Source organism: Nocardioides taihuensis, assembly GCF_042657275.1.
Classification (GTDB): domain Bacteria; phylum Actinomycetota; class Actinomycetes; order Propionibacteriales; family Nocardioidaceae; genus Nocardioides; species Nocardioides taihuensis.
Window position 1 is genome coordinate 280,068 of sequence record NZ_JBHSKD010000007.1, and the last position, 56,686, is coordinate 336,753.

At 73.4% G+C, this 56,686-nt stretch carries 53 protein-coding genes (3 of these 53 cut by a window edge); 26 read left to right on the top strand and 27 right to left on the bottom strand.

Translation table 11 applies throughout. From position 1 onward, the window contains the following. Positions 1–30 carry the 3' portion of a DUF72 domain-containing protein gene (locus ACFPGP_RS07335; RefSeq protein ID WP_378588835.1) on the top strand. Its footprint begins 789 nt before the window's first position, so the window shows 30 of its 819 coding nt (coding positions 790–819); its start codon lies beyond the left edge, outside the window; it ends in the stop codon at positions 28–30. On the opposite strand, the gene ACFPGP_RS07340 is transcribed toward ACFPGP_RS07335, so the two are convergent. Next, on the bottom strand, positions 1–1,217 hold the 5' portion of the coding sequence (locus ACFPGP_RS07340; RefSeq protein WP_378588837.1) for a PucR family transcriptional regulator. It extends 10 nt beyond the left edge of the window; only the first 1,217 of its 1,227 coding nucleotides appear in the window; it begins with the start codon at positions 1,215–1,217; the stop codon falls past the left edge of the window. The two genes, ACFPGP_RS07335 and ACFPGP_RS07340, sit on opposite strands and share 40 nt — an antisense overlap. Before the next feature lie 114 nt (positions 1,218–1,331). Between ACFPGP_RS07340 and ACFPGP_RS07345 the strand changes: the two genes are divergently transcribed. Next, positions 1,332–2,420 carry a ferredoxin reductase gene (locus ACFPGP_RS07345; protein ID WP_378588839.1) on the top strand — a complete coding sequence of 363 codons (1,089 nt, stop codon included), beginning with the start codon at positions 1,332–1,334 and terminating at the stop codon, positions 2,418–2,420. Positions 2,421–2,485: 65 nt separating this feature from the next. Beyond that, positions 2,486–3,715 (top strand): fatty acid desaturase family protein, encoded by a 1,230-nt coding sequence (locus ACFPGP_RS07350; RefSeq protein WP_378588840.1) that lies wholly within the window; start codon positions 2,486–2,488, stop codon positions 3,713–3,715. A 1-nt stretch (position 3,716) separates the two neighbouring features. On the opposite strand, the gene ACFPGP_RS07355 is transcribed toward ACFPGP_RS07350, so the two are convergent. Further along, entirely contained in the window at positions 3,717–4,124 is a 408-nt protein-coding gene (locus ACFPGP_RS07355) for a response regulator (RefSeq protein ID WP_378588842.1), read from the bottom strand. Positions 4,125–4,331: 207 nt separating this feature from the next. On the opposite strand from ACFPGP_RS07355, the gene ACFPGP_RS07360 reads away from it, so the two are divergent. Beyond that, entirely contained in the window at positions 4,332–6,083 is a 1,752-nt protein-coding gene (locus tag ACFPGP_RS07360; RefSeq protein WP_378588844.1) for an Ig-like domain-containing protein, read from the top strand. 45 nt (positions 6,084–6,128) lie between these two features. Here the strand turns inward: ACFPGP_RS07360 and ACFPGP_RS07365 are convergent, their stop codons facing one another. From ACFPGP_RS07365 to ACFPGP_RS07405, 9 genes are all read right to left on the bottom strand, one after another. Next, positions 6,129–6,845 (bottom strand): ABC transporter permease subunit, encoded by a 717-nt coding sequence (locus ACFPGP_RS07365; protein WP_378588846.1) that lies wholly within the window; start codon positions 6,843–6,845, stop codon positions 6,129–6,131. Then, on the bottom strand, positions 6,842–7,756 hold the full coding sequence (locus tag ACFPGP_RS07370; RefSeq protein WP_378588848.1) for an ABC transporter ATP-binding protein: 915 nt from the start codon (positions 7,754–7,756) through the stop codon (positions 6,842–6,844). Before ACFPGP_RS07370 ends, ACFPGP_RS07365 begins: the two co-directional genes overlap by 4 nt. Beyond that, positions 7,753–8,673: an ABC transporter permease gene (locus ACFPGP_RS07375; RefSeq protein ID WP_378588850.1), complete on the bottom strand. Its 921-nt coding sequence runs from the start codon at positions 8,671–8,673 to the stop codon at positions 7,753–7,755. Before ACFPGP_RS07375 ends, ACFPGP_RS07370 begins: the two co-directional genes overlap by 4 nt. After that, positions 8,657–9,619, bottom strand: a complete 963-nt coding sequence (locus tag ACFPGP_RS07380; RefSeq protein WP_378588851.1) for an ABC transporter ATP-binding protein — start codon at positions 9,617–9,619, stop codon at positions 8,657–8,659. The genes ACFPGP_RS07375 and ACFPGP_RS07380 overlap by 17 nt, the downstream gene beginning before the upstream one ends. Before the next feature lie 56 nt (positions 9,620–9,675). Continuing rightward, positions 9,676–11,313 (bottom strand): phosphoglucomutase (alpha-D-glucose-1,6-bisphosphate-dependent), encoded by a 1,638-nt coding sequence (gene pgm, locus ACFPGP_RS07385; RefSeq protein ID WP_378588852.1) that lies wholly within the window; start codon positions 11,311–11,313, stop codon positions 9,676–9,678. 102 nt (positions 11,314–11,415) lie between these two features. Then, the gene (locus ACFPGP_RS07390; RefSeq protein ID WP_378588853.1) at positions 11,416–11,562 is read right to left on the bottom strand and encodes a hypothetical protein; all 147 of its coding nucleotides are present in this window, start codon (positions 11,560–11,562) and stop codon (positions 11,416–11,418) included. 110 nt (positions 11,563–11,672) lie between these two features. After that, entirely contained in the window at positions 11,673–12,983 is a 1,311-nt protein-coding gene (locus ACFPGP_RS07395; RefSeq protein ID WP_378588855.1) for a TolB family protein, read from the bottom strand. A gap of 65 nt (positions 12,984–13,048) precedes the next feature. Then, on the bottom strand, positions 13,049–14,350 hold the full coding sequence (locus ACFPGP_RS07400) for a TolB family protein (protein ID WP_378588856.1): 1,302 nt from the start codon (positions 14,348–14,350) through the stop codon (positions 13,049–13,051). Between the two features lie 82 nt (positions 14,351–14,432). After that, a complete protein-coding gene (locus ACFPGP_RS07405) occupies positions 14,433–15,140 on the bottom strand; it encodes a hemerythrin domain-containing protein (RefSeq protein ID WP_378588858.1) in 708 nt (235 codons plus the stop codon). Between the two features lie 114 nt (positions 15,141–15,254). Between ACFPGP_RS07405 and ACFPGP_RS07410 the strand changes: the two genes are divergently transcribed. Both ACFPGP_RS07410 and ACFPGP_RS07415 read left to right on the top strand, forming a co-directional pair. Next, positions 15,255–18,659, top strand: a complete 3,405-nt coding sequence (locus ACFPGP_RS07410; protein ID WP_378588860.1) for a BTAD domain-containing putative transcriptional regulator — start codon at positions 15,255–15,257, stop codon at positions 18,657–18,659. Between the two features lie 89 nt (positions 18,660–18,748). Next, entirely contained in the window at positions 18,749–19,336 is a 588-nt protein-coding gene (locus ACFPGP_RS07415; protein WP_378588862.1) for a calcium-binding protein, read from the top strand. A gap of 96 nt (positions 19,337–19,432) precedes the next feature. Here the strand turns inward: ACFPGP_RS07415 and ACFPGP_RS07420 are convergent, their stop codons facing one another. Then, a complete protein-coding gene (locus tag ACFPGP_RS07420; protein ID WP_378588864.1) occupies positions 19,433–20,185 on the bottom strand; it encodes a hemerythrin domain-containing protein in 753 nt (250 codons plus the stop codon). A gap of 184 nt (positions 20,186–20,369) precedes the next feature. Here ACFPGP_RS07420 and ACFPGP_RS07425 point away from each other — a divergent pair, with 184 nt between their 5' ends. From ACFPGP_RS07425 to ACFPGP_RS07450, 6 genes are all read left to right on the top strand, one after another. After that, on the top strand, positions 20,370–22,514 hold the full coding sequence (locus ACFPGP_RS07425) for an MMPL family transporter (RefSeq protein WP_378588866.1): 2,145 nt from the start codon (positions 20,370–20,372) through the stop codon (positions 22,512–22,514). Between the two features lie 77 nt (positions 22,515–22,591). Continuing rightward, complete coding sequence (locus tag ACFPGP_RS07430; protein WP_378588868.1) at positions 22,592–25,960, top strand: BTAD domain-containing putative transcriptional regulator; 3,369 nt, start codon at positions 22,592–22,594, stop codon at positions 25,958–25,960. A gap of 72 nt (positions 25,961–26,032) precedes the next feature. After that, positions 26,033–26,392 (top strand): hypothetical protein, encoded by a 360-nt coding sequence (locus ACFPGP_RS07435; RefSeq protein WP_378588870.1) that lies wholly within the window; start codon positions 26,033–26,035, stop codon positions 26,390–26,392. 83 nt (positions 26,393–26,475) lie between these two features. Beyond that, the gene (locus ACFPGP_RS07440) at positions 26,476–27,516 is read left to right on the top strand and encodes an alpha/beta hydrolase (protein WP_378588871.1); all 1,041 of its coding nucleotides are present in this window, start codon (positions 26,476–26,478) and stop codon (positions 27,514–27,516) included. Between the two features lie 57 nt (positions 27,517–27,573). Beyond that, positions 27,574–29,175, top strand: coding sequence for a DHA2 family efflux MFS transporter permease subunit (locus ACFPGP_RS07445; RefSeq protein WP_378588873.1), 1,602 nt, complete (start codon positions 27,574–27,576; stop codon positions 29,173–29,175). A 115-nt stretch (positions 29,176–29,290) separates the two neighbouring features. Next, on the top strand, positions 29,291–30,397 hold the full coding sequence (locus ACFPGP_RS07450; protein WP_378588875.1) for a DNA glycosylase AlkZ-like family protein: 1,107 nt from the start codon (positions 29,291–29,293) through the stop codon (positions 30,395–30,397). Here the strand turns inward: ACFPGP_RS07450 and ACFPGP_RS07455 are convergent. Next, the gene (locus ACFPGP_RS07455; protein ID WP_378588877.1) at positions 30,381–30,599 is read right to left on the bottom strand and encodes a hypothetical protein; all 219 of its coding nucleotides are present in this window, start codon (positions 30,597–30,599) and stop codon (positions 30,381–30,383) included. The two genes, ACFPGP_RS07450 and ACFPGP_RS07455, sit on opposite strands and share 17 nt — an antisense overlap. A gap of 114 nt (positions 30,600–30,713) precedes the next feature. On the opposite strand from ACFPGP_RS07455, the gene ACFPGP_RS07460 reads away from it, so the two are divergent. Beyond that, positions 30,714–31,460: an esterase family protein gene (locus tag ACFPGP_RS07460; RefSeq protein WP_378588879.1), complete on the top strand. Its 747-nt coding sequence runs from the start codon at positions 30,714–30,716 to the stop codon at positions 31,458–31,460. Between the two features lie 3 nt (positions 31,461–31,463). Here the strand turns inward: ACFPGP_RS07460 and ACFPGP_RS07465 are convergent, their stop codons facing one another. From ACFPGP_RS07465 to ACFPGP_RS07480, 4 genes are all read right to left on the bottom strand, one after another. Continuing rightward, positions 31,464–32,492 carry a hypothetical protein gene (locus ACFPGP_RS07465; RefSeq protein ID WP_378588880.1) on the bottom strand — a complete coding sequence of 343 codons (1,029 nt, stop codon included), beginning with the start codon at positions 32,490–32,492 and terminating at the stop codon, positions 31,464–31,466. Next, a complete protein-coding gene (locus tag ACFPGP_RS07470) occupies positions 32,485–32,979 on the bottom strand; it encodes an RNA polymerase sigma factor (protein WP_378588882.1) in 495 nt (164 codons plus the stop codon). Before ACFPGP_RS07470 ends, ACFPGP_RS07465 begins: the two co-directional genes overlap by 8 nt. 75 nt (positions 32,980–33,054) lie before the next feature. Beyond that, positions 33,055–33,711, bottom strand: coding sequence for an alpha/beta fold hydrolase (locus ACFPGP_RS07475; protein WP_378588884.1), 657 nt, complete (start codon positions 33,709–33,711; stop codon positions 33,055–33,057). 70 nt (positions 33,712–33,781) lie between these two features. After that, the gene (locus ACFPGP_RS07480; protein ID WP_378588886.1) at positions 33,782–36,004 is read right to left on the bottom strand and encodes an ATP-binding protein; all 2,223 of its coding nucleotides are present in this window, start codon (positions 36,002–36,004) and stop codon (positions 33,782–33,784) included. Between the two features lie 119 nt (positions 36,005–36,123). Here ACFPGP_RS07480 and ACFPGP_RS07485 point away from each other — a divergent pair, with 119 nt between their 5' ends. The 5 genes from ACFPGP_RS07485 (at position 36,124) to ACFPGP_RS07505 (ending at position 39,641) form a co-directional block, all read left to right on the top strand. Next, positions 36,124–37,026: a sulfotransferase domain-containing protein gene (locus ACFPGP_RS07485; RefSeq protein WP_378588888.1), complete on the top strand. Its 903-nt coding sequence runs from the start codon at positions 36,124–36,126 to the stop codon at positions 37,024–37,026. Between the two features lie 62 nt (positions 37,027–37,088). Next, on the top strand, positions 37,089–37,532 hold the full coding sequence (locus ACFPGP_RS07490; RefSeq protein ID WP_378588889.1) for a hypothetical protein: 444 nt from the start codon (positions 37,089–37,091) through the stop codon (positions 37,530–37,532). A gap of 12 nt (positions 37,533–37,544) precedes the next feature. Then, complete coding sequence (locus ACFPGP_RS07495; RefSeq protein WP_378588890.1) at positions 37,545–37,742, top strand: hypothetical protein; 198 nt, start codon at positions 37,545–37,547, stop codon at positions 37,740–37,742. 201 nt (positions 37,743–37,943) lie between these two features. After that, positions 37,944–39,332 carry an FG-GAP repeat domain-containing protein gene (locus ACFPGP_RS07500; protein ID WP_378588892.1) on the top strand — a complete coding sequence of 463 codons (1,389 nt, stop codon included), beginning with the start codon at positions 37,944–37,946 and terminating at the stop codon, positions 39,330–39,332. 51 nt (positions 39,333–39,383) lie between these two features. After that, positions 39,384–39,641 (top strand): hypothetical protein, encoded by a 258-nt coding sequence (locus ACFPGP_RS07505; protein WP_378588893.1) that lies wholly within the window; start codon positions 39,384–39,386, stop codon positions 39,639–39,641. Here ACFPGP_RS07505 and ACFPGP_RS07510 read toward each other — a convergent pair. Next, on the bottom strand, positions 39,634–40,182 hold the full coding sequence (locus tag ACFPGP_RS07510) for a hypothetical protein (RefSeq protein WP_378588895.1): 549 nt from the start codon (positions 40,180–40,182) through the stop codon (positions 39,634–39,636). The genes ACFPGP_RS07505 and ACFPGP_RS07510 overlap by 8 nt on opposite strands. Positions 40,183–40,287: 105 nt before the next feature. Here ACFPGP_RS07510 and ACFPGP_RS07515 point away from each other — a divergent pair, with 105 nt between their 5' ends. Next, complete coding sequence (locus tag ACFPGP_RS07515) at positions 40,288–40,980, top strand: DUF1684 domain-containing protein (RefSeq protein ID WP_378588897.1); 693 nt, start codon at positions 40,288–40,290, stop codon at positions 40,978–40,980. A gap of 131 nt (positions 40,981–41,111) precedes the next feature. On the opposite strand, the gene ACFPGP_RS07520 is transcribed toward ACFPGP_RS07515, so the two are convergent. Next, entirely contained in the window at positions 41,112–42,485 is a 1,374-nt protein-coding gene (locus ACFPGP_RS07520) for an FAD-binding oxidoreductase (RefSeq protein ID WP_378588898.1), read from the bottom strand. A gap of 182 nt (positions 42,486–42,667) precedes the next feature. Beyond that, positions 42,668–44,212 carry a serine hydrolase gene (locus ACFPGP_RS07525; RefSeq protein ID WP_378588900.1) on the bottom strand — a complete coding sequence of 515 codons (1,545 nt, stop codon included), beginning with the start codon at positions 44,210–44,212 and terminating at the stop codon, positions 42,668–42,670. Between the two features lie 169 nt (positions 44,213–44,381). Between ACFPGP_RS07525 and ACFPGP_RS07530 the strand changes: the two genes are divergently transcribed. Beyond that, entirely contained in the window at positions 44,382–44,588 is a 207-nt protein-coding gene (locus tag ACFPGP_RS07530; RefSeq protein ID WP_378588902.1) for a cold-shock protein, read from the top strand. Between the two features lie 60 nt (positions 44,589–44,648). Here the strand turns inward: ACFPGP_RS07530 and ACFPGP_RS07535 are convergent, their stop codons facing one another. Together ACFPGP_RS07535 and ACFPGP_RS07540 are read right to left on the bottom strand one after the other, a co-directional pair. After that, positions 44,649–45,113: a pyridoxamine 5'-phosphate oxidase family protein gene (locus tag ACFPGP_RS07535; RefSeq protein WP_378588903.1), complete on the bottom strand. Its 465-nt coding sequence runs from the start codon at positions 45,111–45,113 to the stop codon at positions 44,649–44,651. A gap of 166 nt (positions 45,114–45,279) precedes the next feature. Next, entirely contained in the window at positions 45,280–45,447 is a 168-nt protein-coding gene (locus tag ACFPGP_RS07540) for a hypothetical protein (RefSeq protein WP_378588905.1), read from the bottom strand. 242 nt (positions 45,448–45,689) lie between these two features. On the opposite strand from ACFPGP_RS07540, the gene ACFPGP_RS07545 reads away from it, so the two are divergent. Then, entirely contained in the window at positions 45,690–46,100 is a 411-nt protein-coding gene (locus ACFPGP_RS07545) for a nuclear transport factor 2 family protein (RefSeq protein WP_378588906.1), read from the top strand. Between the two features lie 20 nt (positions 46,101–46,120). On the opposite strand, the gene ACFPGP_RS07550 is transcribed toward ACFPGP_RS07545, so the two are convergent. The 3 genes from ACFPGP_RS07550 to ACFPGP_RS07560 form a co-directional block, all read right to left on the bottom strand. Beyond that, positions 46,121–46,423 (bottom strand): hypothetical protein, encoded by a 303-nt coding sequence (locus tag ACFPGP_RS07550; RefSeq protein WP_378588907.1) that lies wholly within the window; start codon positions 46,421–46,423, stop codon positions 46,121–46,123. A gap of 58 nt (positions 46,424–46,481) precedes the next feature. Next, positions 46,482–47,888 (bottom strand): hypothetical protein, encoded by a 1,407-nt coding sequence (locus tag ACFPGP_RS07555; protein ID WP_378588909.1) that lies wholly within the window; start codon positions 47,886–47,888, stop codon positions 46,482–46,484. Positions 47,889–48,041: 153 nt separating this feature from the next. Next, the gene (locus ACFPGP_RS07560) at positions 48,042–49,043 is read right to left on the bottom strand and encodes a VOC family protein (RefSeq protein WP_378588911.1); all 1,002 of its coding nucleotides are present in this window, start codon (positions 49,041–49,043) and stop codon (positions 48,042–48,044) included. Between the two features lie 48 nt (positions 49,044–49,091). Here ACFPGP_RS07560 and ACFPGP_RS07565 point away from each other — a divergent pair, with 48 nt between their 5' ends. The 4 genes from ACFPGP_RS07565 to ACFPGP_RS07580 all read left to right on the top strand — a co-directional run bounded on the left by ACFPGP_RS07565 (position 49,092) and on the right by ACFPGP_RS07580 (position 55,336). Further along, the gene (locus ACFPGP_RS07565; protein ID WP_378588913.1) at positions 49,092–49,814 is read left to right on the top strand and encodes a PadR family transcriptional regulator; all 723 of its coding nucleotides are present in this window, start codon (positions 49,092–49,094) and stop codon (positions 49,812–49,814) included. Positions 49,815–49,904: 90 nt separating this feature from the next. Then, entirely contained in the window at positions 49,905–51,116 is a 1,212-nt protein-coding gene (locus ACFPGP_RS07570; RefSeq protein WP_378588983.1) for a DUF480 domain-containing protein, read from the top strand. A gap of 200 nt (positions 51,117–51,316) precedes the next feature. Next, positions 51,317–52,681 carry a sensor histidine kinase gene (locus ACFPGP_RS07575; protein WP_378588914.1) on the top strand — a complete coding sequence of 455 codons (1,365 nt, stop codon included), beginning with the start codon at positions 51,317–51,319 and terminating at the stop codon, positions 52,679–52,681. 48 nt (positions 52,682–52,729) lie between these two features. Further along, entirely contained in the window at positions 52,730–55,336 is a 2,607-nt protein-coding gene (locus tag ACFPGP_RS07580) for an ATP-binding protein (RefSeq protein ID WP_378588916.1), read from the top strand. Positions 55,337–55,402: 66 nt separating this feature from the next. On the opposite strand, the gene ACFPGP_RS07585 is transcribed toward ACFPGP_RS07580, so the two are convergent. Both ACFPGP_RS07585 and ACFPGP_RS07590 read right to left on the bottom strand, forming a co-directional pair. Then, the gene (locus ACFPGP_RS07585; RefSeq protein WP_378588918.1) at positions 55,403–56,005 is read right to left on the bottom strand and encodes a hypothetical protein; all 603 of its coding nucleotides are present in this window, start codon (positions 56,003–56,005) and stop codon (positions 55,403–55,405) included. A gap of 27 nt (positions 56,006–56,032) precedes the next feature. Then, the gene (locus tag ACFPGP_RS07590) at positions 56,033–56,434 is read right to left on the bottom strand and encodes a VOC family protein (protein ID WP_378588920.1); all 402 of its coding nucleotides are present in this window, start codon (positions 56,432–56,434) and stop codon (positions 56,033–56,035) included. 124 nt (positions 56,435–56,558) lie between these two features. On the opposite strand from ACFPGP_RS07590, the gene ACFPGP_RS07595 reads away from it, so the two are divergent. Then, positions 56,559–56,686 carry the 5' portion of an AraC family transcriptional regulator gene (locus ACFPGP_RS07595; protein ID WP_378588921.1) on the top strand. The gene runs 844 nt beyond the window's last position, so the window shows 128 of its 972 coding nt (coding positions 1–128); it begins with the start codon at positions 56,559–56,561; its stop codon lies off the right edge, out of view.

Genomic DNA, 56,686 nt, shown 5'->3' on the forward strand with positions numbered 1-56,686 from the left:
GAGGCGCTGCTCGCGCGGCTCGAGGTCTGAGCCGCCGCGTCGTCGAGCGCCAGCGCGAGCGTCAGGTCGAGCACGACGGCCGGGTCCTCGAGCCGGTCGCCGTACACGTCGCGCAGCTGGCCCATCCGGTAGCGCACCGTCTGCGGGTGCACGAAGAGCGCCTCCGCCACGTCGTCGCGGCGGCCCTGGTGGAGCAGCCACGCCCGCAGGGTCTCGGCGAGCTTCTCCGCGGTCGCCGGCCGCAGCCCCTCCAGCGGCGCCAGGGCCCGCGCCCGGAGGTCGGCGAGCGCCTCGGGGTCGGCAGTCAGCACCAGTCGCGCGAGGTGCTCCTCGGTGTCGGGCCCGATGCCCGCGCGCAGCGCCCGCAGCGCCCGGTCGACCGACGACGGCACCTCGAGCCACGGCCGCGCCGGCCCGGCCACCGCGCCGCGCCCCTCGATCGCCCGCAGCAGGGCCCCGCGGGCGCGACCGCCGGCGTCGGGCACCAGCAGCAGCACCCGGTCGTCGAGGCCGGGGAGGTCCTCCGCCGCCTGCAGCGTGCCGGGCGACAGGGCGCCGACCACCGGCCGCACCTGCGACTCCGGCACCACCACCGCGGTCAGCGTCGTCGGCGGCTCCCAGCCCGCGCGCTCGGCCGCCGCCTGCACGACCTGGGGGGCGGCGCCGGTGAGCAGGTGGTGGACCAGGCGCTCCAGCAGCCGCTGCCGCACCCGCCCGCTGGTCGCGAGCTCGTCGGTGTGCCCGGCCACGCTGGCCGCCGACAGCTCGTCGATGTAGGCGAACACGAGCTCCGCGAAGCTGGCCAGGGTCTCGGCGTCCACGCCGTTCCTCACCGCGGTCGCCGACATCTCGCGCCACGAGACCCGCGCCCCGATCCGGTACGCCGCCAGCAGCGCGTCGACCGACCGTCCGCTGCGCGCCTCGCCCCGGCCGAGCTGGTAGGCGCCCTCGGTCGCCGGGGCGGCCGGTGTCCCGGCATCGGCGCCCCGGCGACGGGCGGCCAGCGAGATGAAGCCGCCGAGCGCGAGCTGCACCGCGGTGCGGATGTTCTCGCCCATCACCCCGCTCAGCGCGCCGCGGTAGCTGGGCACCTCGGCGATGATGGCGGCCACGGTCTCGTCGGCGACCTGGGGCAGCCGCGAGCGCATCTCCTCGATCGCCTCGGGCCGCAGGTGCAGCCCGTGGCCCGCGGTGCGGCGGGGTCCGCGACGGACCATGGTGGCCTCCTGGGGCGGGTGAGGACCAGGCTTTGTTCTTTGCGAACAAGAAGACGGGCCCGGTTCACACGTGGCACTCATGACTTTAGCCGCACGGGCCGGAACCATGGAAGCATGAGCCTCGACCTCCCGGCGCGACCCACTTCCGGGTTGCGAGCGAGCCTCCGGCGGCTCGCGGACGCGGCCGTCACGCCGCTCGACCTCGACGACGTCCTCGACCACTTCCACCCCCTCCGCGAGGGCACCGAGCTGCGCGGCCGGGTGGTCGCGGTGCGCCCCGAGACCACGGAGTCGGCGACGATCGTGATCAAGCCCGGCAAGGGCTGGCGCGGCCACGTTCCGGGGCAGTACCTGCGCGTCGGTGTCGACGTCGACGGTGTCCGTCTGTGGCGCACCTACTCGCTCACCCACGGCCCGCGGGCCGACGGCCACGTCTCCATCACCGTCAAGGGCATCCCCGACGGCGTGGTCAGCAACCACCTCGTCCACCGCACCCGCCCCGGCACGATGCTGCAGCTCGGCCAGGCCGAGGGTGAGTTCGTGCTGCCGCAGCCGATCCCGGCCAAGCTCCTGCTCGTCACCGGCGGCTCCGGCATCACGCCGGTGATCGGGATGCTGCGCAACCTCTTCTCCCGCGCCGAGCCGCCCGCCACCGACATCGTGCTGCTCCACTCGGCGCTGTCGCGGACCGAGGTGATCTTCGGCGACGAGATCCGGTCGTACGCCGACCGCGGCCTGTTGCGCCTCATCGAGCTGCACACCGACGTGCACGGCCTGCTCGACGTCGCCGAGCTCGACACGCTCGTGCCCGACCTCGACGAGCGGCTCACCTTCGCCTGCGGCCCGGTCGGCCTGCTCGACGCGCTCGAGGAGCACCACGTCGCGCGCGGACTCCCGTTGTTCGTGGAGCGCTTCCGCAGCAGCTTCGTCGAGCCCGGCGAGGGCGGCACCGTGACCTTCGCCAGCGGCGCGGTGGTCGAGGCCGACGGCTCCACCCCGATCCTCGACGCCGCCGAGGGCGCCGGCGTCCTCATGCCGAGCGGCTGCCGGATGGGCATCTGCTACGGCTGCGTGCTGCCCCTGCGCGAGGGCGCGGTGCGCGACCTCCGCAACGGCGAGGTCACCACCGCCGCCCCCGGTGACGGCGTCCTCGTGCAGACCTGCATCAACGCCGCCGCCGGCCCCTGCGAGATCGAGCACTAGCAGCTCTCCCGCCAGTCCACCGACCACGCACACCGATCCGCATCCCCGCTCGGGACAGGAGAACCATGACCGTCATCCAGAAGCAGCCCGTCAGCCCCATCGCCCACCTCACGCCCGAGGACATCGAGCAGATCGGCGTCGAGCTCGACGCGATCCGCCAGGACGTCCTCGACAGCCGCGGCGAGTCCGATGCGCGCTACATCCGCCGCGTGATCGACGTCCAGCGCAAGATCGAGCTCGGCTCGCGCGCGGTGCTGCTGTTCAGCGCGCTTCCGCCGGCGTGGATCGTCGGTACCGCCGGGCTGAGCCTGGCCAAGATCCTGGAGAACATGGAGATCGGCCACAACGTCCTGCACGGCCAGTGGGACTGGATGCGCGACCCCAAGATCCACTCCACCACCTGGGACTGGGACATGGCCTCGCCGGCCGAGCAGTGGAAGCACAGCCACAACGAGCTCCACCACACCTACACGAACGTGATCGGCAAGGACAACGACCTCGGCTACGGCATCATGCGCGTCGACGAGGACCAGCCGTGGCACCCCTTCCACCTCGCGCAGCCGCTGTGGAACTTCATCAACGCCTGCTTCTTCGAGTACGGCATCGCGGCCTACGACCTCGAGCTGGGCGCGACCGTGAAGAAGAAGCAGCTCAAGGACCCCGACTTCCGCCGCCGCGCGAAGGCGGTGCTCGGCAAGATCCGCAAGCAGGCGACCAAGGACTACCTCGTCCACCCCGCCCTCTCGATCCCGACCGGCTCCTTCCTCTCCACGCTGGCCGCGAACTTCACCGCCAACGTGGTCCGCAACCTGTGGAGCCACTCGGTGATCATGTGCGGTCACTTCCCCGAGGGCGTGGAGACCTTCGAGAAGCGCTCGATCGAGGGCGAGACCCGCGGCGACTGGTACGTGCGCCAGATGCTCGGCTCGGCCAACATCTCCGGCTCGAAGCTGATGCACCTGATGAGCGGCAACCTCTCCCACCAGATCGAGCACCACCTCTTCCCCGACCTGCCGAGCAACCGCTACGCCGAGATCGCCCCGAAGGTGCAGGCGCTCTTCGAGAAGTACGACCTCAACTACCACTCCGCCCCGATGCCGAAGCAGGTCGCGAGCGCGTGGCACCGCGTGGTCCGGCTCTCGCTGCCCAACGGGTGGCTGGCCACGACCAACGTCGCCAACGCCCCGCAGCAGGTGGCGCTGCTCTACCAGATGAGCACCAAGGGCCCGCGGGTCCGCCGGGCTGCCCAGGCGCGCCTGACCCAGCTCGCCCGCAAGACCGAGGCCGCGGCCTGAGCTAGGTGTCGAGGACCGGCCGCCGCTCCTGCTCGAGGCTCTCCACGAGCGCCACGAGCTCCTCGAGCGGCCGGTCCTTGGTCAGCACCGCCCGCGCTCCGCGCCGCAGGCAAAGCTCGTGGTCGCGCGGGTCGGGGATCGCCGAGACCACCACGACGTCGACCCCGGCCCGCGTGAGCGGCCGGATCAGCCGGCGCCCGTCGCCGTACCTCCCCAGGTCGAGGTCGACCAGGGCGATGTCGGGCGGTGGGGTCAGCGCGGCCTCGATCATCGCCGCCTCGCGCCCGAGGTCGGCGACCTCGAGGGCCCGGACGTGACGGCCACCCGCCTCGAGGGCCACCGCCACCGCGAGCGAGAACAGGGCATGGTCGTCGATCACGACGACGTGCGAGGCGGCTGCGGCAGCCACGACTCTCTCCAGACCCGGCGCACCCGAGCGCGTCGTTCGACGGTGTGGACCCTGCGTCTCGCACCCTAGGGCCTCGGGACGCCTGCGGCATCGCCATCACAGGGCAGGTCGCGCTGGCACCTGTGCACCATGCCGGGGACCGGGCCGGTCTGGACCGCCCCGTGTCGCGCCTCGTGGCGAGGGGAGCCCGGCGCTACCTTCCGGCGCGTGCGCCGTGTCCCCCTGCTCCTCGCTGCCCTGCTCGCCCCGGTCGTCCCCGCGGTCGTCGCCGCCCCGGCGTACGCCGCCGACAACGTGATCTGCGTCGGCAACGCCGCCGGGCCGTGCGACCAGACGGCCGTGTCGATCGACGCGGCGAACCTCGTCGCCGACGGCAACGGCGTGGCCGACACGATCCGGATCGGCACCGGGACCTGGACGGAGCCCGCGCTCTACTTCAACGGGTCCGCCGACCCGCTCACCATCGAGGGGTCGGGGCCGGACACCGTGGTGACGCTCGCGCCGGGACCCATCGAGCAGTACATCCGCCTCGACGGGGCGTGGCTGCGCAACCTGACCGTGCGCCTCGAGCCGACCACCAGCAGCAACGACAAGGGCGTCGTCGCCTTCAACGGCGCCACGGTCGAGAACGTGCGCGTCGACGGGACCGGCACCAGCAACGCCACCGCGATGCAGGTCAGCGGCTCGACGGTGCTCGGTGCCGACATCGAGATGCCCTTGGGCGGGGGCTCGCGCGGCTTCTTCACGGAGGGCGGCGCGACGGTGTTCGACAGCGCCGTCGTGGCCGACTCCGGGCTCGTGCACTCGGGCGCCTCGACCACGGACGTCGTGCAGCGCTCGACCTTCGCGGTGGGCAGCACCGTCGGCCTGTCGACGGACTCCGGCACGGTGCTGGTCGACAACAGCGTGATCGACCTCGGCACCGGCGGCGGCACCGGACTGCGTGCGCTCAACTACAACGCCAGCACCTCCCCGCGCAGCATCGTGGCCGACCACGTGACCATCGTCGGCGGGAACGCGAGCTCGCGGGGCGTGTGGGCCTACGCGGCCTCGCCCACCGTGGCGCAGAGCAGCACGGTGACCCTGCTGAGCTCGATCGTGCGTGGTTCGGGGACCTCGCTCGTCACCGACGCCGGCAACAACGGGCCCCCGCTCGGGGCGAGCAACGCCACGATCGCGGTCCGGTACTCCGACTACCAGACCACCGGCGGGACGATCGGGACCAACGGGGTCGGAGAGGTGGTGGACAACGGCGGCAACGTGATCGACGTCGACCCGCTGTTCGTGGACGTGGCCGGCGGCGACTTCCACCTGTCGCCCGAGTCGCCGCTGATCGACGCAGGCGACCCCGAGGACCTCGGCACCCTGGCCGACATCGACGGCACGCTGCGGCCCGTCGACGGCGACTCCGACGGCACGGCCGTCACCGACGTGGGTGCGGACGAGTACGTCGACACCACCGCGCCCGACACGGAGATCGTCGGAGGGCCGCCGGGGCTGACGAACGAGGCAGCCCCCACCTTCTCCTTCACCAGCGAGCCCGGCGCGTCGTTCGCGTGCAAGGTCGATGGTGACCCTTGGGCGTCGTGCACGAGCCCGCACGCCACGCAGCCGCTGACCGATGGCCCCCACACCTTCGCGGTCCGGGCCACCGACCCGGCGGGGAACACGGACCCGACCGTCGCCACCCGCGACTTCAGGGTCGACACGACGCCGCCGCAGACTCGCCTCTCCGACCACCCGCCGCGGCCCACCACGAAGCGGAAGGTGAGGTTCGCCTTCACCTCGGAGAAGGGTGCGATCTTCGCCTGCAACCTCGACCGCACCGGCTGGAAGGCCTGCACCTCGCCGCGCACCTACCGGGTCCCGAAGGGCTGGCACCGCTTCTGGGTGATGGCCGTGGACAAGGCCGGCAACAACGACCCGACCCCCGCGACCTTCCGCTTCCGACGCCGCTGAGCGCTGCCCCGCCGTTAGTTGACGGCGGGTCAGCGTGGGGGCCGACTACTCGTCGCCGGTGAGGTTGAACGAGCGCAGCCGGCGGCCGGAGAGCCAGGTGCCGGCGACGATGACGACGGCGGTGGCGATCACGGCGTACGTCGTGGGGAGGTCGGAGACCAGCGAGATGTCGCCGATCGAGCCTGCGATCTGGCCGGCCCACCGCGTGACGCTGAGCCAGCGGATGCCGTCGAGGAGGCCGCCGAGCAGGCCCTCCCAGATCAGCAGGTAGATCAGCCCGACCACGACCGCGTGCTTGGTCATCACCGAGAGCAGCGCGAAGAGCGCGCAGTAGGCCCAGCCCGCGACCACCGAGCCGACCGCGAAGCCGACGGCCACGGACGGGTCGCCCGGGAGCAGGACCACGCCGGCCAGCAGCATCGGCACCGCCCCGAAGACCACCACGCACGCGGCCGAGACCACGAGCTTGCTGGCGATGATCGTGTAGCGCGAGATGGGCTTGGCGAGCAGGTAGGAGATCGACCCGTCGTCGATCTCGGGCGCCAGCAGGCCCGAGGTGGCCAGCAGCGCCACCAGCGGTACGACGACGACCAGGCCGAGGCCGTAGAGCGTGTTGCGGGCGGCGGCGAAGTCCTCACCGGCCAGGAAGCGCACCAGCACCGACAGGCCGACCAGCACGACGGGCAGCAGGAACAGCAGCACCCCGCGCCAGCGGCCGAAGATGCTGCCGACCCCGAGCCGGACGATGGTCCCCGAGATCACGACGACACCAGGTAGGAGAAGACGCTCTCCAGCGACTCGTCGGTGGGCGTCACCTCGTGCAGGCGGATGCCGTGGTCGCGGGCCAGCCGTGGCAGCACCTCGCTGAACCGCCCGAAGTCGGAGGCCTCCACCTCGATCCCGCCCTCGGAGCGCAGCCGGGCGCCCCGCACCGACGGGTCGGCGAGGAGGGTCGAGGCGAGCAGCCGGTCGTCGGAGGTGCGGAGCACGAAGCGGTTGGGCCGGTCGGTCATCAGCCGCCGGATGGCACCGAAGTCGCCGGACGCCGCGTGCCGCCCGGCGACCAGCACCTCGATCTGGCGGGCCACCTGCTCGACCTCCTCGAGGATGTGCGAGCTGAACAGCACGGTGCGGCCCTCGGCGCCCATCTGGCGGAGCAGCTCCATCAGGTGGATGCGCTGGCGCGGGTCCATGCCGTTGAAGGGCTCGTCGAGCAGCAGCACGGCCGGGTCGTGCACGAGCGCGGAGGCCATCTTGATCCGCTGCCGCATGCCCTTGGAGTACGTCGAGATCGTGCGGTCCTGCGCGTCGGTCATCTCGATGGTGGCGATCGCCCGCTGGGCCGCGGCTCCCGCGTCGGCGAGCCCGTGCAGCTCGGCGTTCACCTCGACGAACCGCCGGCCGGTGAGGTGGTCGAAGAGCGCCTCGCGCTCGGGCACCAGCCCGATGTGGCGGTAGACCTGCTCGTTGCGCCACAGCGGCTCGCCGTCGAGCGTGACCGTGCCGGCCGAGGGTGCCAGGAAGCCCGACATCATCGCGATCAGCGTCGACTTGCCGGCGCCGTTGGGCCCGAGCAGCCCGGTCACGCCGGGGCCGATCGTCATCGAGACGTCGTTGACCGCGACGACGTTGCGGTACCAGCGCGACACGTGGTCGATCACGATCGTGCTCACGGCTGCACCTTCCGGTAGCGCCACAGCAGCCCGCCGATCGAGCCGAGCACCACGCCGACCACCGCGAGGCAGTAGACCAGCCCCATCGCGGTGCTCGTGGGCGGCGTCGGTGTCGCCTCGGGCACGTCGAAGAGGAAGACCTGCACCCCGTTGACCAGCGTGTAGGGCGAGAACAGGCCGGCCACCTCGCCGACCATCGGGTGGTCGGTGCCGATCGAGATGCCCTGGATCGTGGAGACGACCGTGTAGCTGACCAGCAGCACCACGATCACCGCGGTGACGGCCAGCCCGCGCCGGATGGTCAGCGCGGCCGTGAGCGCCGACAGCCCGGCCAGGCAGGCGGCCAGCATCGCCGCCCCTGCCACGGCGCCGAGGAACCGGCCGGTCTCGCGCCACAGCGGCAGGTCGGCGAGCAGGCCGCCGAGGTACATCAGCAGCAGCGGGGCGGTGATCAGGAAGAACGTCGCGACCGTCAGCGAGGCCAGCCGCACCAGCACGTAGTTGCGCCGGCGCATCGGCCGGGCGAGGTAGAGCGTGATCGTGCGGAAGCGCAGGTCGCGCGAGATCAGGGCCGGCGCCTGCGAGGCGACGAAGACCGAGATCAGCAGCTGCGTGGTCAGCGGGTAGGTCGAGTAGGCGACGAGCTGCCCGTCGAGCCCGAGCACCTTGCCCGCCTGCACCAGCACGCCGACCAGGATCAGCGCCGGCAGCAGCATCACGCCGAGCAGGATCATCGGCAGCACCTTGGAGCGTCCCGAGCGGCCGAGGCCGTAGGTGTGGCGCAGGCCGGTCTTGAAGAACGACCAGGCGACCGGCCCCTCGCCGAGCCGCGGCCCGCCGTAGGGGCGGTAGCCGAGGTCGTGGATGACGCCGGTCGGCCGGGTGTCGGGGGCGGGGGCCTCAGACGGGCTGGACACTGCCGGCACCTCCCTCGCGGAAGACGTCCTCGATGCGGTGGTGGCGCTCCTGCATCCGCACCAGCCCGAGGCCGAGGTCGACGGTGAGGTCGCGCACGAGGTCGGCGGTGTGGTCGTCGCGCACCTCGACCTCGATCATGCTGCCCTCGGCCGGGCGGGCCGTGAGGCCCGCGTCGACGAGCGCCTGGCCGAGCAGCCGGTCGGCGTCGTGGGGCCCCTGCACCTCGACCAGCAGGCTGCCGGTGGCGTGCAGGAAGTCGCTGGTCGCCGAGGAGCGCAGCAGCCGCCCGCTGTCGAGGACGACGACGTGGTCGCTGACCCGCTCGAGCTCCCCGAGCAGGTGCGAGGTGACCAGCACCGCGATCCCGAACTCCTCGCCGATCTTGCGCACCAGCGACAGCATGTCGTCGCGCGAGCTGGGGTCCAGGCCGTTGGTCGGCTCGTCGAGCAGCACCAGGCGCGGGTCGTGCACGAGCGCCTGGGCGAGCTTGGCCCGCTGCTTCATGCCGGTCGAGTAGCCGCCCATCACGCGGTAGCGCTCCTCGGCCAGTCCGACGTGGCGCAGCACGTCGGAGGCGCGCTCGCGCGCCGCGGCGTACGGCAGGCCGGACATCTGCCCGAGGTGGACGACCAGGTCGCTCGCGGAGACGTCGGACGGCAGGCAGTCGTGCTCGGGCATGTAGCCCACCAGCGACCGGATCGCGGTGCCCTCGGTGGCGACGTCGTGGCCCAGCACCCGCGCCGAGCCGCTCGTCGCCGGCACCAGCCCCAGCAGGATCTTGATCAGCGTGGACTTGCCGGCGCCGTTGGCGCCGACCAGCCCGGTGACCCCCGCGCCGACGGTCACGTCGAGGTGGTCGAGCGCGGTGACGCGCGGGTACGCCTTGGTGAGACCCGTCGTCTCGATCACCGGCGTCACGACCGGTGCCCCCTCCGCACCCTCCACGCCGCGACCCTAGCCTCCCGACCCGCTGACCCGCCGTCAACCAACGGCGGGTCAGCTCATTTGAGGGCTGCGGAGACGACCTCGCGGGCCTCGTCCTGGACCTCGGCGAGGTGCTCGGGGCCGCGGAACGACTCGGCGTAGATCTTGTAGACGTCCTCGGTGCCGGACGGGCGGGCGGCGAACCACGCCGACTCGGTGGTGACCTTGAGGCCGCCGATCTTCGCGCCGTTGCCGGGGGCCTCGGTGAGCTTGGCGGTGATCGCCTCGCCGGCCAGCGAGGTGGCGGCGACGTCGTCGGGGGAGAGGGCGCCCAGCTTCGCCTTCTGCTCGCGGTCGGCGGGCGCGTCGATCCGGGCGTACGCCGGGTCGCCGTGCGCGGCGACCAGGTCGGCGTAGTGCTCCGAGGGCGTGCGTCCGGTGCGCGCCAGGATCTCCGAGGCGAGCAGGCAGAGGATCAGGCCGTCCTTGTCGGTGGTCCACGCGGTGCCGTCGGTGCGCAGGAACGACGCTCCGGCCGACTCCTCGCCGCCGAAGCCGAACGAGCCGTCGAGCAGCCCGGGCACGAACCACTTGAAGCCCACCGGCACCTCGACCATCGGCTTGCCGAGCGACGCGGCGACGCGGTCGATCATCGACGACGACACGAGGGTCTTGCCGATCTGTGCGGTCTCCGGCCAGCCCGGGCGCGCGCCGCCGAAGAGGTAGCCGATCGCGACCGCGAGGTAGTGGTTGGGGTTCATCAGCCCGGCGTCGGGCGTGACGACGCCGTGCCGGTCGGCGTCGGCGTCGTTGCCGGTCGCGATCGCGTAGTCGTCCTTGCGGTGGATCAGCGAGGCCATCGCGTGGGGGGAGGAGCAGTCCATCCGGATCTTCTCGTCCCAGTCGAGGGTCATGAACCGCCAGGTGGGGTCGACCAGCGGGTTGACCACCGTCAGGTCGAGCCGGTGCCGCTCCGCGATCGCGCCCCAGTAGTCGACGCTCGCGCCGCCCAGCGGGTCCGCGCCGATGCGCACGCCCGCCTCGCGCACCGCGTCGAGGTCGACGACGTGGGGCAGGTCGTCGACGTAGGTGCCGAGGAAGTCGTACGACGAGGCCGCAGGCCGCGCCCGGGCGAAGGGGACGCGTCGTACGCCCTCGAGGCCGGCGGCGACCAGCTCGTTGGCGCGGCGCGCGATCCAGCCGGTGGCGTCGGTGTCGGCGGGCCCTCCGTGGGGCGGGTTGTACTTGAAGCCGCCGTCGGCGGGCGGGTTGTGCGAGGGGGTCACCACGATGCCGTCGGCGAGGCCGGCGCCGGTGGTCCGCCCCTGGTTGGCGCGCAGGATGGCGTGCGAGACCGCGGGGGTCGGCGTGTAGCCGTCCGCGGCGTCGACCAGCACGGTCACGTCGTTGGCGACCAGCACCTCGAGCGCGGTGGCCCACGCCGGCTCCGAGAGGCCGTGGGTGTCGCGGCCGATGAACAGCGGCCCGTCGTACCCCTGCTCGCGCCGGTACTCGCAGATCGCCTGCGTCGTGGCGAGGATGTGCGCCTCGTTGAACGACGTCCGCAGGCTCGACCCGCGGTGCCCGCTGGTGCCGAACACGACCTGCTGGTCGACGTCCCCCGGGTCGGGGGTGCGGGTGTAGTAGGCCGTCACCAGGTGCGCGACGTCGACGAGGTCGCGGGGCTCGGCGGGCTGTCCGGCGCGGGAGGTCATGCCCCGATCATGCCCCCGACCGACCGCGACGGCCACGACGGGAAACGGACCGGACGCTGGTCGCGTCCGGTCCGTCCCGGTCTCGTGCTCTCCTGGGGGCGCTCACCCCTGCGGCCGCCATCCGACCGACAGCGCGAGGTCGTGCGAGCTGCGGCTCCAGGGGTCGCGGGGTACCTCGACCCGGCCGTCGCGGCGACGGACGAGCGGTCGGGTGCGGCTGGCGTAGCGGGTGCGGCGGTGCTCGTGCATGGTGTCTCTCCTGCTCGTGGCCCCGCCTCTCGGGGCCTGGGCACCAGCAGACACCTGGCCACTTGCAGACGACTTACGTCCGGCTTGCCCACCCCTTGCCACCGGTCACCTCACCGGTGCCAGACGAAGGCCTCCTCGAGGTCGTACGCGTCCCCGGCGACGAGGTTCTGCGAGTAGGAGCCGAAGGCGAGGCTCTGGCCGTCGCCGCTGATCGCCACGTGGTTGGTGGCGTTCCAGCTCGCGCCGCCGGTGCCGTCGACGGCCTGGGTGGCGCGGACGACCTCGCCGGTCCGCCGGTCGACGACGAACGCGTCGGGCTGGCCCTCGTCGTCGCCGTCCACCAGGTTGCTCGCGTCGGAGCCGAAGCCCACGAAGCGGCCGGTGCGCGAGAGGCTGGGCAGGTAGGAGTGCCCGTTCCCCTTCGGGTGCGCGCGGGTGATCTCGCCGTCGCGCAGCCGGATCACGTAGATGTCGGTGGCGTCGCCGTTCTCGCCCGGCAGGTCGGTGCTGCACGACGAGAAGGCCACGAAGCGGCCGTCGCCGGAGATCGACGGGCGGCCCACGCTGCCGGCGTCCGGCCAGTCCTGGCACGGGGCAGGGGTGGGCTCCTGCCAGACCCGGATGGTGCGGCCGGTCGCGACGTTGCGGACCCAGAGCAGGTGGTCGTTGCCGAAGGTCACCTTGGCGCCGTCGTTGCTGATGTCGCCGACACCGAGGGGTCCGCGGATGTCGTGGTCGTCGGGCTGCAGCGAGGCCTGGCGGGTGGTGCCCGTGTCGAGGTCGCGGACGTAGACGTCCTCGGTGCGGTCGTGGTCGCGGGCGCCGAGGGCGGCGAAGGTCTGGAACGCCACCGAGCGGCCGTCGCCCGAGATCACGGGGAAGAAGCTGTTCGGCTTGAGCTGGCGGTCGCCGGAGGTCAGCGAGACCCGGGACAGCTTGCCGGTCTCGAGGTCCTTGACGAGGACGTCGAGGTGGCTGCCGTTGCGGTCCGTGGCCAGGTTGGTGGCCCAGGTGGTGAAGGCGACGTAGCGGCCGTCGTCGGAGATCGTCGGCTCGTGGCTGTAGTCGTTGCCGAGGCCGCCGTCGCGCCGGACGCTCACCAGGGTCGTGGTGCCCACCTCGCGGTCGTGGACGTAGACGTCCTCGGTCTCGTTGGTGTCCTCGGGCACGAGCGGCGCGTCGGTCGAGAACACCGCGAAGCGCCCGTCGTACGAGAGCACGTCGGCGGTGCCGTTGAGGTGGCTCTTGTACGGCAGCTGCTCGCCGGTCCCGTCGACCAGGGCGACCTGCTCGACGTGGCTGACGCTGACGCCGGCGACGGCCGGGACCGTCGCGGCGAGCGTGCCGAGGGCGGTGAGGGAGGTGAGGGCGGCGGCGACGAGGCCGGCGCGGCGGAGTGAGGTGTTCGCTCTGGTGGTCATCGTCTTCTTCTCTGCGGGTGCGGGTGCGGGTGGTCGGTGGGTGGGTGGAGGCGGGTCGGTCGCGGTCAGCGGTGCCACACGAAGGCCTCCTCGAGGTCGTGCTCGTCGCCGACGACGAGGTTGCTGGAGTAGGAGCTGAAGGCCAGGCTGTGGCCGTCGCCGGAGATGGCAGCGGCGGTGGTGGCGTTCCAGCTGTTGCCGCCGGACCCGTCGGGGGCCTGGGAGGCGCGGACGACCTCGCCGGTGCGGCGGTCCACGACGAAGGCGTCGGGCTGGCCCTCGTCGTCGCCCTCGACCAGGTTGGTGGCGTCGGAGCCGAAGCCGACGAAGCGGCCGGTGCGCGACAGGCTGGGGATGAACGACTCGTGGTCACCCTTCGGGTGCGCCCGCGTGATCACGCCGTCGCGCAGCCGCAGGACGTAGATGTCGGGGGTGGTGCCGTCCTCGCCCGGCAGGTCGGTGGCGCACGAGCTGAAGGCCACGAACGAGCCGTTGCCCGAGATCGCCGGGCGGCCGGCGGAGCCCATCGGGTCGGGCTGGCACGGCGGCGACACCGGCTCCTGCCAGACGCGGGTGGTGGTGCCGGCGACCAGGTCGCGGACCCAGATCCGGCGGTCGTTGCCGACGGCGACGCGGCGACCGTCGTCGCTGATGTCCCCGACGATCACGCCCTCGCGGATGTCGCGGCCGTCGGGCTGCAGCGAGGCCTGGCGGGTGGTGCCCGTGTCGAGGTCGCGGACGTAGACGTCCTCGGTGCGGTCGCCGTCCTTGCTGCCGAGGCGGGCGAAGGTCTGGAACGCCACCGAGCGGCCGTCGCCCGAGATCACGGGGAAGAAGCTGTTCGGCTTGAGCTGGCGGTCGCCGGAGGTCAGCGAGACCCGGGACAGCTTGCCGGTCGCGAGGTCCTTGACGAGGACGTCGAGGTGGCTGCCGTTGCGGTCCGTGGCCAGGTTGGTGGCCCAGGTGGTGAAGGCGACGTAGCGGCCGTCGTCGGAGATGGTCGGCTCGTAGCTGTAGTCGTTGCCGAGGCCGCCGTCGCGCCGGACGCTCACCAGGGTCGTGGTGCCCGCCTCGCGGTCGCGGACGTAGACGTCGTCGACGCCGTTGGTATCCGCGGGCACGAGTGGCGCGTCGGTCGAGAAGGCGGTGTAGCGCCCGTCGTACGACACGACGTTGGCGGAGCCGTTGACGTGGCTCTCGTGCACGAGCTGGGCCCCGGTGCCGTCGACGAGGGCGACCTGCTCGACGGGTCCGGCGCCAATGACACCGGCGACGGCCGGCACGGCCGAGCTGATCGCGGCGAGGGCGGTGAGGGAGGTGAGGGTCGCGGCGACGAGGGCGGCGGCGCGGGTGCGGTGGGTGGCCATGCTGGTGCTCTTCCGGGTGGGGGTGCTGACGGGGTTTCCGGGTCCATGACGCAGGTGGGCCCCGGGAGGTTGCAATTGGCCGCTAGGCGAAGCGGAAGACGCGTTGCTCGCGGCGGGCGTGGCGACCGCGCAGCAGCCGCAGCATCACGGCGTACGCCGTGCCGGCCTCGCGCAGGAAGTGCTCGCTGACGTCGGCGGGCACCTCGTCGGCGACCCACGGCACCAGGAACGGGAGCAGCCGGGCAGGGTAGCCCTTCTCGGCGGCGGCCTCGCTGGCGGCGAACTGCTCCTCGGTCATCACCCGCTGCAGCAGCGGGAGCGCCTCGGTCTCCTCGTGGCGCAGGTGGTCGAGCAGCGCGGCGCGCGTCGTCGTGACGTGGACGTCCAGCGCGTTGCGGTGGTCGTCGCAGGGATGCGCAGCCATCGCGGCGAAGGCCTCGGTGCAGGCGGCCAGCGCGGGGTCGATCTGCCCGTGCTCGGCCTCCATGGCGGTGAGGGTGGCCGTGTCGGCCTCGTCGCCGCGGACGGCCTCGAGCAGCACCGGCCAGATCGCCTCGTCCTCGACCTGGTGGTGGTGGTGCAGGACGGTGCCGAAGCGGTCCCAGCGGGCCGCCAGCAGCCGCCAGGTCTCGTGCTCGCCGACGGGGGTCTGGCGCACCGCGGACTTGAAGCGGGCCAGGTCGCGCCGGAAGGCGTGGTGCATGAGGTACATCCCGGTCTGGTCGTGCGGGCCGTGGGCCACGTGGGTCTGGCCGGGGAGCGAGATCTGGACGGGTTGCGGCGTGGTCATCGGGTCCTCCGGATCGGTGATCGGTCGTGACCACCGTGCGCCGCCGCTCTTGCGCGCCACTTGCACAGCGCTTACGGACACCCGCCGGGAGCGGGCGTCCCCTATCCTCGTCGGGTGCGCGTGAGCGTCCTGGGTGCCACCGAGGCGTGGCGCGGTGAGGAGCGGCTGCTTCTCGGGAGTCGCAAGCGGCGGGCGCTGGTCGCAGCGCTGGCGCTGTCCGGGGGTCGTCCGGTGTCGGTCGACGCCCTCGTCGACCTGCTCTGGGGCGACGCGCCACCCGACGGCGTCGCCGGGACGCTGCAGGTCTACGTCTCCGGCCTGCGCCGGGTGATCGAGCCCGAGCGGGCGCCGCGCGCGCCGGCCACGGTGCTGGTCACCGTCGAGCCGGGCTACGCGCTGGTGCTGCCGGACGACGGCCTCGACGCGGCGCGCTTCGACCGGGCCGTGAGCGGCGCGCACCGGCTGCTGGCCTCGGCCGGCTCGCAGGGGCCCGAGGGGGTGGCGTGGGTGCCCACCGGCCTGGCGGCCGCGGACCTCCGCGGCGCGATGGCGAGTCTCGACGAGGCGCTGGGGCTGTGGCGCGGCACGCCGTACGTCGAGCTGGAGGAGGCGCCCGCGGCCGTGGCCGAACGCGCCCGGCTCGAGGAGCTGCGCACGGTCGCGCTGGAGGATCGGGCCGTCGCCGCGCTGGCGCTGGGTGACCACGCCACCGTCGCGGCCGAGCTGGAGGCGCTCACCGCGCGCTACCCGCTCCGCGAGCGGCTCTGGGGCCTGCGTGCGCTGGCGCTGGCCCGGGCGGGGCGGCAGGCCGACGCGCTCGAGGCACTGGCGGCGGTGCGCACGGTGCTCGACGAGGAGCTCGGTCTGGAGCCCGGCACCGACCTGCGGTCGCTGCAGACCGCGGTGCTGCGGCAGGACCCCGCCCTGGCGTGGGCCCCGCCCCCGGGCGCCGACGTGGTCGAGGTGTCGACGGCGCCGGCTGCGGATCCGCACCCCGCGCCGGACCCGCAGGCCGTGACGGCCGCGCCCGCCCGGCGCCCCGCCGTCGTCCCCGGCGTCACCCTGCCGCCGTGGCCGCTGGTCGGCCGCGACCGCCAGCTGCTGCTGCTCATCGAGGCGTGGACCCGGGCGGAGACGGGCGTCCCCGCGTTCGCGGCGCTCACGGGCGAGCCGGGCATCGGCAAGTCGCGGCTCTCCGCGGAGCTCGCCGGCCACGTCGTGACGCGCGGCGCCCGGGTGCTGGTCGGCCGCTGCTCACAGGACGGCGGCGCGCCCGCGCTCTGGCCGTGGCAGCAGGTGCTCGAGCAGCTCGGCGAGCAGCTCGAGGAGGGCGGCGAGGAGGACGAGGGCTCCGAGTTCCGCGTGCGCGAGGGCCTGGCCCGCCGCGTCGCCGACGCCGCCGCGGCCGAGCCGGTGCTGCTGGTGCTGGAGGACCTGCACTGGGCCGACGTCGCGAGCCTGCGGGTGCTGCGGATGCTGGTCGACACCGTGGCATCCGGGCGGCTGCTGGTGCTCGCGACGTGGCGCTCGCACCCCGAGCCGACCGGCGCCCTGGCCGACGTCGCGGAGTCGCTGGCCCGCCGCCACGCGGAGCGCCTCGAGCTCACCGGCCTCGGGCTCGCCGACGTCGCGGCCGTGGTCGGCTCCGTGGCGAGCGTCGTCCCCGACGACGAGCAGTCGCGCCGGCTGGCCGAACGCACCGACGGCAACCCGTTCTTCCTGGTCGAGTACGCCCGGCTCGCCCGCGACGGCGACCTCACCGCCCTGCTGGCCGACCCCGACCCGCCGACCGCCGTCACCGACGTCGTGTCGCGCCGGCTCGCCCGGCTGCCCGACGACACCCGCGCGCTGCTGCGCTGGGCGGCGGTGCTCGGGCGCCGGTTCACGCTCGTGGACCTCGCGGCGGTCGCGGACCTGCGCGAGGACGACGTGCTCGACCGGCTCGACCCGGCCGTCGACGCGGGCCTGGTGCGCGAGGTGGGCGCCGACGGATTCTCGTTCGCGCACGCGCTGGTGCGCGACACGGTCACGGCGGCGACCAGCCCGGCCCGGCTCGCCCGCGCGCACGCCCGCACGGCCGAGGTGCTGGAGACGCGTACCGGTCGCGAGAGCGAGGTGGCCCGCCACTGGCAGGCCGCCGGCCCGGCGTACTCGGGCCGCGCCTGGCGGGCCGCGGCGGCCGCGGGTGGCGTGGCCCGCCGCCGCCACGCCTCCGACGCGGCCGTGGCGCTGTTCACGGCCGCGCTCGACGCCGTCGCGCTGGATCCCGAGGCCACGCCCCTGGACCGCTACGGGCTGCTCATGGAGCTCGCCGAGGTGTACCGCTGGACCGGCAACTGGCTGAACCTGATCGAGGTCGTCGAGGCGGCGATCGGGGTGGCCGACGAGCTCGGCGACATCCGGCTGCTCGCCGAGGCCGGCTGCGGCCTCGTGCGCGGCGCGCTGTGGCAGTCGCCGCGGCACGGCGGCGAGCACGTCGTCGTCGTCGACGCGCTGCGCCGGGCGCTGGCCGGCCTGCCCGAGGAGGACTCCGAGCTGCGCTGCCGGGTGCTGCTCGCGATGTCCACCGAGCTCTACTACCGGGTCACCCCCGACGAGCGTCAGGCGCTGGCCGATGCCGGCCTCGAGATGGCGCGGCGCCTCGGGGACCCCGAGCTGCTCGTGCACGCCTGCGAGGTGTGGGCCGTCGGCACGTGGCGGCCCGCGACCGCGCCGGCGCGCGTGGAGGTCGCCGAGGAGGGGGTGCGGCTGGCACGCGAGCTCGGTCACGAGCGGTCGTACGTCGCGTGCCTGAGCCTGCTGGCGATCGCGCTGGGCGAGCTCGGGCAGCGTGCCCGGCAGGCGGAGGTGATGGCGCTGGCCTTCCCCGAGGCCCGACGGCTGCACCTGCCCTACGCGCTGCTGGTGCTGGAGTCGATGGAGATCCCGTGGCTGGCCATGGAGGGTCGCTTCGACGAGGTCGAGGCCAGCCTCGCCCGGATCATCGAGGTGACCTCCGGGATGCGGCTGCCGCAGGCCGAGGACGGCGTCCTCGGCGCCGTCGGCGCCCAGCTGCTCTGGAGCGACCGGGCGGGCGAGCTGGCGGAGCTGCTCAAGGACACGGTCGACGGCCCGCTCCCGACCACGGCCCTGCACGCCGCGATCTGGTCGCGCATCGACCGGGTCGACGAGGCGCGCGCCGTGATAGAGGCGCGGGGCGCGATCGACCTCTCGGCGGACAGCTGGTTCTCCATGCTGGTCTGGGCGCCCGCCTGCGAGGCCGCAGCGGGGCTCGGCGACCGTGACCTCGCCGCGCGCGCCTACGAGCGGCTCACGCCGTACGCCGGCTACGCCGTGACCGGCGGCTCCGGCCTCTGCATCGGCCCGGTGCAGGCGTTCCTCGCGCTGGCCGCCGCGACGGTGGGGGAGACCGAGCTCGCGGCCCGCCACGCGGACCGGGCCGAGGAGATGTGCGCGGAGTGGGGCATCCCGCTGTGCGCGCAGTGGCTGCAGGAGCAGCGTCAGCGCTACGGGTTCTAGTCCCGGGCACTGGCGCGGGTCGCCCCACGGTGCTCCACTGGAGTGTCTGATCAGGGGGACCCCGCGGGGGGGGGGGGGGGGGGGGGCTCATGACCGCCACGCGACGTGCCAGGGGTGGCACCGGTGTCGTGCTGCTGGTGATGGTCCTGGCGGCCGTGACCGCGCCCGGGTCGGGGGCGGCGCAGGCCTCGCAGCGCGAGAAGCTCGAGGGCACCCGGCACGACGACCGGCTCGTCGGCGGACCCGCCGGCGACGACATCTACGGACACCGCGGCGACGACCTGCTCGTCGGTCGAGCCGGGGGTGACCTCCTTGCCGGGGGCAGGGGCCGCGACGTCATCCGGGCGGGGAAGGACTCGTTCCAGGACTACGTGCTGCCCTCCCACGGGCGCGACGTCGTGCGCGGAGGCCCGGGTTTCGACTACGTCTACGACTACGACCGCGTCGGGGACGTCGTCACGACCGGACAGGGCCGCGACTACGTGCTCGGCAGCGGGGCCGGTGGCCGGGACCGCTACGTCACCGGGCCGGGGCACGACGTGCTCGAGCTGCACCGCGACGGCCGGCGCGACCGGGTCCGGTGCGGCGCGGGCCCCGACCGGGTGAACCTGCGCGACCACGCGTGGCGAGACCACGACGTGATCGGCGCGGGCTGCGAGAGGGTCGTCCGCCAGTAGTTCCCCGGTGCACGTAGCTCACGGTTGTCGCCCGAAACTTCCCCTCACAACCGTGAGATTCACCGCCTGGGCGGTGAATCTCACGGCCCACCCCGCTCAGCGCACCTCGATCGGCCCGCCGACGTGGGCCAGCGCCCGGCGCTGGCGGCGCCGGAAGCCGCCGCGGGTGAGGTACCAGAGGGCCTGGTTCACCCGGCCGCCCGGCGCCGAGAAGACGGCGTCGCGCACCTCGGCGGGCACGCCCTCGGCGACCCACGGCACCAGCTTGAGCAGGGTGCGGGGCGCGATGTCGTGCTTGAAGCTCTCCTCCTCGATCTGGTGCCAGTCGGCGTCGGAGAGCCGGCGCTGGATGATCTCGATCGCCTCGGTCTCCTCGTGGCGCAGGTGCTCGCCGAGCTGGGCGCGCGCCGCGGCCAGGCGTACGGCGAGCGTGGCGCGGGCGTCCTCGTCGGCGTGCTCGCGCAGCCGCGCGAAACCCGACGCGCACGCCGTCAGCATCGGGTCGATGCCCTCGTGCTCGGCCTCCATCGCCTCCAGCACCTCCGCCTCCTCGGGCGTGGCGACCGCGAGCAGCCGGGGCCACAGGCCGCGGTCCTCGCCGGTGTGGTGCAGGTGCAGGGCCTCGGCGAACAGCGCCCACCGGTCGGCCAGGGCGACCCATGCCCGCCGGTCGTCCGCCGGCGTCACCGCCGCCGCGGCGGAGAGCACCGCGAGGTCGCGCCGGAAGGCGTGGTGCATCACGTACATCATCGTCATGTCGACCGGGCCCGGGTGGGCGGCGGTCTGACCGGGGAGCCGGACCTGGGTCGGCCAGGTCGAGCGGTCGGTCGGGTTCTGCGTCGAAGTCATCGCGGGGTCCTCTCCTCGGAGTCGTGGACCCCACGCTCGGCGAGCCCCCTTCACCACCGCTTGCAGCCGACTTACCCCCGGGGCCGGGACGGGCCGTTCGGGTCGCCGTAAGTCGCGTGCAAGTGCCGCGCAAGCGGGTGGCGGGACGCTTCTGCGCAGACCACCCCTGCGAAGGAGCAGAACCATGAACGCCACCCTCGACCGCCTCGGCCGGTTCTCCGCCGGCCACCCGTGGCGCGCACTCGCCCTGTGGGCGGCCGTGCTGACCGCGGTGATCGGGCTGGCCGCCACCCTCGGCGGGCCCGCCCAGGAGAACTGGAACATCCCCGACGCCCGGGCCCAGAAGGGCATCGAGCAGCTGCGCGAGCACCTCCCGGCCGCCGGCAACGCCAGCGCGCAGGTCGTCGTCCACGACGCCGACGGCACCACGCTCGACGAGGGGACCCTCGCCGCGCTGGGCGACGACCTCGCCGGCATGGACCACGTGCTCACCGTCTCCCCGCCGCGGATGTCCGCGGACGGCGACACCGCCCTCGTGACCGTCGGCTACGACGTCCCGGTCACCGACCGCGACCTCATGGGCAAGCTCGGTCCGCTCGAGGACGCCGTGGCCCCCTACCGCGACGCCGGCCTCCAGGTCGAGCTCGGCGGCGAGCTGCCCGGCACCGCGGCCGCCCCGATGGAGGGCCGTGGCGAGATGATCGGCATCATCGCCGCGCTGGTGATCCTGCTGCTGATGTTCCGCTCGGTCGTCGCCGCGGGCCTGCCGGTCGCGGTCGCCGTCGCCGGGCTCGGCATGGGGCTGACCGGGGTCACGGTGCTCTGCGGCCTGATGGACGTGAGCCCCACCGCCCCCACCGTGGCCGCGATGGTCGGGCTCGGTGTCGGCATCGACTACGCGCTGCTGATGCTGACCCGCATCCTCGAGCACGTCCGCGCCGGCGAGGACTTCGTCGACGCCGCCGCGCACGCGGCCACCACCGCGGGCCGCTCGGTCGTGCTGGCCGGCACCACCGTGCTGGTCTCGCTGCTGGGCCTGAAGCTGTCGGGCATCCCCACCCTGGAGGCCTTCGGCTTCACCACCGCCGTCGCCGTGGTCGCCGTGATGTTCACGGCGCTGCTGCTGGTGCCGGCCGTCGGCTCGCTGCTCCGCAAGCGGCTGCAGCCCCGCGCGGTGCGGCGCGGCCGCGTGCAGAAGCCCCAGGGCGTCCGCGCCGAGCGCTGGGCCCGCCGGATCGCCGGCCGTCCCGTCCCCTACCTGCTCGCCGCGGCGAGCGTGATGCTCGTGCTCGCCGCTCCGGTGCTCGACATGCGCACCTGGCCGCAGTCCGGCGGCGACGGGATCGGTGACACCACCACCCGCCGCGCGTTCGACCTGGTCTCCTCCGAGATCGGCGCCGGCGCGAACGCCCCGCTGCAGGTCGTCGTCGACCTCCAGCAGGCCGGGCAGCAGGGCGTCGCGACCGTGACCCGCACCCTCGAGGCGCGCGACGACGTCGCCACGGTGACGCCGCCGGTCGTCTCGCCCGACGGCGAGATCGCCGTGGTCACCGCGGAGTCGGCGTACGCCGACAACGACCCGCGCAGCGCCGAGCTCGTCCGCGACCTGCGGACCGAGGTGCCCGACGGCGTCGAGGTGACCGGGAACCTCGCGCTCTTCACCGACATCGCCGACCTGCTCGACGACCGGCTGTGGCTGGTGATCGGGTTCGTGGTGCTGATCTCGGTGGTGCTGCTGACGATGATGTTCCGCTCGATCGCGGTGCCGCTCAAGGCCGCGGTGATGAACCTGCTCAGCGTCGGCGCGGCGTACGGCGTGCTGACCGCGGTGTTCCAGTGGGGCTGGGGCCTCGAGCTGCTCGGGATCGACCACTCCCGGCCGGTCTCCTCGTGGCTGCCGATCCTGATGTTCACCATCCTGTTCGGGCTCTCCATGGACTACGAGGTGTTCCTGCTCTCGCGGGTCAAGGAGGACTACGACCGCACCCGTGACCCCCACGGGAGCGTGGCGCGCGGCCTGGCCTCGACCAGCCGGGTGATCACCGCCGCCGCGGCGATCATGGTGATGGTGTTCCTCGGGTTCGTCACCGAGATGGACGCGCTGATCCGGATGCTCGGCTTCGGCATGGGCGTGGCGATCCTGCTCGACGCCACCATCGTCCGGATGGTGCTGGTGCCGGCCACGATGAGCCTGCTCGGCCACTGGAACTGGTGGCTGCCGGGCTGGCTCGACCGGGTCCTGCCGCGGCTCGACCCCGAGGGCCACGTGCACGTGGCACCCGGCGCCCACCTGCCGGGCCGCGAGCCCGAGCTGGAGCCCGTCGGCTGACCCCGAGAGCCGGCGACACCACGCTGACCCGCCGTTAACCAACGGCGGGTCAGCGTGCGTTCTCCTACGCTCGGCGCGTGCAGATCCACGTGCTGGGCAGTGCGCGGGCGGTGCGCGCGACGGCCGAGGGGGACGAGCCGGTCGACCTGGGCGCCCGCAAGCCGCGCTCGATCGTGGCCGCTCTCGCCCTGACGCCGGGCCGGCCCGTCACCGCCGACCTGCTGGCCGACCTGGTGTGGGCGGGCGAGCCACCGAGGGCCGCGCACGGCGCGCTGCACGCCTACCTCTCCGGGCTGCGCAAGGCGCTCGAGCCCGACCGGCCCACCCGCGGTGCGGGCTCGGTCATCGAGACCACCGACCACGGCTACGTGCTGCGGGTGGACCCCGAGGACGTCGACGCGCACGCCTTCGCCGCGGAGGTCCGCGCGGCCGGACCCGTCCTCGCGCCGCTCGCCTCGCAGCTCACCGCCGGCGGTACGACGGGCTGGCCGTCGCGCGCCGAGGTGACCGCGACGCTCGACCGCCTCGACGCCGCGCTGGATCGGTGGCGGGGCGAGCCGTACGCCGACCTGCCGGACCACCCCGACGTGCTCGCCGAGCGGGCGGCGCTCGAGCAGCTCCGCGCCTCCGCCGAGGAGTCGCGGCTGCTCGGCCTGCTCGCGCTCGGGGAGCACGCGAGCGTGCTCTCCGCGACCGAGACCGCGACCGGGCGCCACCAGCTGCGCGAACGTCTCTGGGCCCTGCACGCCCTGGCGCTGGTCCGCGCCGGGCGCCAGGCCGATGCCCTCGAGGCCCTGCGCACCGTGCGCGGCGTCCTCGCCGACGAGCTCGGCCTCGACCCCGGCGCCGAGCTGCGAGCCCTGGAGGACGCCGTCCTCCAGCAGGCGCCCGGCCTCCTCGCGACCCTGCCCCGCCCGGTCGAACCGTCACTCAGATCCGTCGAACCGTCGCTCTGGTCCGGCCCGGCCCCGACGGTCGGCCGCGACGACGAGCGGGCGGTGCTCCGGAGCGTCCTGGATCGCGCCCGGGGCGGCTCCTTCGCGGCCGCCGTGGTCGTGGGGGAGCCCGGCCTCGGCAAGACCCGCCTCACCGACGAGCTCGTCGAGGCCGCGTCCGCCGCGGGCGTCCGGGTCGGCGTGGGCCGCTGCTCGCAGGACGACGGCGCCCCGCCGCTGTGGCCGTGGCGCGCGGTGCTGGAGGGCCTGGGGCTCGACGCCGACGCCACCGCCCCGGCCGACGAGGGGCTGGGCGCCGAGCAGCGGGCGTTCCTCTCCGCCGAACGCCTGGCCGGTGCGGTGCTCGGCGTGGCCGCCGAGGTTCCGGTGCTGGTCGTGCTCGACGACCTCCACTGGTCCGACGAGGCGAGCCTGCGCGCGCTCGCGCACCTGCTCGGCACCACCCCGCCCGACGTCGCGCTCGCGGTCGTGGTCACCCGCCGCCCTCACCCCGTGCCGACCGGTCAGCTCGCCCACGTCGGCGAGGTGCTGGCCCGGCGTCATGCCGAGCGCCTCGACCTGACCGGTCTCGAGCCGGACGGCAGCGCCGCGCTGCTGCGCTCGCTCGCCGAGGGCACGGTCGCCGACGAGACCGTCCGCGCGTGGCACGAGCGCGCGGGCGGCAACCCGTTCTTCCTGATCGAGCTCGCCCGCCTCGGCGCCGGCGCCGGCGCCGTCCCCGGCACGGTGCGCGACGTGCTCACCCGCCGCGTCGACGGGCTCGGCGACGATGCCGCCGACACGTTGCGCACCGCCGCGGTCGTGGGTCGTCACTTCCTGCTCGCGACCGTGGCCGCCGCGTCCGGCGCCGACCCCGACCTCGTCGCCGACCACCTCGACGCCGCCGTCGCGGCGGGGCTGGTGCGCGAGACCGGGCCCGAGCAGTACGCCTTCGCCCACGCCCTCACCCGTGATGCGGTCGACGCCGCGCTCTCGGAGACCCGCCGCGCCCGGCGGCACGCGCAGGTCGCCCACGCCCTCGAGCACGACCCGGCGGTCCGCGGCCAGCTCGCCGCCGAGGAGCTCACCGCCGAGCTCGCCCGCCACTGGCTCGCTGCCGGACCGAGCCACACCGGCAAGGCCTGGCGCGCCGCCCGCGCCGCCGCCGACCAGGCGCGCGGGCTCGCGGCGTACGCCGAGGCCGTCCGTCTCCGCTCGGCCGCCGTGGAGGCCCACCGGCGCTCGCCCGAGACCGACGAGAGGGAGCGCTACGACCTGCTGCTCGAGCTCGCCACCGACGCGGCGTACGCCGCCCGCTGGCCGGTCGTCGAGGCCGCCTCCGCCGAGGCGGCCGCGCTCGGGCGCCACCTCGGGTCGCCGGAGCTCGTGGGGCGCGCCGCCCGTGCCATCTCGCTCTACGCCGTGTGGCTGCCGCACGACGTCGACTGGGTCGACGAGGACCTCATCGACGACCTGCGGTGGGCGATGACCCACTGCGACGACGGCGACCGCGCGACCCGCTGCCGGCTCCTGCTCGCGCTTGCCGTCGAGCTCTACTACGTCGAGGGCTCCACGGCCGAGCGGAGGGCGCTGGTCGACAACGGCCTGGCCCTGGCCCGTCAGGTCGGCGACCCGGTGCTGCTGTGGTGGGCGGTCCGCGCGGCCTGGCTGGCCTGCTGGTCTCCCGGCCAGACCCGCGACCGGGCCGCCTGGGTGGAGGAGGGGCTCACCGCTGCCCGGGCCGCGGGCGACGAGGCGGCGGTCGCGGTGCTGCAGGTGAGCCGCGCCGTCGACGCGCTCGAGCTCGGTCACCGAGAGGCGTGGGAGGAGTCGTCCCGCGCGGCGGAGGAGATCGCCGAGCGGCTCCGGCTGCCCTACGTGCAGATCACCTTGCACTGGCTGGGCATGACCATGGCCGGGATCCGCGACGACCTCGACGAGGTACGGCGCCGCCACGCGCTGCTCGCCGAGACCGCGCCGCGCGCCGCGATCCCGCAGCAGGACCTCCAGGCCGCGGCTGCCTCCACCCTGGCCTGGCTGTGGCAGCCCGACCTGTTGCGTCCCGTCGTCGACCAGCTGGTGGCCGCGCACGAGGAGCACGGTGGCGGTGCACCGACCCTGCACGCGATGTTCGCGCGCTGCGGGATGGGCGCCGAGCTGGTCGCGTCGATGGCGCGCTACCCGTTGCCCTACGAGCAGGACGAGTACTGGTCGACCCTCAACGACTGGGCCTGGGAGGGCGAGGGCGCCAGCTTCGTCGGCGACCGCAGCGTGGCCAGCCACGCCCGCGACGTGCTCGCGCCGTACTCCGGTCGCATCGTCGTCGTCGGCGCGGTCGCCACGATCGGGCCGGTCGACGGCTACCTCGCGCTGGTCGAGGCCACGCTCGGCGACCACGAGGCCGCCGTGGCGCACCTGGAGGCTGCCGAGCAGCTCGCGGCGGAGTGGGGGATGACGGCGTACGTCGCCTGGCTGGGCCGCGAGCGCGCACGCCTCGGGCTCGCCCACTGAATTCAGCGCGCGACAACCGGGCGGCAAGTCGGGGGTAACCGTCCGAGAAGCGCCTGCTGGTGACGTGGTGCCATGGACACCACGACCCCCCGCGAGGCACGCAGCCTCCCCGCGACGGTGCGCACCGTGCTGCTGCGCAACCTGCTCGCGGCGGCCGGCGCGGCGGGGGCATGGGCGGTCACCGTCTCCCTCGTCGGCGGCCTCGCCCCGGCGACCGTGGTGACCGTGCCGAGCGGCGTCGAGCGGCCCTCGGCCGCCGAGCGCCTGGCGGCCGCGCACGACTGCTGGACCGACGACGCCCCCGCCGGCGTCGTCCCCGCCCACGCGGTCGTCACCCTCCCCGGCGACCGCCCGCGCGTCGTGCCCGCCGACGTCGGCTTCGGCATCTGGCTCGACGGCGACCCCGGCACCCTGCACGCCTTCTGCCCCTGACTGACAGTTCGGAGCGAGGCCCCCCTTCCCGCACCCGCGTGGGGCAGATCGCTCCGAACTGTCGCCGTGGGTAGGGTCGCCGGGTGTCCGCCCCCCACCTCCCCCCGACCGCGGTCGAGGGTGACGAGCTGGTGTTCCGGCGGGCCGACCCCCACCACGAGCTGGGCGGCGTCCGCGTCTGGTGCGACCTCGAGCTCGGCGCCGACCTGGCGATGACAGAGGTCCCCGGCGGTTGGGAGCTGCGCCTGCCGCGGCCCGACCTCGACTGCCTCGAGTACCTCCTCGAGCCCGACGGTGGCAGCCCCGAGACCGACCCCGGCAACCCGCTGCGCGTCGACGGCGCCTTCGGCGAGCACTCCTGGCTGCCCTTCCCCGGGTACGCCGCCCCGACCTGGCTCGACGAGCCGGCGGTCGAGGGCGTGCTCACCCCGGTCGTCCTCGACGACACCGCCCTCGGGCGCGTGGACGCCGCCGTCTGGGAGCCCGCCGACGCCGACGGACCGCTCCCGCTCCTGCTCGCCCACGACGGCCCGGAGATGGACCGCTTCGCGCACCTCACCCGGTACGTCGCCACCGGGATCGCGTCGGGTCGCCTGCCCGCGATGCGGGTCGCCCTGCTGTCGCCCGGCGCCCGCAACGAGCGCTACGCCGCCAACCCGGCGTACGCCGCGGTGCTGGTCGACGACGTCCTCCCCGCCCTGCTGGAGCGCTTCCCCTCCGACCACCGCCCGGTGCTGTCGGGCCAGAGCCTCGGCGGCCTGGCGGCGCTGCACGCGGCCTGGACCTCGGCGGCCACCTTCGGCGGTCTCTTCCTCCAGTCCGGCTCGTTCTTCACCGCCGAGCTCGACGCGCAGGAGTCGGGGTTCGAGTTCTGGGGCGAGGTGACCGGCTTCGTGGCCTCGCTCCTCGACGCCACCGAGGCCGCGCCCGGCGCCCCGCGCACCACCCTGACCTGCGGCACTGCCGAGGAGAACCTCGCGAACAACCGCCTGATGGCCGACCACCTGCGCGCGACCGGGGTCGACGTCGCGTGGGGCGAGGCCCGTCAGGGCCACACCTGGACCTGCTGGCGCGACCTCCTGGACCCCCACCTCACCGACCTGCTGCGCACCGTCTGGGCCTGAACTGGTTGTCGGCGGCAAGTTCTAGACTGGGCGGGTTGTCCCGAGAAGGAGCGCCGCATGGCTGACAGCCGTGAACCCGCCGGAGGCACGGGAGCGCCCGCGACCGGCGGCCAGTACGTCCCCACCGACCTGCCCGACCACATCGACCGCGCCGTGCTGAGGATCGCCGGCGTCGTCGTGCTCGGCGCGTTCATGTCGATCCTCGACATCACCGTCGTCAACGTCGCGCTGCCGACCCTCCAGGTCGAGTTCGGCAGCCCGGGCGACCCGCTGCCCTACTCCACGGTCGCGTGGACGGTCACGGCGTACACCCTCGCCCTGGCCACGGTGATCCCGATGACCGGCTGGGCGGCCGACCGGTTCGGCACCAAGCGGCTCTACATGACCGCGATCGCGCTGTTCGTGGCCGGCTCGGCCCTGTGCGCGACCGCGTGGAGCATCGAGGCGCTGATCGGCTTCCGCGTGCTGCAGGGCCTCGGCGGCGGCATGCTGATGCCGCTCGGCATGACGATCATGACCCGCGCCGCCGGGCCCCACCGGATGGGCCGCCTGATGGCGATCCTCGGCGTGCCGATGCTGCTCGGCCCGATCCTGGGCCCGATCCTGGGCGGCTGGCTGATCGAGGTCGCCAGCTGGCACTGGATCTTCCTGATCAACGTCCCCGTCGGCATCGTCGCGATCATCTACGCCTGGCGCGTGCTCCCGCGCGACAACCCCGAGCCCTCGGAGTCGTTCGACTTCCTCGGCATGGCGCTGATGTCACCTGGCCTCGCGCTGTTCCTCTTCGGCGTCTCCTCGATCCCGGGTGCGGCCGACGACCAGTACTCCTACACGCGGGTCTGGGTCTCGATGATCGTGGGCGCCCTCCTGGTGACGGCCTTCGTCTTCCACTCCTTCCGGCCCGAGCACCCGCTGCTCGACCTGCGGCTGTTCAAGAACCGCAACCTCACGGTCTCGCTGATCACGATGTTCCTGTTCGCCTCGGCGTTCTTCGGCGGGCTGCTGCTGGTGCCGACCTACTTCCAGGAGGTGCGCGGACTGTCCACCCTCCAGGCGGGCCTGCTCGTGGCGCCGCAGGGGCTCGGCGCGATGGTCACCATGCCGATCGCGGGGCGCCTGGTCGACAAGCACCCGATCGGGCGGATCGTCCCCTTCGGACTGTTCGGCATCCTGGTCGGCATGTTCGGCTTCACCCAGCTCACCGCGACCACGCCCTACTGGCTGATCTGCACCCAGCTGTTCGTGATGGGCCTCGGGATGGGCGCGACGATGATGCCGCTGTTCACCTCGGCGCTGAAGACGCTGAAGGCGCACGAGGTCGCCCGCGGCTCGACGTTGCTCAACATCAACCAGCAGATCGCCAGCTCCTGCGGCGTCGCGATCATGTCGGTGATCCTCACCAGCCAGCTGCAGGCCTCCGAGCTCGCCGGCCCCGCGATGGCCTCGCTCCACGACCCGTCGCTGGCCGACCAGCTGGGCCTGACCACGGCGATGATCACGCAGGGTCTCGACGAGGCCGCCGCGGCCTTCGCGAGCACGTACTGGGTGGCGTGGCTGATGATCCTGGCGACGCTGGTCCCGGTGTTCTTCCTGCCGCGCAAGCAGGAGGCGACCCACCTGCTCGACGACGAGGGCGTGCCGCCGGTCGTCGTGCACTGACCAGCTCGGTCGTGCGGGTCGTGTGCCCGAGGCCACCCTCTGGGGTGGTGTCGGGCACACGACCCCCGACCTTGCCTGACGCGGAGCGTCCGCATTCCGCACTAGCCTGCGGGCCATGGTGCTGACCTGGGGGAACGTCCTGGCCTGGCGACTGGGGCGGCAGCTGCTCGACCCCGTCGGCACGGGTTCGGTCGTCGACGTCGTCGAGCGCCTCGGCGCCGTCCCGGCCTGGCCCGACCAGGCCCTCGAGGTCGGGATCGGGGTACGCCGCACGGGCGGCCGCACCGGTGACGGGACCCGGGCGCTGGAGGAGGGCGAGGTGGTCAAGGTGTTCGCGTTCCGCGGCGCCGTGCACCTGATGACCCCGCAGGACGCCGGCGCCTACCTCGTCGTGCGGGCCTCCAACCGCCAGTGGGAGCTGAAGAGCTGGCGCGACTACTACCGGCTCGAGCCGGACGACTGGCCGCGGTTCCGCGCGTACGTCCGCGAGGCGCTCGACGACGGACCGCTCACCCGCTCCGAGCTGGCCGCGGCGCTCGGTCGCAGCCGGCGCTACCGCCACCTCCGCGAGATCGTGGCCGAGGGCAACGTCACCCTGCTCAAGCCGCTGAGCTGGCAGGGCGACGTGGGCCTCGGGCTGCCCCGCGACGGCGAGGAGACCTACGTCCGGCTCGACCGCACCCCGGGCTGGGGCGGGCTGCCCGACCTCGAGGAGGCGGGCCCGCGCGTGATCACGGCCTACCTGCGCACCTACGGCCCCGCCGTTCCCGAGCGCGTGCACGACCACGTCAGCAAGTCGCTGGCCGCGCCGGCCCGCGCCGTCACCCGCTGGCTCGCGGACGTCGAGAGCCGCGTCGAGCACGTCGACGTCGAGGGGGAGCGGCTGCTCGTGCACCCCGACGACCTCGACGACCTGCACGCGACCAGGCCGTCCGCCTCCGTCCGCCTCATCCCGGGCCGCGACCCCTGGGTGATGGCGCCGGGCACCACCGACCCGCACGTCGTCCCGCCCGCCCACCGCGAGGTGATCAGCCGCACCGCCAACCCGGTGCTCCACCGCGGCGTCGTCGCCGGCACCTGGGCCGTGCGCCGCGACCGGCTCGAGGTCGACTGGTGGCCCGACTCCGGCCGCGTGCCCCGTACGGCGCTGGCCGAGGAGTCGGCGGAGCTCGCGCGGTTCCTCGGCCGTGAACTCGAGCTCAGCCTCACACCGGCCGCGTGACGAGCGTCCCAGTCACGAACTGGTGCAGGTAGCCGCACGCGCTGCACGTCGCCACATCGGCCGTCTTGTTGAGGCCAGAGTTGGCGATGCCCGACGTGATCAGGGTGATCGAGCGGACGCTGAACGTCTCTCCGCCGCAGACCAGGCACTGCAGCCCTCGCTCCGCTACCTCGACGTGCACGAGCTGGGGACTGCGGGCCATGGCGTCTCCTCCCTACGGCGGCGGGTGTGCACATCGTGGCGTCACCGGCGCGCCGGCGCCAGCGGAACCGGCCGACGTTGCCACCCGGTCGGCCGGCCGACATCATGGCGCAGCGTGGACCGCTACCAGCTCGAGCTCGACGCCCCCGGCTTCAGCCGGCCCGGCACCGTGATCCGCTACGGCCACCACGGGCGGCCGGTGCTGGTGTTCCCGAGCGAGGCCGGGCGGGCCTGGGACTTCGAGAACAACGGCATGGTCGGCGCCGTCGCGGACCTCGTGCACGCCGGTCGCTGCAAGCTCTACTGCGTCGACAGCTTCGACGCCGAGACCTGGGCGGACGCGGGGCTCCCGATCGAGGAGCGCGCCCGCCGCCACCGCGCGTACGAGGCGTGGGTGACCGAGCAGGTCGTCCCGTTCGTCGGCGCCGACTCGCCCGGCGTCACCGACGCCGTCGTGACCGGCTGCAGCATGGGCGCCTACCACGCGCTCCAGCTCGCGGTCACCCGCGCCGACCTGTTCCCCGTCGCGCTGTGCCTCTCGGGCAACTACGACCCCTCCACCTGGCGGGCGTGGGGCGACCGCGGCGACGCGTCGTACTTCACCAACCCGACCGACCACCTCGCCCACCTCGGCGGCGACCACCTCGACTGGCTGCGCTCGCGGTTGTACGCCGTCCTCGTCGTCGGCCAGGGCGCGTGGGAGACCAACCCGACCGGCGCCCTGCCCTCGACCCGCCGCGTGGCGCACCTCCTCGCCGAGAAGGGCATCCCGCACGAGCTCGACGTCTGGGGCCACGACGTCGCGCACGACTGGCCCTGGTGGCAGAAGCAGCTGGCGCACCACCTGCCGCGGTTCTGCTAGCGCTCAGCCGATGTCTTTCAGCAATGGGGTGAGCTCCCCGTCGTCGTAGTCCACGTGCCCGTACTTCTGCCAGGTCTCCGCGCCGTCGAGGGTCACGAACAGCCTGACGTTGCCATGGGGAGTCGGCTGCCCGACCACCATCCGACCCGGCGCGAGCCACCCTGTCGGGAACCACTCGGGGTCGATGTAGGTGGGGGCATGCGAGTGCCAGCATCCGGCGTCGCTCTCGCGGAAGGTGCCGTCGACGGCCCAGCGGACCCGGCAGTCGTCGGTGACCCCCCAAAGGGCCTCGTCGGTGTTCGGGCCCCAGAACCGGACGTCGTCCGGTGCCGCCACCGGTCGCACGGTCCGCGCCTCGACGTCGACGACGGCCAGCGACTCGCGGCCGCCCCCTCCGGGGAAGGTGCAGCACTCCCAGTAGATCAACTCCCGGGCGTAACGGTCGACGAACACGCCGGGGCCGGGAACTGCCGGAGCAGGGTCGGCGACCATGCTGAGTGCGATCTCCGTGCCATCGGCACGGAGCAGGCGGTAGCGCACCGGCTCGTCCTCGGCCGCGGAGTCCTGCGCGAGGACGGTGTGCTCGTCGAGGATGGTGAGGCTGACGAAGCCGCGCGCCCCGAAGAGCGCGGTCGAGTCGCCCTCGGTCACTTGGATCGCTGGGTGGTGGTGGATCGGGTCGACGCCGGAGCAGTTCGTGCACGCGTACTGCGCCCGCAGCGACCCGTCGGGTGCGGACACCTGATCCATCATGTCGCCCCGCGCGAGGATCCGCTCCAGCCTCGCGTCGCCACCGACGGTCGGCGTCACGGTCGGCGTCACCGACGGCGGCTGGGGAGCCGGCTCCGGGGCGTCTGCGCCGCCGGGGACGGCCAGGACGGCGCCTCCCACGGCCAGCGCCACGACCGTCACGGCGGCGGCCGCTCCCGCCGCGGCCCGGCGACGTCGGCGCCGCGACACGGCGACGAGGTCGTCGAACCCGGGGGCCCGCAGCTGGCCGGTGAGCTCACGCAGCACGTCGATGTCAGGCATGGTCGGCCTCCTCCCGGTCGTCGAGCAGTGGGGCGAGACGCTCGCGTCCGCGTGAGAGCCGTGACTTCACCGTGCCCTCGGGCACGTCCAGCTCGTGGGCGACCTCGGCGGTGCTGAGGTCGGCCAGGTAGCGCAGCACGACGACCTCACGCACGTCCGGGTCGAGCCCGGCCAGGGCCTGCACGATCGCCACGTGGTCGGGACTGAGGTCAGGGGCGGACAGGCTTCCCGGCGTGCTGGCCACGAAGCGGCGCACGACCTTGCCGTGCCGCCAGTGGTTGCGCTGGTGGTTCATTGCGACGGTGCGCAGCCAGGCCTCCGGGTTGGTGACCTGGTCGAAGGCGCGGCCCTTGCCGATGGCCTTGACGAAGGCCTCCTGCACGGCGTCCTCCGCCTCGGCCAGGTCGCCGCAGAACGCGAAGAGCTGCAGCACCAGTCGTCTGTACGACGCGTCGTACAGCTCGTGGAGCGACGTCGATCCGCCCACACCGCCACCTCCTCGCTCCGGTGATCGTCCTCCTGACGACACCCGAGCGGCCACCCCGGTTCGCGGCGGTACGGCTCACCTCTCCCCGAGGTAGCCGACGAGCAGGTTCGCCAGCTCCTCGGGCCGGCTCAGGTGCACGCAGTGCCCGCTCGCGATCGCGTCGGGGTGGGTGATGCCCAGGCGCTCGGCCGACCGCCGCTGGACGGCCACCGGGAGGAAGCGGTCGCGGGTGGCCACGACGTACCGCGACCGCGCCGTCGGCAGGGCCGCCAGCGGCCACGGGGTCTCGCCGAGCCGCTGGGCGGTCGGCCGCTCGCGCGCCACCGCCTGCTCGGCCAGCTCGTCGGGGACGTCGTGGAAGAACGCGACGAGGGGGTCGGGGTCGACCTCCTCGGCCCAGCCCACGTTGCCGAACCACTCCGTCGCCGTCTCGCCCGGCCGCGGCACCATGCCGGCCACGAAGACCTGCATCCGCGCGCCCAGCCGGTCGGCCACGAGCGGTGCGACGAACCCGCCCGCGGAGTGGCCGACCACCACCACCTCGGTGGCGTCCCCGACAGCCCCGACGGCCCCGACGACCGCCTCGACGCAGTCGTCCCACGTCGCGTCGTCGCGGTCGGTCGGCAGGTCGGGCGCGACCGCCGCGTGCCCGCGTTCCTCGAGGGCGCGCCGGACGAGGTGCCACGACCACCCGCCGTCACCGGAGCCGTGGACCAGCGCGAAGGTCGTCATGAGAGGTCCGACACTGTCACAGGTCCGGACTCATCGCCGGTCCGCGAGCGGACCGGGCACCACGTCCCGGTCAGCAATCGTCGGGCTCGCCGGCCGACGCGGACGACACCGCCTCCTCGAACTCCGGCATCAGCCACGCGAACCGGGGGGATCCCGCCGCCTCGAGCACCGTCGCGGCCTCGCCGAACAGCTGTGTGGCCTCGGGGCTGCAACCGCCCTCGCCGTCGCAGACGGCCAGGCCGCGCAGGCAGTACGCCGCGTTCACGTCGTCGGACAGCTCGACGGCGTGCTGCAACGAGTCGGAGAAGAGCTCCCGTGCGCGCGGGAGGTCGCCGTCGGCCCAGGCGAGCTGGGCCAGGATCTGCAGCGCGGTCTGCTGCGCCAGGCGCTCGCCGGTGTGCCGCGCGTGGCCCAGCGCCCGCTCCGCGAGCTCGGCCGCGCGGGGCCGGTCGTCGACCTGCAGGGCGGCCGCCGCGAGGTGGTTGAGCAGGTGGCCGGCCTGGGTCTCGTCGCCGCGCGCCAGCGACAGCTCGAGGGCGGCCTCGAGCGCCTCGCGTGCTCCGTCGGCGTCGCCCTCCGAGAGCAGCGCGAAGCCGAGCTGGCCCAGGGCGTACTCCTCGCCGACCACGTCGCCGGCCTCACGGAAGAGGTCGAGCGCCTCGCGCGACAGTGCGAGGTGCGGCCCGCCGAAGCCGTAGTGGCAGAAGGAGAGCACGTGCAGCAGTCGGGCGCGCTCCACGGGCGGCGCCGCGTCGCGGTCGGGGACCTGCTCGAGCAGCAGCCGTCCCTCCTCGCGCCGGTCGTGGTGCAACCAGTACATCCGCAACGACCACCCGAAGCGCACGGCGAGGTCGGGGTGGCCCGAGCCGATGCTCCAGGCGATGGCGGCGCGCAGGTTGTCGTTCTCCGCGCGCAGCAGGTCGAGCCACTCGACCTGCTCGCCGCGTTCGATGTGGGGGTACGCCGCCTCCGCGAGCGCGACGTACCACTGCGCGTGCGCGAGCCGGGTCGCCTCCTCCTCGCCGGCGGCGCGCAGCCGGGCGGCGGCGTACTGCCGCACCGGCTCCAGCAGGCGGTAGCGCGCCTCCCCGGCCCCGGTGGGGAGGTCGACGGTGACGAGCGAGTGCTCGACCAGCTGCTCGAGACAGGCGAGCACGTCGATGTCGTCGCCGGCGCCGCCGACCACCTCCGCCGCCTCGAGCCCGAAGCTGCCGGCGAAGACCGACAGCCGGGCGAAGACCACCTGCTCGTCCGCTCCGAGCAGGTCGTGGCTCCAGTCGAGCGTGCGGGCCAGCGTGCGCTGCCGGTCGTCGAGGTCGCGCGCGCCCTCCTCGGTCATCAGCCGGTCGATGCGCGCGAGCAGCTGGGTCGTGCCGAGGAACCGCGTGCGCGCCGCCGCGATCTCCAGGGCCAGTGGGATCCCCGCCAGCTGCCGGCAGATGGCGGCGACCTCGGCGGCGTTGTCCTCGGTCACCTCGAAGCCCTGCGACACCGCCTGCGCCCGCTGGGCGAACAGCCGCCCGGCGGGTGATCCCAGCACGGCCGCGGCCGACGGGTGCGCCGACTGGGGCGTCCACAGCGGGGGCACGGCGTGCTCCACCTCTCCACGCAGCCGCAACGGGCGCCGGCTGGTGGCGACGACGACCGGGCCGCCGGGCAGCTCGAGCAACGGGGCGAGGTGGTCGACCGCGGGCACCAGGTGCTCGAGGTTGTCGAGCACCAGCAGCATCCGCCGCCCCGTGAGGTGGTGCGCGAGCATGACGCCCGGGTCGCGGCCGTCGTCGCCGAGGCCGAGCGCGTGCGCGATGGTCGGCAGCGCCAGGTCGGGCGAGGAGACCGGCGCCAGTGGCACGAACACCTCGCCCGCGGGCCACGCGCCCGCCTGCTGTGCCAGCAGGGCCTGCGCGAGACGCGTCTTCCCGACGCCGCCGGGCCCGGTCAGCGTCAGCAGCCGGGTCTCCCCGGCCTGCAGCAGGACCGCGATCTCGTGCAGCAGCTGCTCGCGCCCCAGCAGCGGCGTCGGCGGCATCCCGGCGTACGACGCCGCCCTCGTGGCCGACGCCGTCCGGCCCCGGGCCGCCGCGACCAGCGCGGCCCGCTCGTCCTCCGGGAGCCCGAGGGCGTCGGCCAGGGAGGAGACCGTGTGGGGGTAGGGCTTGGTGCGCTCGCCGCGCTCGAGCAGGCTCACCGCCTTGCTGCTCAGCCCGGCGCGGTCCGCGAGCTCCTCCTGGGTCAGGCCCGCGGCCTCGCGGAGCCGGCGCAGGCGCGCGGCAAAGGTCTCCGACCCGGCCATGCGCCCATGGTGCCGCAACGCCCGCCCCCGCGGTGTTCCAGAACTGGTCCAGCCGCTGTTCCTGTGCTGTCCCGCGTGCCGCCCCGACCGTGGAACCACCCCGCCACGAAGGAGCAGAGATGCCCACCACGACCCTCCCGACCAAGACCCGGGAGCTGCACAACCACCACGTCGACTCGACGATCTGGAACGACCTGCGCTTCCGCGACGACGACATCGTCATCGCGACGTACGCCAAGTCGGGGACCACCTGGACCCAGCAGATCGTCGGCCAGCTGCTGTTCGGCCCCGACCCCGAGCTCAGCGTCGCGGAGATGTCGCCCTGGCTCGACCTGCGCGTGCCGCCGAAGGAGGTGAAGCTGCCGCAGGTCGAGGCGCAGGCGCACCGCCGCTTCCTCAAGACCCACCTGCCGCTCGACGCGCTGGTCTTCTCGCCGCGGGCCAAGTACGTCTACATCGGCCGCGACGGCCGCGACGTCGTGTGGAGCATGTTCAACCACCACGTCAACGCCAACCAGCTCTGGTACGACGCCCTCAACGACACCCCCGGCCGCGTCGGGCCGCCGATCGAGCGGCCGCCCGCCGACATCCGCACCTACTGGCGAGACTGGCTCGACCGCGACGGCCACCCGTTCTGGCCGTTCTGGGAGAACGTCCGCACCTGGTGGGCCGCCCGCCACCTCGACAACGTGCTCTTCGTCCACTTCGCCGACCTCAAGCGCGACATGGAGGGCGAGATGCGCCGGATCGCGGCGTTCCTCGACGTCCCCGTCGACGAGGCCACCTGGCCGCAGGTCGTGGAGTACTGCACGTTCGACTGGATGAAGCAGCACGCCACCCGCTCGGTGCCGCTCGGCGGCGCCTTCTGGGACGCCGGCGCCCGGGTCTTCATCAACCGGGGCACCAACGGCCGCTGGGCCGACACCCTCACCGCCGCCGACGTCGCGGAGTACGAGGAGCGCGCCCGGCACGAGCTCGGCCCCGAGGCCGCCACCTGGCTCGCCCACGGCGGCCACCTCTGACGTCGGTCGAGTCCGTCGAGACCACGCCACACCCACCCACCACCACAGGAGAAGGAACCACCATGCGCACCCTCACCACCCTCGCGGCGGTCACCGCCGCCACCACCCTCGCGATCGCGGGCCCCGCCGCGGCCAGCAGCCGGCTGTCGCTCGCCGGCACCGGCGCCAGCACGGTCGACGCCACCTCGGTCGTCGTCTCCGGCGAGGTCAGCGGCACGCCGGTCAGCGGCGCGTACGCCGGCACCGTCACCGTCCCGGGCGGCGTCCCCGCCGTCGGCGAGTGCGCCCCGGCGTCCGCCGACCTCCGCGTCGGCGACGCGGGCGGCCCCACCATCACGCTGCACTCCGACGGCGAGGTCTGCTCGACGATCGTGCCGTGGGTCCTCCAGGACTTCCGCGGCCGCTTCGAGGTCACCGACTCCTCCAGGCGCGGCTGGAGGAGCATCCGCGGCTTCCTCGAGGTGCGTGCTCTCAACGGCCTCTCCGACGTGTACGCGACGAGCTGAGGAGGAGCCACCATGACCACGCGCTTCTACGACGCGGTCGGCCTCCCGGTCCCCGAGACCGACCCCGCCGAGGTGCCCGTCGACGCCGGCGACCTGCCCCGCCTCCGCGGCCGCCTAGTGGCGGCTGGGGCGAGGGTCGAGGACCGCGGCCCGGCCTCGCTGGCCTTCGTCGACCCGGCCGGCGTACGCGTCGAGCTCGTCGGGCAGTAGCTGCTGCCAGCCCCGTGCAGCAGGAATGCGGCTCCCCGGTGACGGCGACGTCCGCGCGGCACCAGACCGACGAAGGCTGTTCGCGGCGGGCGTCGTCGTACCCGGGTCCGTCAGGCTGAGGCCGTAGGCCTCTAGTTGGCCCTGACCGGCCAGCTGTACGGATGACATGTCATCCGTGGATCACAGGCCGCAGGAGTCGTCATGACCAGTCACGCGAGGGAGTCACGACGTCGCGCCCGCAGCATGCTCTGGGCAGTGGCCCCGCTGCTCGTGGTCGCGTCGACGGTGACGGGCACCGGCAGCGCCGGGCAGGTGCCGTCTGCTCCGGCCGGCCAACGGGCCGCTGCACCGCGAGCGGCCACCCTGCCGGCGCGGACCACGACGAGGCGCGTCCGCGACATCACCCTCGAGGTCGATCCGCACCGCACCGGCTTCGGCGCGTGGTCGCAGACGTGGGGCGACAACCTCGTCTTCGACAAGAACGGTGATGGCAACCTGGATGTCCTGCTGTCCTTCCACCTCCAGCGCTGGGAGATCTGGCTCGGGAGCGGTTCCGGGGACTTCACCTTTGATCGAGGCCTTCACCGCACTGATCGCCACAACTGCGTGGCAGCGGACTTCGGCCGCCCGGCTGATGGCCGGCCGGACGGGCGGGTGGACCTCTACTGCGTACGCGGCGCCGACAAGGGGACCCTCTCGGACAAGTCGAACAGCATGTTCATGCAGCGGCGGGACGGCAGCTTCGTCGATCGTGTGCGGGCGTGGGGAGCACGCGACCCTTCAGGACGGGGTCGGGTGGTGTCGCTGCTCACGCCCCGGCCCGGCGCGCGCCCCAGTCTCTTCCTGGGCGACGCCCCGTCGATCGAGTTCCCGAGCCTGGACCGCCTGCTTCTCAACAAGGGTGGTCACTTCCGTGGCCGGCACACAGCGGGGCTGCCCGCGGATCGCGGCACCACCTGCTCCGACACGGCGGACTACGACCACGACGGCCGGCAGGACTTCGTGACCTGTTCCTACTGGGACGGCGGGGGGCTCACTGCACGACGCCTGCTGATCTACCACAACGAGACGACCCGGGGCGGGGCTGTGGTCTACAGGTGGCGCGCCGCCCGGGAGGGCGTCCCGCAGCAGGAGCTGCGGGACGCGGAGCTCGTCGACATGGACGGTGATGGCTGGGCGGACCTCGTGACTGTGTCGCGGCACGCCCTGGTCGTGCGGCTCAACCGCCACCGGACACCACACTTCTCGCGGATCAGCTACCGGCACTCGTTCACCGCCGGCCAGAGCTTCTGCACCGGCGCCGCCAACGGTGACCATGCCCGCGACCTCCTCGTCGTGCAGAGCCTCGCCTCCGGAACCCGCACCCGGCAGGCCCGGGACTGGATGCTGGTGAACCGGGGCTCTGGGAGACGGTTCCGCGCCCTCCCCGTGCCTCAGCCGCCGCGGCGCTTCGGCCGGAACGGCGTCGGCGACACCTGCAGCGCCATCCCGCGCTTCCGCGACAAGCGTTCGGCCTGGACCATCAACAATGGCCTCTACCCCGGCGCCGGCTATCGCCAGCTCGTCGTCCTGTCCCGCCCGCGACGCTGACCCCGTGGTGCCTCGACGCCTGGTTCGCGGAAGAACGAGGCGGTCGGCGTCGTGGAGGCCACCGGTCACCCCATGAAGGCGCGCCACCTGCCCCGACCCGTCGTGCGGCTGGCGATGCGGCTGTTGGCCCGACGCAACGACGCGCTCGCCTCCGTGCTCGGCGCCGGGATGCTCCAGGACCTGCGTCCGGCTCGCTGGGACGACACCCCGTTGACGGCGCGCGGGATCGAGCCGACGGCGACCACCGACTTCCTCCGCGAGCAGGCCGAGCAGTCCGGGCAGCCCGCGAGCGCGCGCCGGGTCAGGTGAACTCGTAGATCCGCTCGAAGTCCTCCGCCGCCTTGCGGGCGGCCGCGTCGTACATTCGCTGGGGGATCGGCGGGTGGTCGCGCAGGAGGCGTGAGTTGCCCTCGTCCACCCGACGTCGCTCCGTGGCCGTGAGCGAGCCGCCCTCGATGATCCGCTCGGCATGGTCTCCCAGGATGCACCGCTGTTTGTTCCACTCCGCGCCGCGCATCCGCAGCGTGCTGCTCGTCTGCGACCAGTTGTTCTGCTGGCGCATGGCCGTCAGCACGGCGGCCGCCGTCGTCATCACGAAGACGGTGACCCGTGCCCAGGTCGCGGGGTTGTGCTCGACCAGAGCGCCGAAGACGCCCAGCGACGAGGTCGTCGTCAGGACCAGCACGACGTTCATCACCCAGTTGTCACGCGTCGCCAGCTCGTCAGCGCGTCTCGCGCAGGTGCGGTCGTAAGCCGTCGCGGTGATCCAGTGCTGCTTGGTGTCGGCCAGCGACTTGACGGTGCGTGCCGACAGTCGCGGTCGCGGGCTGGTCTGTGCATCCGCGCCCATGAGGTCCACCTCCCGGAAGGTGTTCGTTGCCTTCTTCCAGCGTCGGCCGGTCGCTCGCGCCCCGGTAGGGGCGTTGGGCCCCCGGCCGGGTGGCACGATGCCCCCGTGACCGACTTCCTGGGCGACTGGCAGGCCTGGCGCGACGCCCGGGAGCGGCGGTTGAGCAGCCCCGACGGCTGGCTGGCGATCACCGCCATCCACTGGCTCACCGCAGCTCCCGAACGCTTCGACGACGTCCCCGGCGCGTGGTCCGCCGAGGGCGGCAAGATCACCGTCACGCTCGCCGTCGGCGAGACCCTGTCCCTCGACGGCGACGACCTCGCCGAGGGCGAGCACGTCCTCGGCCGGGTGGACGAGGACGGCGTGACGGTGGCCTTCGGCGACGCGATCGCCGAGGTCGCCGACCGCGACGGCGCCACCATCGTCCGCCCGCGCCACCCGGACTCCCCGCTCCTGCGCGCCTACCGCGGCACCCCCTGCTACCCGCCCGACCCGCGCTGGGTGCTCCCCGCCCGCTTCGCGCCGTACGCCGAGCCCGACGGATCGCTGTGGATCCTCTTCCGCGACGCGACCTCCGGCATCACCACCTATCCCGCCAACCGCCAGCTGGTGGCACCGGCGCCGTCGCCCGACGGCGCCACCGAGCTCGACTTCAACCGGGCGTTCAACATGCCCTGCGCCTACACCGACTTCGCCACCTGCCCGGTCGCCCCGCCGCAGAACACGTTGCCCTTCGCCGTCGAGGCAGGCGAGCAGGACCCGGCGAGCGCCGGGCGTGGAGCGGCGCGGGGAGCGTGAGGTGGTCGGGCCCGGCCTTGAGGAGGAGCACGTCGAGGCCGGGGTCCTCGCTGGCAACCGCACCAGGACGCAACCGGCCGCGCCGCCGCCGACGGGGACGACGTCGTGGTGACGGGACATCCCGGAGCGGCCTACGCCGGCAGGATGTTCTGGTTGTGGCGGAACAGGTTCCCGGGGTCGTAGGTCCGCTTGATCTGTGCCAGCCGGTCGTAGTTGCCCTTGTAGTTGGCGCGGATCCGGTCCTGGTCGTCATCGGCCATGAAGTTGACGTAGCCGCCCTCCTCGGAGTGCGGCGCCGTGGCGTCGTAGTAGTCGCGGACCCAGGCGATGCCCGCGTCGTCATCGACCTGGTCCGGCGGCCACATCCCGGCGATCACGGTGGCGAACGTGGCGTCCCGGTAGGCGAACGCCGTGGCGTCGGGGGCCACCCGGTGGCAGGCGCCGTTGATCGGGTAGATGTGCACCGTCGAGTTCACGACCGGCACCCGGGGGCCGTGCTCGAGGTGCGCCGCGATCGCGTCGTCGGTGAGCTCGGTGACGAAGTTGGCCTTCCAGTAGTGGTGCAGCCCGGGCGGGACCAGCGCGTCGAAAGCGCTGTTCAGCGCCGGGTACGGCATCGGGCCGACCATCTCGGCCACCCGCGGCGCCAGGTCGCGGATCGGCTGCAACACCTTCTCGCCCTGGTCGAGATCGCCGGCCCAGCAGGTCACCATCGCGATGAAGGGCTCGCCGTGCCGGTCCTCCGGGATGAACGGCAGCGGCGGCGCGATCTGATAGGCCGGGAAGCAGCCGAGCTGCTCGGGTGCGTCGGCGATGAACTCGCGGTAGAACCGGAGCACGTCGTCGGCCTGGTCGAGCTCGAAGAACATCGGCCCGCCGTAGATGTCCTTCACCGGGCTGAGGCGGAACTCGAACGACGTGACCACGCCGTAGTTGCCGCCACCTCCGCGGATCGCCCAGAAGAGGTCGCCGTCGTCCTTCTCGCTGGCGACGTGGAAGGTGCCGTCACCGGTCACCACGTCGGCCGACAGCAGGTTGTCGAGGGCGAGGCCGAGGCCGCGGGTCAGGTAGCCGATGCCGCCGCCGAGGGTCAGCCCCCCGACACCGGTGGTCGAGATGATCCCGCCCGTCGTGGCCAGCCCGAAGGGGTACGTCGCGGCGTTGAGGTCACCCCACGTCGCGCCGCCTTCGACCCGGGCCGTGTGGGCCAGCGGGTCGACCCGGATGCCGCGCATGGCGGACAGGTCGACGACGACGCCTCCGTCACAGGTGCCGAAGCCGGGCACGCTGTGGGCACCACCCCGGACCGCCACCGACAGGTCGTTGTCGGCGGCGAATCTCACCGCGGTCATCACGTCGCCGGCGTTCGCCGGCCGCACGACCACGGCAGGTCGCCTGTCGATCATGCCGTTGCGCACGGCCCGCGCGTCGTCGTACCCCTCGTCCAAGGGGCCGGTGACGGTCCCCCTGATCCCCTCCCGCAGGGTGTCCAGCTGCACTGCCATGTCCGTCCCTCCTCGTCGCTCGCCCGCCACGACGGGGCCACGGAGGGCGTCGATAGGGCGTCGATGACGGCGGCAGTAGGGGCGTCCAAGGCAACCGGGGCGGCAGGTCTCTTGGTTGCTTTCCGACGCTAGACCCCGGCCACCCACGGCGCCATCACGGACCCGCAGCTTCCCCGATCGGGCTAGACAGTCGGCAGGTTCCCCAGGATCAGCGCGGCGTCCTCGTGCTCGGGGTCGAGGTCGAGAGCGCGCTGCAGCAGGGTCTGCGCCTGCTCGAGGTCGCCGTCGACGGAGTGCGCCCAGCCGGTCATCGTCCAGGCGTCCGACGACTCCGGGCGCAGCGAGGTCCACAGCCGCAGCAGCGGCCAGGCCATCTCGGTGCGGTGCAGCTCGATGGCACCCCAGACCGCGTCGACGAACCCCTCGTCGTCCAGGTCGTACGACGCCGGCTCGGCCGTCGCGAGCTCGTGGAAGGTCGCCATGGCCGCCTCCTCGCCCGACGACGCGAGCACCCGGGCGACCGGCCCGACGACCGGGGGCAGCAGCGAGCGCAGCGCCGCCCCGCCCTCGGCCTCGTCGTCCCGACCGCCGATCACGAGGTCGAGCGCCGCCTGGCAGATCAGCGAGGCCGGGACCGTGTTGGAGTTGGCCAGCACGACCACGCCGGTGCGCAGCCCGGGCACCACGACCAGCCGCGAGCCGAACCCGGGATCGGCCCCGCTGTGCCCCAGCAGCCGGTGCCCGCGGTAGTTGCCGATCGCCCAGCCCAGCGCCTGCTGCTCGTCCCACGGCGGCCCGCCCACCTCGATCGCCGGCTCCCACATCTGCGCGAGCAGCGAGGGGCTCAGCACCGTCGGCTCGAGGTGGGCCGCGATCCACCGCGACACCTCGACCACGGTGGAGTGCAGGCTGGAGCTGGGGGCGTGCCGCCGGGTGTAGGGGTAGGCGCCCGCGGGCACCGCCGGCGGCATGCCCACGTGGGGCGAGGCCGCCAGGTGCGCGGGCACGTCGGCGCGCAGGAACGTGCTGTCGCGCATCCCGAGCGGCTCCAGCACCACGTGGCGCACCGCCTCCTCGAACGTCGTGCCCGTGACCCGCGACAGCAGCAGCCCGAGCAGCTCGTAGCCCGCGTTGGAGTAGGAGAACGCCGTGCCGGGGTCGGTCTTCAGCCGCCACCCCGACAGGCTGCGCGCGAAGTCGGAGAGCGCCTCGTCGCCGAGCTGCGGGTCGTGCCAGCCGTAGTCCGACACGTCCGGCAGGCCGCTCGTGTGGGTCAGCAGGCCGCGCGCCGTGACCTCCGCGGCGCGGCCGTCGGCCAGTGAGAGCTCGGGCACCCACGCCGTGATCGGAGCGTCCAGGTCCAGCGCCGGCTGGGCGCCGGCACGGGGCCCCGCCAGCGACACGACCGCCGTCGCGACGAACGGCTTCGACACCGACGCCAGGTGGAACACCGTCTCGGGCGTGACCTCCGCGCCCGTGCCGGCGTCACGCACCCCGAACCCGCGGGCCACGACGTCCCCGTCGTGCACCACGGCGACGGCCAGCCCCGCTGCCTCGTTCGCCGCGAGGAAGCCCTCGACCAGGGGCCAGAGGACCTCCTCCACGCCCGCACGCAGCGGCGTCCGGCCGTCGTCCATGCGCCGACCGTACGCCGGGCCGGCGCCGCTGTCGCCGCCGTTGTCGCCGGAGCTGGAGCCGCCGAAGCGCGGGATACGGCCCCCATGCACTACTGTGGCTCCTGTTGAAGGGACGGAGTCACATCCGTCCTTGCCGCGCACCAAGTCGCGGCTCGTATCTCGTACTCCTGGTTTCGGTTCGCTGGACATCAGTACAAGTAGATGTCTTCAGCCCGCCGGAGGGCACAGGGTCCTCGGCACCCGAACAAGGGAAAAGATCATGGCTCAGGGAACCGTCAAGTGGTTCAACGCCGACAAGGGTTTCGGCTTCATCGCGCAGGACGGCGGCGGTGAGGACGTGTTCGTCCACTTCTCCGCGATCCAGTCCAGCGGCTACAAGTCCCTCGACGAGAACCAGAAGGTCGAGTTCGACCTCGCCCAGGGCCCCAAGGGTCCCCAGGCCGAGAACGTCCGCGTCTCCTCCTGACGCAACCACCCAGGGCCCCGACCGCACCGCGGTCGGGGCCCTGTGTGCGTAGCCGGGTCGCTAGACCGAGAGCGCGCTCGGGAACCGCGTCTCGAAGTCCAACACCCCGACCCACGTCGGTCTCACCGAGATCCGCGCCATGGGCTGACCGCGGAGCTGCTCGACCCAGGCCGCACCTTGCTCGTCGCCGAAGTAGCGGCGCGCTGCCGCGGCGTACTCCTCGGACACGTCGTCGAGTCGGTCCACCGTCGCATCGCCACGAAGCAGGAGCGCGTGGTAGGGCCACCCCGAGGAAGCGTCGATCGTGACCGCCACGCTCGGCGACCGCTCCAGCGCCCGGAGCTTCGGAGCCCGGGCGGGGCTTCCGAACGTGAGCGCTTCCCCCGTCCAGTGGAACCAGAGGGGAACGACCCGGGGCGTGCCGTCCAGCCACGTGTAGGCCAGCCGTGCCAGCTCGCGTGACCCGAGGAGCTCCTGCGCCACTGGATCCTGGAGGAGCCGTGGGTCGCCCTGTGTGATGGTCATGATGACCCCCGTCGACATCGACGGCCCGAACACCCGGCCGCCGCTCAGTGGATGATTCATTGAACGCCCGCGGACGGAGGCTCGCAAGAGCGTCTGACGGGCAGGAGCCTCTGGCGCGCACTCCGATCCCCGCCCGCACTCCCGAGGTCCGGCGGGCGTACGGCGGTCACCGCAGGTGCGAGGACACGGCGGCATCACGGGTCAGGTGGAGCAGCGTGCGCAGGTCGGGCTTCCTGAACGGGACTCGCGAGAAGTCGCCCGCGTAGTAGCCGTTGTGCGGGTGCGCGCTCCGCGGCGTGCAGGTGCCGCTCACTTCCTCGACGATCTGGTTCATGGCCTTGCCTCTCGCTGCCGATGTCCGATGGCTCCAGCACACTCCGTCCGCGCGCTGACGACGATCGAGGCAGGCGCACGGCTGCGGGCGGTGACCGTACGGTGCGGGGGCCTCTGCGTGTGGTCAGCACGAGTCGTGGGGTGCGGTCATCCCCCCATCGGCGCCTGCCGCCGACGTGACGCACGACCGGTGCCGTGGATCTGGACCTGTGCCCGGCGTCGCCCCAGTCCTACAGTCGGGCCATGGGGTCGATGCTCGAACGCCTGACCGGGGCCCAGAACGCCCACGACGCCGCGGGGTTCGCGGCGTTCTTCGCGGACGACTACCGCAGCGCTCAGCCGGCGCACCCCAACCGTGCCTTCTCCGGGAGGGCCCAGGTCCTGGAGAACTGGACGGCGGTCTTCGCCGGCGTGCCGGACTTCCGGGCACGGGTCGTCGCCTCCTGCCGTGACGGTGAGGTCGAGTGGGGAGAGGTCGAGTGGCTCGGGCACCACGGCGACGGTTCGGCGTTCGCGATGCGAGGCGTCCTCATCCTCACGATCCGCGACGACCTGGTTGCTGAAGGCCGGCTCTACGTCGAGCCCGTCGAAGGCAGCGACGACGACATCCGCGCCGCGGTCGACGCGCTCTACCGGCCGCCGGGCCGAGCCTGAGGCCGGTGCCGCGGCCGGGCTCAGCGTCGCTGCATCTCCCACGCGAGGTCGATGGCGGCGTGCACGGCGACGGCCGGTGCCCGGTCGAGGTAGGCCTCGACCTTGTGGTGCGCCTCCATCCGGGGCGGTACGCCGAATGCGTCGGGGTAGGTCTCGAGCAGCCGCTCGCGCTCGCCGAGCGGGACCCGGATCACCACGGTGTCCTGGTCGTGCACCCGCACGACCAGGCGGTCGTGGACGTACCACGCCGGGCGCGCGTCGGTGCCCTTCCGCTTCACCTCCGGCAGGGACTCGGCGTACCGGCCGACGTCGTCAGGGGTCACCCTCCGCAGGGTAGGCCCGCAGGCGCCGAGCCGCCCGCCGACGGCACCCGCCGGCGACTCACACCGCGGCCGACCGGGGCACGCCGTGGCTCTGCCAGTTCCAGACGGGCGTGAGGCCCTCCTCGTTCTGGAGCACCGTCGCGAGCACCTGCAGCTGGTCGACGTCCACGCCCATGGCCTTCATGGCCGCGCTCGGCTTGCCCGGCTCGGGCACGGCCTTGAGCAGGTCGGTGGCGGTGCGGATGCCGACGCGGCGCAGGGCGATCCGGGTGTTGACGCCGCTCCGCGGGTCGGTGTCGGCGGGCGTGCCGTCCTGGCGCCGCGCGACCAGCTCCTTGCGCTCGACGGGTTCGAGGTGGATCAGCAGGAAGGCCTGGTCGACCCAGTCGACGAGACGCCCGACCGGCACGCGCGTGTGCAGGATGACGTCGACGAGGTTCATGGTCGTCAGGTTCTGCATGTCCTCGACGCCCTCCTCGGTCAGCCGCGCCTCGTACCAGACGTTGAGGCCGTCGAGCTGGTCGAGCGGGTAGTCCGGCGAGAGCTGGGGCACGAACACCTGCAGCGCCTTGGACGCCACGCGCTGCAAGGCCTGGAGCCCCACCAGAGGGAAGAAGCCGACGATGAACGCCGTGACCATCTCGGTGTGGCTCAGAGGCGCTCCGGGGGTCGCGCTGAGGGCGAAGAACTGGTGGAGCACCGCCACGATCAGCAGCACCAGGACGATGCGAAGCACCACACCGGCGTACGCGCTGGGCCGCAGGTCGCTCTGGTAGAAGCGCCGGATCAGCATCGAGATGGCGAAGGCGTACGCGCCGAGGAAGCCGAACTTCAGCGCGTCCCAGGGGCCGGAGGGCGACAGGACGAAGTCGGTGTCCCACAGGACGGCCGACCAGCCGACCGCCAGCACGGTGGTGCACAGGAAGATCGGGAAGAGGGTCTCGACCGACACCCGGAAGTTCTCGTTGTCGGTGGGGTCGACCGACAGGCTCGACACGCGACGCCCGTAGTAGGCGTCGAACTTCTGCCGGTAGACGTTGGACTCCGACGCGGTCCCGTCCACGTGGCCGCAGTCGGACGTCGAGCCCGGGGGAGGAGCCGGCAGGTTCTCCTTGCTGTCCCACCCCATGCGGTGGAGGTTGAGCACGTACTCCGCCCACAGCACGCCGGCGCGCAGCCCGAGGAAGCGGACGTAGAGCCACCCGGGCACGAAGGCGAGGCACCAGAGGGCGAACAGCTTCAGGGCGCCCACCGCCCACACGTCGTCGTCGGGGAAGCTGCCCTCCGGCAGCACGTAGGTCAGCACGATCGTGGTCACGGCCACGAGGCCGATCAGGAAGTTCATCCACGCGGCGACCGCGGTCCGGTAGATCACCGAGGACCTGAAGAGGTCGCCGAGACGACCGACGACTCCTGGTGCGCCGTCGCCGACGCGGCCCTGTTCTCCGATGCTTGCAGTGGTCACAGCCATCCCCCTCCGAGAGCTCGGGCGCATGCCCTGTTACGAGTGCGGAGGCGCCACCCGGCCCCCGGATACATCGAGGGGGCGACGAGTTCCGATGGCGCGGCTGAGCAGCCCCGCCCTGGTGGGGGAACGGGACCGCGCGTCGTGCGTGGGTCAGACCGGTCGGTCCCGTTGCACGAGGCAGAAGGAGTTGCCGCTCCGGTCGCGCATGACGAGGCGGCGCGCGTCCTCGTGGGCGTGCATGGCCAGCAGGTGTGGCTCGGAGCTGGTGGCGCCGGGGATGCCTCCCATCCAGCGCACCTGTCCGACCGCTTCGTCGAGGTCGTCGACCGCGATGTCGTAGTGGACGCGGTCGGCGTCGTCGCGAGCGGTGTCGTGGGTTCGCTGCAGGATCAGCTGGTGCCGCCACTCCTGCTGGCCCTCGTGCTCGTCCCCCAGGTACGCGAACCGGAACGGCCAGTCGGACGAGATGGGACCCACGCCCACCAGCGCGGACCAGAACTGGAGCCCGACCGCGAGGTCGTCGACGTTGATGACGCAGCACCGCAGCTCCCCGACGGGAGTGGACACGTCGGTGTCGCCCGCGGTGTCGCCCTCGGGGGCACCCTGCGCATACCGGGCATCGCGGGCGATGCGCCTCCAGAGGGCGTCGTCGTACCGACCCGCGAGGGTGCGCTGGTCCCACGTGGAGTCGTCGGCCGGGGCGTTCCACGCCGAGGAGGCCTGCAGCGCCGCCTTCTCGACCTCCTCCAGGTCGCGGATGACGCAGAACTCGTTGCCGAAGGGGTCGGTGACCACCGCCCAGTCGATCTCCGGCGTCCCGTCGGCCTCCGACATCGGTCGGGGATAGACGGCGGGACCGACCTTGAGACCTCCGCCCAGCCGGCGCACCCGCGCGACGGCCACGTCGACGTCCGCCACCGTGATGTCGACATGCCCCCGGTTGGGGGCAGCAGCCGACGTGGGGAGGGTGGCGCGGTGCAGGGACAGCACCGGTCCCGTCGAGCTCACCGGCCCGGGTTCGAGCTGCGCCCACCCGGCTCGGACGTCCTGGTCGGCGACCGCCAGGCCGGTGACCGACGACCAGAAGTCCCGACCGACCGCGACGTCCTCGACCGCGATGCTCACCTCGACCAGTGCCCCGACGTCACGCATGTCGCGCTCCCTCTGCCGTCCTACTCTCATTGAGAGTAGAATCACGGCGTGACGGCGTCAACATCACCGGCCACCTTCGGCCTGCTGGGCCTGCTGGCCGCGCGACCCCAGACGGGCTACGAGCTGACGACCCAGATGCGGCGGAGCCTGCGCTTCGTCTGGCCGGTCTCCGAGGCCCACCTCTACCGGGAGCAGCGCAAGCTCGTGGCACTGGGCTGGGCCACCAGCGACGAGGAGCCGGCCGGCCGGCGCACCCGGAAGCGCTACACGATCACCCCTGCCGGCCGCGCGGCACTCGCTGCCTGGCTCGAGAGCGAGCCGGAGGAGCCGCAGCTCCACGTCGAGGGACTCCTGCGACTGTTCAACGCCGACCGTTCCACCCCCGTGGCACTGGCGGCGTCGGCCACCGCGACCGCCGAGGCGGCTCGAGCGGCGGTGGCCGCGCTCGCCGCCATTGCCGCGGAGTACCTCGAAACCGGTGGGCCGCTGGAGCTCCTGGAGCGCGGGGTCGGTGGTGCGGGTGACCGGCGGGAGTTCCACGGACGACAGGTCCTCCCCGAACGGCTGCCCGTCGTCGCCCTCACCGCGGACCTGACCTCCGAGCTGCTCGACCGCATCGACAGCATGTTCACCGAGCTGGCAGCGGCCGCAGCGGCGTGGTCGTCGCTCGACGACGTCTCGTCCGCAGAGACGCGCAGCCGTCTCGAGGCGGTGGTGTCCCGCTCGCGACAGCCCGCGAACACCCCGGGGGCCGCCGAACCCCAGGAGTGACACGCCCGAGGCCCCACGCCCGGTCGGGTCCGTCGCTACGATCGGCCGGGTGCGAGCCGATCTCGACCACGGAAGGCCGGGGGCGTGAGGATGGACGGTCTGCTGGTCCTCGAGCCCGAGGACCAGCGGATCCTCGGGAGCCTGCTGGAGAAGCAGATGACCGTGCCGGCGTCGTACCCGCTGACGGCCAACGCGCTGCGGACCGCCTGCAACCAGACGAGCAACCGCGAGCCCGTCCTCGACCTCGACCTGGAGACCGTCGAGCGGAGGGCGCGGGCGCTCAAGGAGCGCGGGCTGCTGCGGATCGTGTGGGCCGACGCCGGGCGTCGGGTGCTGAAGTACCACCAGACCCTCGACGAGGCACTGGGCCTCGACACCGACGAGCGCGCCCTCCTGACAGTGCTGCTGCTCCGGGGCGAGCAGGCGCCGGGTGAGCTGCGCACCCGCACGCAGCGCCTGCACGACTTCGCGGACCGGCAGGAGGTCGAGGCGTGCCTGCGCCGGATGGCGGGGCGTCCCGAACCCCTGGTGCGCGAGCTCGAGCGCCGCCCGGGACAGCAGGACCGGCGCTGGGTGCACCTCCTCGGGCCCGTGCCGGAGCCCGTGACGGCTGCTGCCGCGACGGTGGTCGACCGGGATGTCCCCCTCGCGCAGGGCGCGGAGGTGAGGGACGCGCAGGTGCGGGCGTCGTACGACGCCGTGGCCGCGGACTACGCGGACCGGTTCGCCGACGAGCTCGACGGCCTGCCGCTGGAGACCTGGCTGCTCGACCGGGTGCTCGCCCAGGCGGCGGGACGACCGGTGGTCGAGGTCGGCTCCGGCCCGGGACACGTCACGGCCTACCTGGCCGACGGTGGGGCGGACGCCACGGGGACCGACCTGTCGCCGGCCATGGTCGCTGCGGCCCGCCGGCGCTTCCCGGACGCCACGTTCGAGGTGGAGGACCTGCGCCGGCTGAGCCGGCCGCGGGCGAGCTCGGGCTGGGCCGCCGTGCTGGCGTGGTACTCGCTGATCCACCTCGCGGCCTCCGAGCTGCCCGAGGCGGTCGCAGCCCTGGCCCGCCCGCTCGACCCCGGCGGGTGGCTGGTCCTCGGGCTGCACGCGGGCTCCGAGGTCCGCCACCTCGACGAGTGGCTGGGTCACGACGTCGACCTCGACTTCGTGCTGCACGACCCCGCGTTCGTGGTCGGGGTGGTCGAGGCCGCCGGGCTCGCCGACGTGGAGTGGTACCTGCGCGGGCCGGTCGCGGCCCGAGGTGAGACGACCCAACGTCTGTACGTCGTCGCTCGCCGGCCCGCCTGATCCCGACGCTGGTCGAGAGGTCCTCGGTCAGTTGTGGCCGGAGCCTGTCACTGGGGCCGGGTGCGGTGGGACGATCGTGCCGTCCGACCAGGAGGCCCGGGTGAACGCAGGTGCCAGGGGCTGCCTCACGACTCCGCGAGGCTGTCCGAACACGGCGTGCGAACGCCGCGCACCTGCCTGCCGCAGGACCGGGTGACGCTGTGGCACTCGAGAAGTTCCGCCGTGTCGAGCTCTTCGCCGAGCTCGCCGATCACGACCTGGCGAGGATCTGCAGCCAGGCCGGCGTCGTCAGCCTGCAGGCGGGTGAGGTGCTCTTCCGTGAGGGCGAGGCCGGTGACCGAGCCTTCGTGGTCTCCTCGGGTGAGGTGGACGTCCTCAAGACCGCCGGCCGGCGCGAGGTGCTGCTCGCCGTACGCGGCGCCGGCGAGGTCATCGGCGAGATGGCGCTGCTGGACGATGAACCCCGTGCCGCGACGGTCCGCGCCCGGACGGCGACCGAGCTGCTGGCGATCCCCAAGGCCGCCCTGGACGACCTGGTGGCCACCAGCCCGTCGGCAGCGCTGTCGATCCTGAAGCCGCTGTCGCGTCGCGTCCGCGAGACCAACGAACGGCTCCGCCACCAGGAACGCATGCTGGCGCTCGGGGTGATGACGGCCGGCGTCGCGCACGAGCTGAACAACCCCGCGGCCGCCGCACAGCGCACGGCCGAGCAGCTCGTCGTCCAGGCGGCCGAGCTGGCCTCGTCGGCCGCCGGCGAGGCAGGCAGTGCGGTCGCCGACCTGCTGGCCGAGCTCGATCGCCGTGACCTCACGGCCCGCACCGCCGTGCAGGCCAGCGACCTCGAGGCCTCCGTCGAGGACTGGTTGGCCGAGCGCGGCGTCGAGGACTGCTGGCGGCTCGCGCCGACGCTGGTCGAGGGGGGCATCACGGAGCCTGACCTCGAACGCCTGCTCGTCGTCGAGGACTTCTCGCGCGTCGTGCACCTCGTGGCCCGCGCGATGGAGGTCCGTCGTTCCGCGGCCGAGGTCGTGGAGTGCACGCGTCGTGTGTACGAGACCGTCCAGGCCATGCGGTCCTACTCCTACCTCGACCGAGCGCCCGTCCAGGAGGTCGACGTCGTCGGTGGCCTCGAGGACACGTTGCTGCTCTGGGGGCACACGACGCCGGGGGTCCGGATCATCCGGGAGTACGAAGCCGACCTGCCGCGCATCACGGCGCTGGGCGCAGAGCTCAACCAGGTCTGGACCAACCTGGTGCGCAACGCCTGCGACGCGCTCTCGGGCGTCCCCGACCCGACCGTGACGGTCCGGGCCCGCAGCGAGGGCGACAGCGTGGTGGTCGAGGTCGAGGACAACGGGCCCGGCATCCCGGCCGACATGCAGGAGCGCGTCTTCGACGCGTTCTTCACCACGAAGCCACCGGGGGAGGGCACCGGGCTCGGCCTCCAGATCAGCCACCGCATCGTGGTGGTGGAGCACGGCGGCGACCTCGCGCTCCGGTCCGTCCCGGGGCGGACCACGTTCCGCGTGACCCTCCCCGTCCGGCCACCCACCCTGGAGCGTTGAGGCCATGAGTGAACCCGCGAGCGCGACTCCGGAAGGGACCCGGGCAGCGTGAACGCCGACCGTCCCACCGGGGTCGTCACCCTTCTGTTCACCGACATCGAGGGGTCGACCCGCCTGCTGCGCTCACTCACAGCCGACGACGCGGTGACGGCGTTCGCCCTCCACGGCCGGGTGCTGCGTGAGGCGATCTCGCGCCACGGCGGCTACGAGCAGCGCACCGAGGGGGACTCGTTCTTCGCCGTGTTCCAGCAGGCGACGCCTGCCGTGGCCGCGGCCGTGGAGGCCCAGCGCCTCCTGGCGGCCCAGGCCTGGCCGGGCGGGCTTCCGGTCCGCGTGCGCATGGGACTGCACACCTGCGAACCGATCCAGGCCGACGGTGACTACCTCGGGCTGGACGTCCACCGCGCCGCGCGCATCGCGTCGGCAGGTCACGGCGGTCAGGTGCTGCTCTCCGAGGCCACGCGGACGGTCGCGGAGCTCCCGGACGGCGTCACCGTGCGCGACCTCGGGGAGCACCGCCTCAAGGACCTCGACCAGCCGGAGCGGATCCACCAGCTGCGGATCGAGGGCCTCGACAGCGACTTCCCGCCGCTCAACAGCCTCGAGACGCCCTCGAACCTGCCGTCCGCCGTGACCCGGCTGGTGGGTCGCGATGCCGATCTCGCGGCGGTCGAACAGCTGGTTCGGCGCGACGACGTACGGATGGTCACCATCACGGGGACCGGTGGCACCGGCAAGACCCGCGTCGCGATCGCCGTCGCAGGGCGCCTGGGCGATGCCTTCCGCGACGGCCTGGTCTTCGTCGACCTCACCGCGGTCACCGACGCGGCGCAGGTCGCCACCGCGGTCGAGGCGGCGCTCGACGTTCCGAGCACTCCCGGTGTCCCACCGGTCGAGAACCTCGTCAACCACCTGAGGTACCGCGCGGTCCTGCTGGTCCTGGACAACTTCGAGCACCTGACCCCGGCCGCGGGCGACCTGGCCACCCTGCTGGCCGGCGCGGCGCGGTTGAAGGCGGTCGTGACCAGCCGCGTCCCGCTCCGCATCTCCGCGGAGCACGAGTACCCCCTCCAGCTGCTCGCTCCCCGGGACGCGGTCGAGCTCTTCGTCGAGCGGGCCCGCGCCACGCAGCCGGCGTTCGAGGTGAGCGCGGCGGAGGCCCAGGTGGTCGGGAAGATCTGCGCCCGCCTCGACCACCTTCCCCTGGCCCTCGAGCTCGCGGCGGCGCGGACGAAGTTCCTGACGGTCGAGCAGGTCCTGGCACACCTCGACAGCCGGCTGGGACTGCTGAGCAGCGGGCCGCGCGACGTCCCCGCGCGGCAGCAGACGCTGCGGGCCACCATCGCCTGGAGCTACGACCTGCTGCCTCCGGGAGCAGCCGCGCTGTTGCGTCGCGCCGCCGTGTTCGTGGGCGGGTTCACGGTCGACGCGTTGGTGACCGTGGCTGACGACCCCGAGGCACTGGCGGGGATCGAGGTCCTGCTCGACCACAGCCTGGTGCGCCGCGACTCCGGCACCGGGCGCCTCTCGCTCCTGGAGACCATCCGCGAGTTCGCGCTGGAGCAGGGGCAGCTGACCGGTGAGCTGGACGAGACGCGCCGCCGGCACGCGGACTTCTACGCTGCGCTCGCCTCGCGCATCGAGGAGGGCAGGCACGGCCCCGACCGGGTCGCGTGGCGCGATCGCCTCGAGGACGAGCTGGCCAACCTGTTGACCGCCCTCGAGTGGGCTCTCGAGGCGGAGCCTCCAGCGGCGGAACCCGCTGCCGCCATCGCGGTCCCCCTGGGCATGCACTGGTACACCCACGGCCGACCCGCCGAGGGCGCGGCGTGGCTGTGGCGCGTCCGTGCCCTCCCCGACATCCCGACGCGCTTGCGCGCGCAGCTGGCGCAACGCCTCGGCGTCCTGCTCGACCAGCAGGCCGACAAGGCGGGTGCCGCCGTCGTGCTGGCGGAATCGGTGGAGCTGTTCCGCCAGGTCGCGGACCGGACCGGGCTGGGCAGGGCGCTCAACAGCCTGGCATCGGCGTCCCGCGAGGTCGGCTCGACGGCACGGGCGCGAGAGCTCTACGAGGAGGCGCTGCAGATCCGCACCGAGATCGGCGACGAGGAGGGGATCTCGGTCACGACGTTCAACCTGGCCCAGGTCGCCATGGACGACGGGGACTTCAGCACGGCCCGGCGCCTCTTCGAGGAGTCGCACGAGATCGACCAGGGGCTCGGTGAGGACTGGGGCGCCGCGATCGGTTCACTCGGCATCGCCACCGCCGCCATCGCCCAGGGAGATCTCGCAGCGGCCGCGCCGCGCCTGCGCTCCGCCGTGCTGTTCTTCGTGGACGCGGACGACGAGGACCACCTGGCGGAGACCCTCGTGGTCTGCGCCGACGAGGCCCGCGCACTCGGCCTCGCCGAACGGTCCGCCCGCCTCCTCGGTGCCTCGGACGAGATGCGGAGCCGGATCGGCATCCCGCTCGCGCCGGCGGACGAGGTGCACGTGGAGCGGTGTCGGCGTGCCGTCGAGGCGACCCTCGGCGCGGAGGCCTACGCCGCGGCGACCGCACGGGGCCGCGCGATGACCGCCGCCCAGGCGGTCACCTTCGCCCTCGAGTCCCCCAGCTCCGACGGCCCGGCGGCCGCGAGGTCGGGGGCCTCCTGACGCCCGGCGGTCCGTGGGTCGGTGCTCCCGTGCGGGGCCGGCCGGACGCCGGCCCCGCACGGAGTCTCACTGCACCGGGGTGGCGCGCTGCCAGACCCGGGTCGAGACCTGCTCGGCGTGGAGAGCCGCCGGCGGCAGCGGCTGCACGACTGCGTCGCCCCGCGCGACGGCCGCGTCGATCTCGTCGGTCGTGACGAGGTGCTCGTCGGCCGCGGCCCTGGAGGTGAACAGCACCAGGGTCGGCACCAGGGACACCCGGGTCCCGGCGCCCTCGAGCTGGGCGACGTGGTCGTGCCCGATCACGCCCGCGGCGTACACGTCCGGCTCGATCGACTGCGCGAGGCCCGCGATCGCGGGGCCGTGGTCGGGGCAGGTGTCCACGGGGACGTGCGGGCAGATCAGCTGCCCCACGGTGGCCCCGGCCGGGTAGACCGGCAGATAGAGGGGCGCGCGGGCGTGCTCGTCGCTGAGCAGGGGCGCGTGCTCCGGGGTGCTGATGAAGCCCACCACGCCGGCGTGGTCGCCGTCGTACACGGGCTCGACCACGCTCTGGCCCAGGATGCGCTGCCCACTGGGCACGAAGTCGGCGGCCGAGGCGCCGAGGGCGGGCCCCACTGCGAGGAAGGTGGTGCCCACGGCGGCGAGGGCCAGCTTGATGCGTCGGTTCATGATGTGTTGCTCCTGTCGGGTTCGGGGTCAGGCGGCGGGCGGGGCGAAGAACTCGAGCGCGAGCCCGTCAGGGTCGCGGAAGGAGAGCCCGGACCCGTACGAGGCGTCCTTGATGGCGCCGTGCGGCACGTCGAGCTCGTCGAGGCGGGCGGCCCAGGCCTCGAGCTCGGCCCGGGTCCCCACGCCGAACGCGACGTGGTCGAGCCCGACCCGGAGCTCGCTGAACGCCTCGGGGGGAGCCGGCGTGCCGTGCTGGTGCAGCCCGATCAGGGTGCCGTTGCCGACCACCCACACGGTGTGGTGCAGGTCGGGGTCGGTGTCCTCGTCGATCGCGGGCTCGCTGCCGAAGAGGGCGCGATACCACGGGGCGCTCACGGTGAGGTCGCGCACGGTCAGCGCGACGTGGGAGAGGGGAGGGAAGGTGGACATGTCAGCCTTTCGGTGGATGGGATAGTGATCGCCATCAACCCTGCTGGCGCCGGGCTCCGGAGCCCATGACCGGGAAGCCGCAAGGGCTAGCAGGAACGCCGGACTCGGAGAAGGCTGGGACGACGTGACCGGACCCGACGGTCCGAGCGAGACGCTCAACGCGACGCTGGAGCAGATCCGCCTCGCCGGCGCGATCTTCTTCCGTGCCGAGTTCACCGACCAGTTCACCTTCGAGTCGGCTCCGCTGGCCTT

Coding starts and splice junctions, on each gene's coding strand:
- ACFPGP_RS07345 (WP_378588839.1), top strand. CDS start 1,332: ATGAGCCTCGACCTCCCGGCGCGACCCACTTCCGGGTTGCGAGCGAGC.
- ACFPGP_RS07350 (WP_378588840.1), top strand. CDS start 2,486: ATGACCGTCATCCAGAAGCAGCCCGTCAGCCCCATCGCCCACCTCACG.
- pgm (WP_378588852.1), bottom strand. CDS start 11,313: ATGACCTCCCGCGCCGGACAGCCCGCCGAGCCCCGCGACCTCGTCGAC.
- ACFPGP_RS07390 (WP_378588853.1), bottom strand. CDS start 11,562: ATGCACGAGCACCGCCGCACCCGCTACGCCAGCCGCACCCGACCGCTC.
- ACFPGP_RS07395 (WP_378588855.1), bottom strand. CDS start 12,983: ATGACCACCAGAGCGAACACCTCACTCCGCCGCGCCGGCCTCGTCGCC.
- ACFPGP_RS07400 (WP_378588856.1), bottom strand. CDS start 14,350: ATGGCCACCCACCGCACCCGCGCCGCCGCCCTCGTCGCCGCGACCCTC.
- ACFPGP_RS07405 (WP_378588858.1), bottom strand. CDS start 15,140: ATGACCACGCCGCAACCCGTCCAGATCTCGCTCCCCGGCCAGACCCAC.
- ACFPGP_RS07415 (WP_378588862.1), top strand. CDS start 18,749: ATGACCGCCACGCGACGTGCCAGGGGTGGCACCGGTGTCGTGCTGCTG.
- ACFPGP_RS07420 (WP_378588864.1), bottom strand. CDS start 20,185: ATGACTTCGACGCAGAACCCGACCGACCGCTCGACCTGGCCGACCCAG.
- ACFPGP_RS07425 (WP_378588866.1), top strand. CDS start 20,370: ATGAACGCCACCCTCGACCGCCTCGGCCGGTTCTCCGCCGGCCACCCG.
- ACFPGP_RS07435 (WP_378588870.1), top strand. CDS start 26,033: ATGGACACCACGACCCCCCGCGAGGCACGCAGCCTCCCCGCGACGGTG.
- ACFPGP_RS07445 (WP_378588873.1), top strand. CDS start 27,574: ATGGCTGACAGCCGTGAACCCGCCGGAGGCACGGGAGCGCCCGCGACC.
- ACFPGP_RS07450 (WP_378588875.1), top strand. CDS start 29,291: ATGGTGCTGACCTGGGGGAACGTCCTGGCCTGGCGACTGGGGCGGCAG.
- ACFPGP_RS07455 (WP_378588877.1), bottom strand. CDS start 30,599: ATGGCCCGCAGTCCCCAGCTCGTGCACGTCGAGGTAGCGGAGCGAGGG.
- ACFPGP_RS07465 (WP_378588880.1), bottom strand. CDS start 32,492: ATGCCTGACATCGACGTGCTGCGTGAGCTCACCGGCCAGCTGCGGGCC.
- ACFPGP_RS07475 (WP_378588884.1), bottom strand. CDS start 33,711: ATGACGACCTTCGCGCTGGTCCACGGCTCCGGTGACGGCGGGTGGTCG.
- ACFPGP_RS07480 (WP_378588886.1), bottom strand. CDS start 36,004: ATGGCCGGGTCGGAGACCTTTGCCGCGCGCCTGCGCCGGCTCCGCGAG.
- ACFPGP_RS07485 (WP_378588888.1), top strand. CDS start 36,124: ATGCCCACCACGACCCTCCCGACCAAGACCCGGGAGCTGCACAACCAC.
- ACFPGP_RS07490 (WP_378588889.1), top strand. CDS start 37,089: ATGCGCACCCTCACCACCCTCGCGGCGGTCACCGCCGCCACCACCCTC.
- ACFPGP_RS07495 (WP_378588890.1), top strand. CDS start 37,545: ATGACCACGCGCTTCTACGACGCGGTCGGCCTCCCGGTCCCCGAGACC.
- ACFPGP_RS07500 (WP_378588892.1), top strand. CDS start 37,944: ATGACCAGTCACGCGAGGGAGTCACGACGTCGCGCCCGCAGCATGCTC.
- ACFPGP_RS07510 (WP_378588895.1), bottom strand. CDS start 40,182: ATGGGCGCGGATGCACAGACCAGCCCGCGACCGCGACTGTCGGCACGC.
- ACFPGP_RS07520 (WP_378588898.1), bottom strand. CDS start 42,485: ATGGCAGTGCAGCTGGACACCCTGCGGGAGGGGATCAGGGGGACCGTC.
- ACFPGP_RS07530 (WP_378588902.1), top strand. CDS start 44,382: ATGGCTCAGGGAACCGTCAAGTGGTTCAACGCCGACAAGGGTTTCGGC.
- ACFPGP_RS07535 (WP_378588903.1), bottom strand. CDS start 45,113: ATGACCATCACACAGGGCGACCCACGGCTCCTCCAGGATCCAGTGGCG.
- ACFPGP_RS07540 (WP_378588905.1), bottom strand. CDS start 45,447: ATGAACCAGATCGTCGAGGAAGTGAGCGGCACCTGCACGCCGCGGAGC.
- ACFPGP_RS07545 (WP_378588906.1), top strand. CDS start 45,690: ATGGGGTCGATGCTCGAACGCCTGACCGGGGCCCAGAACGCCCACGAC.
- ACFPGP_RS07560 (WP_378588911.1), bottom strand. CDS start 49,043: ATGCGTGACGTCGGGGCACTGGTCGAGGTGAGCATCGCGGTCGAGGAC.
- ACFPGP_RS07570 (WP_378588983.1), top strand. CDS start 49,905: ATGGACGGTCTGCTGGTCCTCGAGCCCGAGGACCAGCGGATCCTCGGG.
- ACFPGP_RS07585 (WP_378588918.1), bottom strand. CDS start 56,005: ATGAACCGACGCATCAAGCTGGCCCTCGCCGCCGTGGGCACCACCTTC.
- ACFPGP_RS07590 (WP_378588920.1), bottom strand. CDS start 56,434: ATGTCCACCTTCCCTCCCCTCTCCCACGTCGCGCTGACCGTGCGCGAC.